Raw genomic sequence first — 57,671 nt, 5'->3', positions numbered from 1 at the left:
GACATGTATTTAGCAATTCTTTTACGTTTTCTAAATTACAAAAATTTATAATATGTTTTCGTTCTCGGTTAACACACATCTTACTTACATAACTCATGTAGAGTTATTATAAATAAATAGTAATAACACAATAGTTTTTTACAATAATTTTATCTAAATTCTAACCTTTTCTACCCTATTTTTGTTAGCATAAAAATGAATTCACATGAGTAATAGTATTGAAAATTTGAAATGGCGTTATGCCGTTAAAAAATTTGATAACAATAAATTTCTTTCAGAAGAACAAATACACATTTTAAAAGAAGCTTTTAACTTAACAGCTACTTCTTTCGGGTTACAACCTATTAAATTGGTAATTATTAAGAACAAAGAACTACAACAACAATTAGTTCCTCATTCTTGGAACCAACAGCAGGTAGCACAAGCTTCGCATGTTTTAGTTATTTCTATTCCTAAAAAGATAACTGTTAAAGATGTTGAAGCCTACTTTAATTTAGTAAAAGAAGTTAGAAATACACCTGATGAAATTTTAAATCCGTTTAAAGAAATGTTGGCCGGTAGTATTACCAGCAAATCTGAAGAAGAATTACACCAATGGATGAAAAACCAGGCTTACATAGCTTTAGGTAATTTAATGACTGTGGCAGCAAATGAGAAAATTGATTCTTGTCCTATGGAAGGTTTTATTCCTGAAAAATATGACGAAATTTTAGGGCTAGATTCTTATAATTTGACTTCTGTGCTAGTACTCCCTGTTGGTTTTAGAGCAGAAGATGATTTTATGAAAGATCTAAAAAAGGTAAGAAAAAAAACCAGTGATATTGTTATTGAGTTATAAAACTCTTTAGAAATTACGAATTATGAATTGCTAACTCAAAAATCTAAATTTAGTACATTCGTAATTCATAATTCGTAATTCAATTTTATGCAACCTCTACATATTATTTTACTTATTCTAGGGTATTTTAGTGTACTCATCTTAATTTCTTTTCTTACCGGAAAATCAGCAAATAATTCAACTTTTTTTAAAGCGAACAACTCATCTCCTTGGTATTTAGTAGCTTTTGGAATGATTGGTGCTTCACTTTCAGGAGTTACCTTTATTTCTGTTCCAGGTTGGGTTGAAGGGCAACAAATGAGTTATATGCAAATGGTATTAGGGTATGTACTAGGATATGCTGTTATCGGATTAGTTTTACTGCCTTTATATTACAGATTAAATCTTACCTCCATATATACCTATTTAGAAGAGCGTTTTGGTCATTATTCATATAAAACAGGTGCTTCATTTTTCTTGTTGTCAAGAACTGTAGGTGCGTCTTTTCGTTTATTCTTAGTAGCAAACGTACTACAATTAATTTTGTTTGACGCTTACGGTGTTCCTTTTTGGATTACTGTTACCATTACTATTTTATTAATATGGCTTTACACTTTTAAGGGTGGTATTAAAACCATTGTTTGGACTGATACTTTACAAACGTTATTCATGTTAATCTCTGTAGGAGTTTGTATTGTAATGATTAAAGATGATTTACAAATCAAAAACCTATTCACCTATATTTCAGAAAATAAACTCTCTAAAACTTTCTTTTTTGATGATATAAAATCCGGAAACTACTTTTGGAAACAATTTTTTTCAGGGGCTTTTATAGCGATTGTTATGACTGGTTTAGACCAAGATATGATGCAAAAAAACCTTACCTGTCGTAATTTAAAAGATGCTCAAAAAAACATGTTTTGGTTTACTATTGTGCTGGTTATAGTTAACTTTTTCTTTTTAGCCATGGGAATTTTACTTACTGACTATGCTGTTGCCAACGGAATAGATGCTCATAAAGATAATTTGTTTCCTATGATAGCTATGAATGGTAATTTAGGCATTATTACTTCTTTATTTTTCTTATTAGGATTAATAGCAGCCGCCTATTCAAGTGCAGATAGTGCTTTAACATCACTTACTACTTCTTTTAGTATTGATATTTTAGAGATTGATAAAAAGCAAAATGAACAGACGCAAGAAAAAACAAGAAAGAAAATACACATCTTGTTTTCTTTTGTTTTAATTGCCACTATTTTGGTTTTTAAATATTTTATTGCTGATGTTAGCGTAATTGCAAAAATATTTCAGTTCGCAGGCTATACTTACGGGCCTTTGTTAGGTTTATATGCATTTGGTCTTTTCACCAAGCTACATGTAAAAGATAAACTAGTACCTATTATTTGTTTAATTGCTCCAATCATAACGTATCTAATTAGCACTTATAGTAAAAACAACCTAGGTTTTGACTTTGGGTTTTTCGTGTTAATATTAAACGGAGCACTAACTTTCCTTGGATTACTGTTTATTAGTAATCATCAAAAAAGTAAATCGTTTATTATTCCAATAATTATGTCTCTTCTTGGTTTTATTAGAGCACTCTTAAATGGTTTTGAAGATTGGAGAGCAATCGTTTTTTTGGTTTTAGGAATTGCTTGGTTTAGTATTGCTGCGTCTAAATTTAAAAATTAATTAAAATGCCTAAAAAAGGGAAAGCAAAAAATACGGTAAATAAAGCGAAGCATACTCGCTTAATGAAACAAAAGGAAAACAAACTTCGCTTAGAAAAACAGCGTACAAAAGAACGATTAAAAGCCATTATTAAAAAAGCAAACGAACAAAACCTCCAAAATGATGACAGCTCAACAACTGATAACTAAATTTGATTTAACAGAACATCCTGAAGGTGGCTTTTATATAGAAACGTATAGAAGTAATGGAATTATACACAATACTAATTTATCAGATAATTTTATAGGTGATAGAAATTACAGTACTTGTATTTACTTTTTATTAACCTCAGAAAAATTCTCTGCTTTTCATAAAATAAATCAAGATGAGATTTGGCATTTTTATAAAGGTGCAACATTGCAACTTCATATGATATCTCCTGATGGAATCTACTCATTGGTAAACATAGGTAATAAAATAGAAGACAATGAAATTCCACAATTTATTGTACCTGCAGGATATTGGTTTGCAGCTGAAGTCTTATCTCCTAATTCATACTCTTTTGTTGGATGTACTGTTTCTCCCGGATTTGATTTTAATGATTTTGTATTACCCGAAAGAAAGGTATTAATTGCTTTATTTCCTACACATTCAGAAATAATAACAAAACTTACACATCATTAACTTTAATTATTTTACAACAAACACTACATTTATAAGTGTATTTAAATCAACAGGCTGCCCTATAATAGTATATGTAAGTACTCCACTTGCACTTATAGACATAGTACCTGTATTGAAAACTGTAGGATCAGCATAGGTTACATAATAATATAAATCACTTGCCCCATATGTAGGAATAGTATTTGGTGCTCCAGTACTACTTACCACTGGAGAAGCAAACTGCGTGGTATATTCAGTATATAAATTCTTGGTAAAAGTACCATTTGTACTAGCATCTATAGTTATAGACGGCGGGTAAAAAACTCTTGCTGCTTTAGACGTTATAGGTGCAATAGCCTGAACCACTGCCTCAACAGTAGTTTCAGCAACTGCTCCGGGATCTCCCGCCACATTATTTACATCTACAGGCGTTACTATCAAAACTTCAGAGGCATTCTGATCATCATTATCAACTTGCCAGCCTGAACTGGTATATCTGTATATTTTTTGATCAGTAGTATTAAAAACAACAGATCCAATATTTACTCCGGTTAAAGACAACATTTCAATATTAGTTGCAGTCGGAAGCCCCATTAACGAATTTGCATCAATTTGCCCCAAAGCAAATGACGACGTAAACAGCAAAAAAATAAGTTGTTTAAATTTCATAATTAAATTTTTAACTCTAACTAAAATGATTTTCAAATTTAATTTAACAATCAATTTTTAATATAAAAATACTGTAAAATTTTTATTCATAACTGAAATGGTAGTATATTTATTCTAACGTTTGAATTTACTTACTGATGAAAACTACGTTTTTAACCTTATTATTACTTTTTTTCTCTTTTCTATTACCTCTGTTTTCCCAAACAGGCCCCGGTGGTGTAGGTACAAGAGATGGCTCTTCTTCCTTATTGATTTGGTTACGTGCTAATGATTTAAATGCTGACGGAAATACAACCAATAACCCTATTAACGGAAGCCTTGTTTCTACTTGGTCAGACTTTAGTGGTAATGGAAATAATTTTACACAAACAAATACTAACAGACCTACATATACAACCACAGGCACTTTTAATGCTGTAAATTTTAACTCAAGTTTAGCAGCAGCCCAGTTTATGTTTGGAACAGCAACTGGTATTTTTACTAATGCCAGTACCTTTTTTGTTATTAATCCTGTAAATACAGGAAACTCACATTCTTTATTTGATAATACTACTACTTCTTTAAGAGTTGAGCAATGGAGTAATACCAATAGAGTTGGATTAACAAGATATGGAATTGCTGATTATACTACTACTATAGCTTCTCCTTTTGGCATAAACTCCATACTATCATACCATAAACCAACTGGTTCATCAATAGTTGAAGTACGTGTAAATGCTGTCACTCAAAATTTAAATATTGGCTCCACTACAGCAGGAATCCCCATAGATAGGATTGGTAGAAATAGTAATGGGTCTGACGAGGCTAGTGGAAATTTTTATGAAATTATTTTTTATAACAATAGGATTAATGATGCTCAAAAAATAATTATAGACAATTACCTATCTGCTAAATTTGGTGGTATAGCTATTATTAATGATGTGTATAATGAAGACGATCCGGCTGCCGGTGACTACGACCATGATGTAGCTGGTATTGGTAGGGTTAATATCACTAATTTACACACAGATTCACAAGGAACGGGTTTAGTGCGAATACTCAACCCTAGCAACTTAAATGATAATGAATTTTTTATGTGGGGTCATGACAATGCTCCTTTTCAGTTAAGTACCGGTTTAAATGCTCCTAATATTATTAAAAGTAGAATAAACCGAATTTGGAGAGTTAGTGAAGTAAACATTTCCGGAACTGCAATTGATGTGGGGAGTATTGATATGAGATTTGATATAACCGGAATTTCAGGGGTAACTACTGCCAATTTAAGATTATTAGTTGACACCAATAACGATGGAAACTTTCATGATGAAACTCCTATTTCTGGAGCTGTAAACCTAGGAAGTAACATATATAGTTTTAATGGAGTTTCTGCAATTAACAATAATAACCGTTTTACTATTGGATTAGCAACCACTACTATCATTACCAATCGAAGAATAACATACAGGGTTAGCAATTAAAATATGCAAGCTTAACTCTGGCATAAAATTTGGTTAAAAGAGTAGAAAACTTATTTTAGCATAAGTTAGTATTAACATTAAATCAGAAATATTATGAAATTCTTTAAAAAATTAGCAGTATTATCTTCAGCTTTATTTTTAGCTATGTCATTAAATAGCTGTTCAGGTTGTGATAATGAAAATCCCCGAGCTAGAGTAAATAATAATGGAGCTGACAAAGTAAGTGTTCAAATTAAAACTACCGGAGGAAACACCGAAAATATTAACAATATTGACCCGGGAAATTCTTCTAGCTACACAAGTTATGCACCGGGAGAAATTACATATACTATTGTTTTAAAAGATAATAGCGAGGTAGTTAAAACCGTTAACATGGCTTTTTGTACCGATTACGAAATAAGCATTGATCAAAACAATGTTATAACAACAAAGTCTACCCCAAGAGACTAAAAACAGAACAATACGTTTCTAAACACTTATTAAAAATCCCGAGCATTAAAATGTTCGGGATTTATTTTTTTTGTACAAAAACTATTGGTCAATCGAACCTAAAACACGTTGCATAAAATTGTTTAAAGCTTCTTTTTTAGGTGTACCATCTTTAATCATTTTTGCTACCTCAACAGCTCCGTACATATTGGAAATCAACTCTCCTATCACATCAAGCTCTTCATCTTTTAACGAAGGTACTTCTGTTAAAGCTTCAAGTGTTTCAATTGTTTCCAACACATAATCCTGATCATTTTCTTCTATAAAAGAAGTTAAATGTTTAATAATAGGTAATTTCATAAGCTATTTATAATATTTCGTCTACCAACTCTCTTAAAACCTCAAACTTATTCGTTTGAACCTGATTAACGAATTTTCCATCTACAAAGGTTGCAAACGTAGGTAGGTTGTCAACATTAGCTAATTTTCTACTTTCCGGAAACTTCTCAGCATCAGCAACGATAAATAAAACACCTTCATTTTCAGAAGCTAGCTTTTTAAATTTTGGTTTCATTATTCTACAATTTCCACACCAAGTAGCTGAAAATTGAACAACAACAGTTTTAGTATCGGAAACAACTTGTGCTAAATTGTCCTGACTTAATTCTTGTAACATGATTTTAATTTTTTAATATATTTAGAGAAGACTCAAAAGAAAATACTCTTTCCTAGCATCAATAGGAGAAAAGTTCGTGTTCGGTTAAACAAACACGAACTTTTTGTTATTTTAGTTAGCAGCTAAATATTCTGCAGTAGCTTTAGCATTTGGTTGCATAGCTTCTTTTCCTTCCTCCCAGTTAGCAGGACATACTTCACCTTTTTCTTGTACGTGTGTATAAGCATCTATTAAACGTAAGTATTCGTTTACATTACGTCCAACCGGCATGTGGTTAACTCCTTCATGAAAAACTGTACCTTCTTCATCAATTAAATAAGTAGCTCTGTAAGTTACATTATCTCCTTCAACTTGAACAGTTCCTGTAGCCTCATCATATGTTTCATTAGTAATATCTAAAATACCTAATACTGAAGATAAGTTACGGTTACTATCAGCTAATAACGGATACGTAACGCCTTCAATTCCTCCGTTATCTTTAGATTGATTTAACCAAGCAAAATGTACTTCCGGAGTATCACATGAAGCTCCGATTACAATTGTATTTCTTTTTTCAAACTCTGGCAAAGCAGCTTGAAAAGCGTGTAATTCAGTAGGACACACAAAAGTAAAATCTTTTGGATACCAAAATAACACTACTTTTTTGTTATTGTTAACTGCCTCTTCTAAGACATTTAATTTAAACGTATCACCCATTTCGTTCATTGCGTCAACGTTTAAATTTGGAAATTTTTTACCAACTAATGTAGCCATCTTTTTATTTTATTTTAAGAATTAATAATTAATATGTACTATTTAAAAAACAGTGGCAAATGTATTCTGTTTAATAGTTTTTAAAGAGTAAAACTAAAAATATTTTTTTATAGCCTAATAGAAATAATCAATACCTAAAACTATACTTCATCAATATTTCAAATACACAATTATAACAACTTAATTAACAAAACAATATCTTTATAAGATAGATTTTTAATAAGTTTTAGTTATTTTGAAATAAAAATTATAGATAAAAATTATCCAAAGCTTTGTAATACCTTTGTAACAATTCTAACCTCATAAAACAAGAAAAATGAAAGATGTAAATCCACATTCAACAAGCAAAAACGGAAAATGTCCTTTTATGCATGGTGCTAATACCGAAACGCACAACAATGTTATGGATTGGTGGCCTAAATCATTAAATTTAGACATATTACACCAACATGACACTAAAACAAATCCACTAGGTGAAAAATTCAACTATGCTGAAAAGTTTAAAAAACTAGACCTTGAAGCTGTTAAAAATGATTTGAAAAAATTAATGACCGATAGCCAAGACTGGTGGCCTGCAGACTGGGGACATTATGGTGGACTTATGATTAGAATGGCTTGGCACGCAGCCGGTACTTATAGAGTTGCCGATGGTAGAGGAGGTAGTAACACAGGAAATCAACGTTTTGCACCTTTAAACAGCTGGCCTGATAACGGTAACCTTGATAAAGCCAGACGTTTGTTATGGCCAATCAAGAAAAAATACGGAAATAAACTTTCTTGGGCCGACCTTATAATTTTAGCTGGTAACATGGCTTACGAGTCAATGGGATTCAAAACTTTTGGCTTTGCAGGAGGACGTGAAGATATTTGGCATCCTGAAAAAGATATTTACTGGGGATCAGAAAAAGAATGGCTTGCTCCAACTGGTAGTGAAGGCACTCGTTATTCTGGTGACCGTGAATTAGAAAACCCTTTAGCAGCTGTAATGATGGGATTAATTTATGTAAACCCGGAAGGTGTTGACGGTAAACCTGACCCGTTAAGAACTGCACAAGATGTTAGAGAAACTTTTAAGCGTATGGCAATGAACGATGAAGAAACTGTTGCTTTAACTGCTGGTGGACATACTGTTGGAAAAGCACATGGTAATGGTGATGCAGGAGCTCTAGGTCAAAGTCCTGAAGGAGCAGAAATTCAAGATCAAGGTTTTGGCTGGATGAACCCTAAAGGAAACGGAAATGCGGCTGATACTGTAACAAGTGGTTTAGAAGGTGCTTGGACAACAACTCCTGACAGATGGAATCACACATATTTCCATCTATTATTGAATCACGAATGGGAATTAAAGAAAAGTCCTGCCGGTGCGTGGCAATGGGAACCTGTCAGTATGGATGAGGCTGATAAACCTGTAGATGCTCACAACCCTAGCGTAAAAAGAAATCCTATCATGACCGATGCTGACATGGCTATGAAAATGGATCCTGAATACAGAAAAATCTCAGAAAAATTCTATAACGATCCCGCATCTTTTGAAGATGCTTTTGCTAGAGCTTGGTTTAAATTAACTCACCGTGACTTAGGACCTAACACCCGCTATCTAGGTGCTGATGTACCGAAAGAAACTCTTATTTGGCAAGATCCGGTTCCAACTGTTGAGTACACTTTGAGTAATGATGAAATTGAAGAGTTAAAAGAAAAGTTATTAAATAGCGGGCTTACTCGTACAGAATTAATCAATACAGCCTGGGATAGTGCACGTACCTATAGAGGTTCAGATTTTAGAGGAGGTGCTAACGGTGCTCGTATTCGTTTAGCTCCTCAAAAAGATTGGGAAGGCAATGAACCTACAAGATTAAAAAAAGTACTTGATAAACTAACTGAGATTCAATCAGGATTAAGCAAAAAAGTAAGTATTGCTGACTTGATTATTTTAGGAGGTAGTGCCGCCATTGAAAAAGCTGCTCAGGAAGGTGGTTTTGATATTAAAGTTCCTTTTACTCCCGGAAGAGGTGATGCTACTGCTGAAATGACAGATATAGAATCTTTTGAAGTATTAGAACCTTTACATGACGGATATAGAAATTGGCAAAAGAAAAACTACGCTGTAAAACCTGAAGAGTTATTATTGGATAAAACTCAACTTATGGGGTTAACAGCTCCTGAAATGACTGTTTTAGTTGGAGGAATGCGTGTATTAGGAACCAATTACGGAGGTACTAAACATGGCGTATTTACAGAAAAAGAAGGCGTTTTAAGTAATGATTTCTTTGTAAATTTAACAGATATGAGATATTCTTGGAAACCTACCGGAGAAAACCTTTATAATATTGTTGATAGAAAAAGTGGTGAAACTAAATGGACAGCAACCAGAACGGATTTAATATTCGGTTCAAACTCTATACTTCGTTCTTATGCTGAAGTATATGCTCAGGATGATAATAAAGAAAAGTTTGTAAAAGACTTTGTAAATACTTGGGTAAAAGTAATGAATGCTGACAGATATGATTTAGCTTAATTTTATATAAAGTCATTCTGAATGAAGCTATAAATTTTCATTCAGAATGACTTATTTTTTATTTACTGGCAAATAACTTTACATCATTTTCCGAAACGGTTTTTTCACCAAGAATCATTAAACGTTCAACAACGTTTCTCAACTCTCTTATATTACCGGTCCAATCATATTCTTGAAGTAATTTTATTGCTTCATCAGAAAAATCTTTTTTAGAAGTACCTTGTTCCTCAGCTATTTTATCAGCAAAAAAGTTAACCAATAAAGGAATATCATCTCTACGTTCATTTAAGGCAGGTACTTTAATTAAAATTACAGCTAAACGATGGTACAAATCTTCACGAAAACGTCCTTCCTCAATTTCAGTTTTTAAATCTTTGTTAGTTGCAGCAACCACACGAACATTCACTTTAATATCTTTATCAGATCCTACACGTGAAATTTTATTCTCTTGTAAAGCTCTTAACACTTTAGCTTGAGCCGGCAAACTCATATCTCCTATTTCATCTAAAAAAATAGTTCCTCCATTGGCGGCTTCAAATTTTCCTGCCCTGTCTTTATTAGCTCCTGTAAAACTTCCTTTTACATGACCAAACAGCTCACTTTCTATTAACTCAGAAGGAATTGCAGCACAGTTAACCTCAATCATTGGTGCTTTTACTCTTTCAGATTTTTCGTGTAACCAATGTGCTACCAACTCTTTCCCGGAACCATTAGGTCCGGTAATTAAAACTCGTGCATCTGTAGCTGCTACCTTTTCTATAATTCCTTTAATATGAGCAATTGCCTCACTATCACCTATCATCTCATAGTTTTTACTCACTTTTTTCTTTAATCGTTTATTTTCGATTACCAATTCTTTTCTATCTAATGCGTTTCTAACCGTATTTAATAAACGATTTAAATCCGGTGGTTTTGATATATAATCAAAAGCTCCCAGTCGCATTGTATTTACAGCTGTATCTAAATCACCATGCCCGGAAATCATAACAATAGGAATTTCCGGTTTTATCTTCTTAGCTTTTTCAAGAACCTCAACCCCATCCATTTTAGGCATTTTTATATCACAAAGTACTAAATCATAATCTTTTTCTTTTATCATTTCTATTCCTGATAAACCATCTTCCGCTTCTTCAACTTCATAAGCTTCATTTTCTTCAGAAATAATTTTTTTAAGTACTCTACGAATTGCCGCTTCGTCTTCTATAATTAATATTGTATTCATATGTAAATTCTTACTTTTCTTCGAGAAGAAAATTAATTGTTATGTGTTTAGTTTTTCAAACTATCATACTTCATGCCATATAATAGCTATTTTACAGGTAAACCTTTATTCTATAAAAGTACAGAAATTTAATCTTTCTGAAAACTTACCTTTTTTATCATTTATGAGTATAATTTACAATAAAAGAGGTCGTTTAAATAAACGACCTCTTTTATACTTTTTTATATTACTAGTTTTTGATAATATGTATATCCCTTTGTGGAAATGGAATGCTAATATTATGCTCTTTAAATAGACTATTAATTTTAAAACGTATTTCACTTTGCGGTATTATAGCTTGAAAACTATCATTAATAGTGAAAACTAATTTAAACTCCAACGCACTGTCTCCAAAGTTTTCAAAAATAACCGTAGGAGTAGGATATTCTAATACTTTAGGGTGTTCTTTAGCAGCTCTTAACAATAGTTTTTTCACTAACTCAACATCACTACCATAAGCAACCCCTACTTTAACGCTTTCACGAGTTACCGTTCCATTTTGCGTCCAGTTATATAAACTATTCGATAAATACTTATGATTAGGAATTACTAAAACTTTATTATCAATAGTTACGGCTCTGGTTGTTCGTAATTTTATTTCTTCAACTCTCCCTACTTTACCATCAATCTCTATAATATCACCTACATGTACACTTTTATCAAGAATTATAAAAACTCCGGAAATAATATCTTGAAAAAAGGTTTGTAATGCCAAACCAATACCAATTAATAAGGCAGAAGACGCTACTAAAATTGCACTTAAATTAACTCCTGCTGAGCTTAAAGCTACTGAAAAAACCACTAAATAAGCTAACCAGCTGGTAAACGAAAAAATGGTATCAAACTTATTCTTGTCCTCTTTTTCTAATTTACTCTTTGCAAGAACCTTAAGGTATTTCAATAATATTTTAACAAGAAGTAATCCAACTATTAAAAATAAGATCGTTTTTACGGTTAGTTCAACGTCCTTACCACCTATAGGTATTCTATAATTTAAAAAATCAGTTATTTGTTTTATAATTTCTTTCATAAAAAATTAATTACCCACTATAACGTAACCATTTCCATAAATCTTTATAGGTAGGTTTCTTTCCGTAAGATAAAATTCCTACTCTATAAATTTTGGCTGCTACCCAAACTATTAATAAAAATGTAGCCACCAACAGTACCATTGATATTACTACCTCCCACCAGGCAACTCCAAAAGGAACTCTCATTAACATTACTATTGGTGAGGTAAACGGAATATACGAAAAAATAACTGATATTGGGCCGTGTGGATCATTAACAACAGTGGCAAAACCTACATATACTGCTAAAATTAACGGCAACATAATAGGCATCATAAATTGCTGTGTATCTGTTTCATTATCAACCGCCGCACCAACAGCTGCAAACAATGAACTATACAACATATAGCCTCCTAAAAAGTAAAAAATGAATAATAAAAACAGTTTTAATAAGGGTAATTTAAAAAACTCTTGTAAAATCATTTCTCCTTTTCCAGTAGTAGCTTGTTGCATTGCTTCCATTTGCTCCGGAGAAATTTTTGCTGACTGCATATCCATTACACTAATACCAAATACTGCTGAAGCAATAGCACTGAATACTAAAAATAAAATTCCCCAAATTAAAAATTGTAGTAATCCTGCTGAGGCATTACCTATAATTTTCCCCATCATTAATTGAAAAGGTTTAACTGAAGAAACTATTACTTCTATAATTCTACTGGTTTTTTCTTCAATAACACTTCGCATTACCGATGTACCGTAAATCATAACAAACATCATTAGCAAATACCCGGCTATGGCGCCTACTCCTATTTTAAGGCCATTTTTTAATTTAGAAGATTTTTCTCCTGAAAAATCATACATTTTAATATCTGAAGAAATTCTTGATTCTTTAATATGACTTAAATCAATTCCAAATCGGGTAAGTTTTTCGTTACGTATTTTTTTATCAATCTTAGCTTCTAATGTTCCCATTACCGTCATACTTGGTGAGTCTTTTGAATAAAACTCAATAGTTCTTGCTAAAACTTCCAAACTGTCTTGTTTCGGAATATATAAAACACCGTAAAAATCACCGTTTTTTACTTTGTTTTTGGATTCTTCAAGACCAAGCTTGGTAAAATCTTGATATTTAATTGTTTTAGTATCTTCAAATACATCTTCATTAAAAATACCCGATTCATCTACAAATACTATATTTTTTACCTTTTCGTCATTCTTTTTCATTAAAAAGAAAACCAAAAAGCCCATTCCAATCATTATTATCGGGCTTAAAAAGGTCATAATGATAAATGATTTATTCCTAACCTTAGCAATAAATTCACGTTCAATAATTAATCGTAATTTTTTCATAAGACTAACTGTTTTTATTTACTGCCTGAATAAAAATATCATTGGCGCTTGGAATTAACTCTACAAAATGGTGCACTTCTCCTTTGGCTGTTAAAAATGATAATAAGTCATTAGGAGAATGTGTTTCTTTTAACTTTATATTTAATCTTAATCCTCCGTTAAGCGTAGTAAAATCAGAAGGAGTAACAGTAAATTTTTCTTTCAATTCATGTTCAACCTCTAACGGATTATTGGTATTAATACCTACCTGAAACGTATGCGTTCTAAACTCTCTTTTAATATCTACCAATTTACCATCTAATATTTTATTAGACTTGTTAATTAAGGCTATATAATCACACATTTCTTCAACGCTCTCCATTCTATGGGTAGAGAAAATAATGGTAGCTCCTTCTTCTCTTAATTGTAAAATTTCTTTTGCTATCAATTGCGCATTAATTGGATCAAATCCTGAAAAAGGTTCGTCAAAAATTAACAACTTTGGTTGGTGTAGTACGGTAACTATAAATTGTACTTTCTGAGCCATTCCTTTAGATAGTTCTTCAATTTTCTTACCCCACCAAGCACCTATATCAAATTTATCAAACCAATATTTAAGGCGTTTTTTAGCTTCAGCTTTTGAAAGTCCTTTTAATTGTGCTAAATACAAAGCTTGTTCACCTACCTTCATACTTTTATACAATCCTCTTTCCTCAGGCAAATAACCAATATATTCAACGTGATGAGGAGCCAAAGCTTCTCCATCTAAAAATACTGAACCGCTATCCGGAATCGTTATTTGATTAATTATTCGAATAAGTGAAGTTTTTCCTGCGCCATTAGGTCCAAGTAAACCAAATACGCTTCCTTTAGGAATTTGCAAGGAAACATTATTTAATGCAGTATAATCTCCATAGCGTTTAACTACATTATTAATTTCTAACAAGTTACTCATTTATTTTTTAGTTGATTTATTGCTATTTTTAAATTAAGCCATGACAAACTTACATATTTTTATAGTTTAATTAGTATATTACATTCACCATTTGTTACATCTATATACCTATATAGTTATAATCCCATCAGTCAAATGTTAAGCAAAAATTAAGAAAAGCTATGCGTGCATAATTTTTTTATCATTTATTATGCATGCATAATATTTTTTTATATATTTGACGCAGTATGGATAAAAATAAATCAATAGATCATCAGCTTAGAGCCACATGGCAAGCCGTTGCTAAAATGTATAATGAGCAGGCAGCCAAGCATAATAGTACTATGGCTACAGCTTTTGCTTTACTAAATATTGATTTCGTGGAAGGAACACCTTCAACCTCTTTAGGTCCCTTAATGGGAATGGAACCTACAAGTCTTTCTCGACTATTAAAAACAATGGAAGATAAAGGGTTAGTATGCCGAGAAAAGAACCCAAATGATGGTAGAAGTGTAATTATAAAACTGACAGATTTTGGTAAAGAGATGCGTAAAGTTTCTAAAGGACACGTATATCAATTTAACAACAAAGTAAGAGAGTATATTACAGAAAAAGAGCTAGACAATTTCTTTAAAGTAACTGAAACTATAAATAAACTTATTACAGATAAGTTGATATACGATTATGGCGATATCAACAACAAAGCTGTATAAAAAACAACAAAACAAATGACAAGAAGAATTAAAAAAGTAGCGATTATCGGTTCTGGAATCATGGGATCGGGTATTGCATGTCATTTTGCTAACATTGGCGTTGAGGTATTATTATTAGATATTATTCCCCGAGAACTTAACGACATAGAAAAAGCAAAAGGGTTAACACTAGAAGACAAAGTAGTACGTAATCGTTTAGTAAATGATGCTTTGACGGCTTCTTTAAAGTCAAAACCATCCCCTATTTACAATCAAAAATTTGCAAACCGAATTACAACAGGTAACCTAGAAGACGATTTACATAAAATTAAAGACGTTGACTGGGTTATGGAAGTAGTTGTTGAGCGTCTTGATATTAAACAAAGTGTTTTTGAAAAAATTGAAAAGTTCCGTACTCCGGGTACTATCGTTTCAACTAACACATCAGGTATTCCAATTAAATTTATGAATGAAGGAAGAAGTGAAGACTTCCGTAAGCATTTTGCGGTTACCCACTTCTTTAACCCTCCTCGTTATTTAAAACTTTTTGAAGTTGTTCCGGGGCCGGATTGCAAACAAGAGGTAGTTGACTTCTTAATGGAATACGGATCTAAATTTTTAGGAAAAACTTCTGTTTTAGCTAAAGATACTCCTGCATTTATTGGTAACCGTATTGGTATTTTCGGAATCCAGTCTTTATTTCATCAAGTAAAAGAATTAGGTTTAACCATTGAAGAAGTAGATAAATTAACAGGGCCGGTAATTGGTCGTCCAAAATCAGCAACATTCCGTACAGTTGATGTTGTTGGATTAGACACCTTAGTACATGTTGCTAATGGTATTTACCAAAACTGTCCTAATGATGAAGCTCATGAATTATTTAAATTGCCAAGCTTCATTTCTACCATGATGGAAAATAAATGGTTAGGAAGTAAAACCGGACAAGGATTTTATAAAAAAGAAGGTAAAGAAATTTTATCATTAGACTTAGACACGATGGAATATCGTCCTAAGAAAAGTGCTAAGTTCGCTACTCTTGAATTAACAAAAACTATTGACAAACCAATTGACCGATTTAAAGTGTTAGTTGGCGGAAAAGATAAAGCCGGAGAATTCTATCGTAAAAACTTTGCAGCCATGTTTGCTTATGTTCAAAATAGAATTCCTGAAATTTCTGATGAATTATATCGTATAGACGATGCCATGAAAGCAGGTTTCGGATGGGAAAATGGTCCGTTTGAAATTTGGGATGCTGTAGGTGTTGAAAAAGGTATCGAGTTAATGAAAGCTGAAGGTTTAGCACCGGCTGCTTGGGTAACTGAAATGGTAAGTAATGGAGAAACTTCTTTTTATACAGTAAAAGAAGGGGCTACTTACTATTATGATGTAACGTCTAAACAACAAGTTAAGAAACCAGGGCAGGATGCTTTCATCATTTTAGATAATATTCGTAAAACAAAAGAGGTATTTAAAAACTCCGGAGTTGTTATTGAAGATTTAGGTGATGGAATCTTAAACTGCGAATTCCAATCGAAAATGAACACGATTGGTGGTGATGTTTTAGCCGGATTAAACAAAGCTATTGATTTAGCTGAAAAAGATTTCCAAGGATTAGTAGTTGGTAACCAAGCCGCTAATTTCTCTGTAGGAGCTAATATTGGAATGATTTTCATGATGGCTGTTGAGCAAGAGTATGATGAACTAAACATGGCTATCAAATACTTCCAAGATACCATGATGCGTATGCGTTATTCATCTATTCCAACAATTGCTGCTCCTCACGGAATGACTTTAGGTGGTGGATGTGAATTATCACTTCATGCTGATAAAGTGGTTGCTGCTGCTGAAACATATATTGGATTGGTAGAATTTGGAGTTGGAGTAATACCTGGTGGTGGTGGATCTAAAGAAATGGCTTTAAGAGCTCAGGATTTATTCCACCAAGGAGATGTTCAATTAAATGTTTTACAAGAACACTTCTTAACTATTGGTATGGCTAAAGTGGCAACATCAGCCTATGAGGCTTACGACTTAAACCTGTTACAAAAAGGGAAAGATATTGTTGTGGTAAACAAAGACCGTCAAATAGCAGAAGCTAAAAAACACGCAGTATTATTAGCTGAAGCCGGTTATACACAACCTGTAAAACGTAAAGATGTATTAGTTTTAGGTAAGCAAGCTTTAGGTATGTTCTTAGTAGGAACAGATGCTATGAATGCTTCTCAATATATTTCTGAACACGACCAAAAGATAGCTAACAAATTAGCTTATGTTATGGCCGGTGGAGACTTATCAGAGCCAACTAAGGTTACTGAACAGTATTTATTAGATCTTGAACGTGAAGCTTTCTTAAGTTTAGCTACTGAGCGTAAAACTTTAGAACGTATTCAGCACATGTTAAAAACCGGTAAACCACTTCGTAACTAAGCGTTGCGAGTTATTAGTTTTCAGTTGTAAGTGATAAGTTACTCATCACTAAAAAACTTAAAACTAAACACTAAAAACTTAAAAGTATGAAAACAGCATATATAGTAAAAGGATATAGAACCGCCGTAGGTAAATCTAAAAAAGGTGTGTTCAGATTTAAAAGAGCCGATGAACTAGCAGCTGAAACCATTAAGTATATGATGGACAAGTTGCCTGAGTTTGATGTAACTCGTATAGACGATGTTATTGTTGGTAATGCTATGCCTGAAGGTTCACAAGGATTAAATATGGCTCGTATTATTTCTTTAATCGGATTAAATACGGTAGATGTTCCGGGTGTTACTGTTAACAGATTTTGTTCTTCAGGTTTAGAAACTATCGGTATGGCTGTAGCCAAAATACAATCAGGTATGGCTAATTGTATTATAGCCGGTGGTACTGAAAGTATGAGTTCTGTACCTATGACAGGATTTAAACCTGAATTGAACTACGATATTGTAAATGCAGGTCATGAAGATTATTATTGGGGAATGGGAAATACAGCAGAAGCTGTTGCTCAACAATATAATATATCTCGTGAAGATCAAGATATTTTTGCCTACGAATCTCACATGAAAGCGTTAAAAGCTTTAGATGAAAATCGTTTTCAAGATCAAATAGCACCAATCGATGTTGAAGAAACCTTTATTGGAGAAAACGGAAAACGTGCTACAAGAAATTATACCGTTACTAAAGACGAAGGACCTCGTAGAGGTACTACTGTTGAGGCCTTAGCAAAATTACGTCCTGTTTTTGCTGCTAATGGTTCTGTAACAGCCGGTAACTCTTCACAAACAAGTGATGGAGCTGCTTTTGTTATGGTAATGAGTGAAGATATGGTAAAAGAGTTAAATCTTGAACCTATAGCTCGTATGGTTAGTTATGCTGCGGCGGGGGTACCTCCTCGTATTATGGGAATTGGTCCGGTAGCTGCTATTCCTAAGGCTTTAAAACAAGCTGGTTTACAGCAAAATCATGTTGAATTAATTGAATTAAATGAAGCATTTGCTTCTCAATCATTAGCAGTAATTAGAGAGTTAAACTTAAACCCTGAAATTATTAATGTGAATGGAGGAGCAATTGCTTTAGGTCATCCACTTGGATGTACCGGAGGTAAGTTATCTGTTCAATTATTTGATGAAATGCGTAAGCGTAACCTAAATAATAAATACGGAATGGTTACCATGTGTGTAGGAACCGGACAAGGAGCAGCTGGTATTTTTGAATTTCTTAGTTAACAAAAAAGATATAAGTAGTGAGTAGTGAGGTTTTACTTCTACTCTTCTAATAAAAATATATAATAAAATATAAAGTAGTAAGCTATCAAAAGCTAATTACTGAATACTAAAATCTACAAATTATGTCAGAATTAAATAAAGATATATTAAGAGGAGGGCAATTTTTAGTTAAAGAAACTAAATGTGAAGATGTGTTTACTCCTGAAGATTTCTCTGAAGAGCAAATGATGATGCGTGACTCTGTAAAAGAGTTTGTTGATAGAGAAATTTGGCCAAACAAACCAAAATTTGAAGCTAAAGATTATGCATTAACAGAAGAAGTTATGCGTAAAGCCGGTGAATTAGGGTTTTTAGGCGTTTCTGTACCTGAAGAGTATGATGGATTAAACATGGGGTTTGTATCTACCATGTTAGTTTGTGATTATATTTCAGGAGCTACCGGATCTGTAGCAACTGCTTTTGGAGCGCATACAGGTATTGGTACAATGCCAATTACATTATACGGTACAGAAGAGCAAAAGAAAAAATATGTTCCAGCTTTAGCTACGGGTCAAAAATTCGGGGCTTACTGTTTAACAGAACCAGGAGCAGGATCAGATGCTAATTCAGGTAAAACAACGGCTACTTTATCTGAAGACGGAAAATCGTACAAGATTAACGGACAAAAAATGTGGATTTCTAACGCTGGTTTTGCTGAAATCTTCATCGTTTTTGCTCGTATTGAAAATGATAAAAACATTACAGGTTTTATTGTAGAGTTTGATAGAAGTAACCCTAACGGAATTACTTTAGGAGAAGAAGAACACAAATTAGGTATTCGTTCATCTTCTACTCGTCAGGTATTCTTTAACGACACAGTAGTTCCTGTTGAGAATATGCTATCTGAGCGTGGTGGTGGATTTAAAATTGCCATGAATGCCCTAAACGTAGGACGTATTAAATTAGCTGCTGCTTGTTTAGATGCACAACGTCGTGTAATTACTGAAGGTGTTAAATATGCTAATGAGCGTGTACAATTTAAAACTCCAATAGCTAACTTCGGAGCTATTAAGGCTAAATTAGCTGAAATGGCTACGGCTTGTTACGTAGGTGAATCTGCTGCTTATCGTGCTGCTAAAAATATTGAAGATAGAATTGCTATTCGTATGGCTGAAGGAAACTCGCATCAAGATGCGGAGTTAAAAGGTGTAGAAGAATATGCTATTGAATGTTCAATCTTAAAAGTAAAAGTTTCTGAAGATGTACAAAAATGTACAGATGAAGGAATCCAAATTTTCGGAGGAATGGGATTCTCTGAAGAAACACCAATGGAATCTGCATGGAGAGATGCTCGTATTTCTCGTATTTACGAAGGTACTAACGAAATCAACCGTATGTTATCTGTTGGAATGTTAGTTAAAAAAGCCATGAAAGGACACGTAAATTTATTAGAACCGGCTATGGCTGTTGCTGATGAATTAATGGGGATTCCTTCTTTTGATACTCCAGATTATTCTGAGTTATTCTCTGAAGAAAAAGAAATTCTTGGAAAATTAAAGAAAGTATTCTTAATGGTTGCCGGTTCAGCTATTCAAAAATTCGGACCGGAGTTAGAGCAACACCAACAGTTACTAATGGCTGCATCAGACATTTTAATTGAAATCTACATGGCTGAAAGTACTATTTTAAGAACAGAGAAAAACGCAAAACGTTTTGGTGAAGATGCTCAGGCTATACAAATAGCAATGGCTAAATTAAACTTATTTAACGCTATTGAAACCATTACTTCTAAAGCTAAAGAAGGTATTGTTTCATTTGCTGAGGGTGATGAACAACGTATGTTATTAATGGGATTAAAGCGTTTTACCAAATACGCTAACATGCCAAATGTAGTTGCTTTACGTACTCAAATAGCTGATAAAATGAACGCAGAAAATGCTTACTGCTTCTAATAATATTGCTCATTAGAGCTAACAATCTTCTTCAACTTTTATAGGTTTTAGAATTTAGTTGTTTGTTTAAAAGATCGTTAAATTAATTTTTAACGGTCTTTTTTCTTTTATCTTGCAAGCTCTTATCAATACAGAACATTTTACTACATAATGACAAAAATAGGAACCATCAGTTTGCTTATAATTATTGCTAATGCTTTATTCTCATATCAAGGATTTGAGAACTGGAAGTTTTTTAATAAATATAAATTTCAGGTTAACAGAATTCTTATCAACAAAGAATATGAACGAATGTTAACTTCTGGTTTTTTACATGTAAACTGGACGCATCTTTTATTCAATATGTTTAGTTTTTATTCTTTCAGTTCTATTTTAGAATATCAACTTGGTCCGTTTTATTTTTCACTTATTTACTTTGTAAGTTTATTAGCAGGAAACTTATTTGCCTTAATTATTCATAAAAATAACGGATACTATAGTGCCGTAGGAGCTTCCGGTGCCGTTAGCGGTGTTATTTTTGCAGCCATAGCTTTATTTCCGGGTATTCGTATTGGTTTATTTTTTCTACCTATTGGTATTCCTAGTTGGTTGTTCGGACTGTTGTATGTTGGTTATTCTTTATACGGAATCAAATCTAACAATGATAATATAGGGCATGAAGCTCATTTAGGAGGAGCCATTTTAGGAATGTTAACAGCTATAGCTATTGTACCACAAGCTGTTGTTCAAAATTTCCTTCCTATTATTTTAACATTAATCCCAACTTTAATTTTTATTGTATTTGTTGTTATTAAACCCAACTTTTCACTTCTTGAAAATCCATTCAAATCTGTAAAAAAAAGCCAAACTATTGATGATAGGTATAGTGAGCAAAAAATTATGGATCAGAATGAGTTTGATGCCTTATTGGAAAAAATTAACAAAAAAGGCGTAAATAGTCTTACTCCAAGAGAAAAACAAAAACTAGATGATTATGCAAAAAAGTATAAAAAATAAGTTTTTTATAAAGGAAAAACTGTAGTGTTTTTATACGAATTCATAACAAATGAACTATGAATAGTTGAAATTCCTTCAACTACAGAAAGTCTTTCATTTATAAACTCTTGAAATTGGTTCATATCTTCAACAGCTACTTTAATTAAAAAATCAAAATTACCGGATACGTGATGGCATTCCATTACTTCCGGTAATCCTAAAATACTTTTCTTAAAAACATCTATTAATTCTTTCTGATGCTTATACAATGTTATTTGACAATAAGCTATGATATGTTTTCCTATTAAATTTCTATCAAGTAAAGCCACGTATTTTTTTACCAATCCGTTCTGTTCAAGTTTTTTTATCCGTTCATAAGTAGGGGTAACAGTTAGGCCCACTTTTGTAGCTATTTCTTTGGTATTTTGTTTAGCATTTTGCTGCAATTCCATTAATATTTTTCTATCAACTATATCCATAAAAGAACCTTTTTCTAAATTTATAAGACAAACACTTCTTAAATAGTAATATTTATCTACAACAAACCTCTTAAAAGATTTATTTTCTTATCAAATCAAATATAAAGATATATTTTCTAATAAATAGTAAATTTGCCGTAACAATAAATTGTTTTTAACATGAAATATAACCCGGCAACTGAAAATCGTTTACAAGAATTGTTAATCAAGGTAAAAGAGGCCAGAGATTCTTTCCTAGGATATCCGGTTTCTAAAGATTTTGACTATTCAGAATTATATGATTTTTTACAATATCCTATAAACAACCTGGGCGATCCTTTTGAAAATAGTACTTATAAAGTACAAACACACGAATTAGAACGTGAAGTTGTAGATTTTTTTGCAAAATTATTCAGAGCTAACCCAAAAGATTATTGGGGATATGTTACTAATGGCGGATCAGAAAGTAATTTATATGGTTTATATATTGCCAGAGAAATGTATCCGAAAGCCATGGTTTATTATTCTGAATCTACGCATTATAGTGTAAAGAAAAACATCCATTTGTTAAACATTCCAAGTATTGTTATAAGGTCTCAGGAAAATGGCGAAATAGATTATACCGATTTAGAGGAAACATTAAAATTTAACAGACATAAGCCTGCTATTATATTAACTACCTATGGAACAACTATGAAGGAGGCTAAAGATGATGTTTCTAAAGTAAAAAACATTTTAAAAAGATTAGCTATTCAAGATCATTACATTCATTGCGATGGAGCTTTAGCAGGGTCTTTTGGAGCTTTTGTAGAACCAAAAATTCCTTTCGATTTTATAGATGGTGCTGACAGTATTGCAATTAGCGGTCATAAATTTATAGGCTCTCCTATTCCGGCCGGAGTTATTATTACTAAACGTTCTTTAAGAGACCGTGTTTCTAAAGGTATTTCGTATATCGGTTCTTTAGACACTACTATAACCGGATCACGAAATGGTCATAGTCCTTTGTTCTTATGGTATGCAATTCAGAAAATGGGAATAGACGGATTAAAAGCGAGATATTTATCTAGTTTAGAAGTAGCGCAATATTGTAAACAAGAACTCTTAAAAATCGGAATTAATGCTTGGACTAACCCCGGAGCGATAACAGTTGTTCTTCCTAAAATGCCTGAAAGCATTAAAAATAAATGGCAGTTAGCTACTGAAGATAGTGTTACGCATATTATTTGTATGCCTAATGTAACTAAAAAGCAAATTGATGAATTTATTGAAGATGTAGTAGCTGTACTTGAAACGGAACCTATACAGGAAGAATTTTCATATTATTAATCGAGATTAGTACAGGAATAAATAAAAAAGGAGATTGTTAAACAATCTCCTTTTTTATTTATCTTAATGCTAAGCCTATTCTAAAGCTCCTAAATATCTTTCTGCATCTAAAGCTGCCATACATCCCGTACCTGCCGCTGTTACTGCTTGACGATATTCTTTATCTTGTACATCTCCAGCAGCAAAAACTCCCGGTAAATTAGTTTTTGTAGATTTTCCTTTTGTGATTAAATATCCGGTTTCATCCATATCTAATACTCCTTTGAACAAATCAGTATTAGGCTTATGTCCTATAGCTATAAAAACTCCTGTAACCGGTATATCTGTTTTTTCTCCGGTTTGATTGTTTATTGCTCTAACACCTTCAACAACATTATCGCCTAAAACCTCATCAATTTCAGTATTAAATAATACTTCTAAGTTTTTGGTTCTGCTTACTCTATGTTGCATAGCTTTTGAAGCTCTCATATAGTCTTTACGCACTAACATAGTAACTTTATTACAAATATTAGCTAAATAAGTAGCTTCTTCAGCAGCCGTATCACCTGCTCCTACTACTACTACATCTTGTCCTTTATAGAAAAAGCCGTCACAAGTAGCACATGCTGAAACTCCACCACCTATTAATCGTTGTTCGCTTTCAATACCCAAATACTTTGCGGTTGCTCCGGTAGAAATAATTACTGTTTGTGCTTCAATTTCAATAGATTCATCTACAGTTACTTTATGAATACCTCCTTCTTTATTAGAAAATTCGACTTTGGTAACCATTCCAAAGCGTACATCTGTACCAAACCTTTCCGCTTGGTTTTTTAAGTCTTCCATCATTGCCGTACCATCAGTACCATTAGGGTAGCCCGGAAAATTATCAACTTCAGTAGTTGTTGTTAATTGCCCTCCCATTTGCATTCCTGTATACATAACCGGTTTCATATCTGCTCTGGCAGCATAAATTGCAGCTGTATATCCGGCAGGTCCTGAACCTATAATCAAACATTTTATTTTTTCAGCCATATTTAAATATATTATTGACTACAAATGTAGTTTATTTTTACTTTTTATCCTCTTTGCTATATATATTTTGGCTATTAGTCGATAAAGAAGAAAAATATTACATTCTTTTATTTTTTCTATTTGTATTTCATTTTTTTTTATATATTTGCACACCGAAAATATTCGGGGTGTAGCGTAGCCCGGTTATCGCGCCTGGTTTGGGACCAGGAGGTCGCAGGTTCGAATCCTGCCACCCCGACAAACTTATTAAAAATGAGTTATAGTAAAACACTGAAAACCTCAAGGCTTTCAGTGTTTTTTTTATTTTAATTAACTTTTTTTCTACTTCTGATAAATTTCTTATAACAAGTTGTCTTGATTATCTTCCAAACCAATTTTTACGAATTCACAAATCGTTCATTATTAATCTTAACCACCTTAAACTTATAACGGTAATCAATTACTATTAAATAACAACACCAAATTACCCATTGGTAAATCATATAAAAAAGGAGTTTTAGAAAGGATCTAAGCCTCCAACTCACATAAATTATAGCAAATCTGCTCATCGTATTCTTGTTATATACTTTCTTCTACTTATATAAAATAGTACCTAACAAAAGCTTCCATAGCAGCATAATCTGCTAATCCTAAAGTTTGATATTTCTTAGCTGTGCTTCTATTTCTTTCTTCTGCTCGCATCCAAAATTCTCTTGAATCTTCTCCTTGAAACATTACTCCATCTTTTTGTGATTGATGGTAAAAAACAGCATGGCGTTTTTTTAATACTTGGTCAGGACTCATAGGTACAGCCATTTCTATTTCATAGATATCCCATTCATGCCAAGCTCCTCTATACAACCACACCCAACAGTGCTCCATATAAGGTTCTTTTTTTAGTTTTTCTAAAGCTTCAAACAAAGCATCTAAACATACCTTGTGTGTTCCGTGAGGGTCAGCTAAGTCTCCCGCAGCATATATTTGATGCGGTGCAATCTTTTTTATAATTGCGCACATTATAGCTATATCTTCATCAGATAAATCATTCTTTTTAACCTTTCCGGTTTCATAAAAAGGAAGGTCTAAAAAATGAACATTAACATCTTTCACTCCTAAATATCTTGTTGCTCCAAAAGATTCACCTCTTCTAATAAGTCCTTTTAATTTTCTTACCTCAACAGTATCTGCTGTGTTTTCTTTTTTTACATGTAAATCATGTATGATATTTTGAGCTCTCATTGCGCCCAATTCTTGTGCTATTTCGGCAAACTTCAGTGCTTCTTCATCAGAAACTGCTATATTTCCTGAGGTTTGATATACTACATGTACTTCATGTCCTTGCTCTACCAATCGGTCTAAAGTACCTCCCATAGAAATTACATCATCATCCGGATGCGGACTAAAAATAATGACTCTTTTACAGCTAGGCGTTGCTCGCTCAGGTCTGTTAGTATCTGTTGAGTTAGGCTTTCCTCCCGGCCACCCTGTAATAGTACGTTGTAATTTATTAAACATTTTAATATTCAAGTCGTAAGCTGAACCTTCTAATGCCAATAATCCAGACATTCCGTAATCATTATAATCTTTGTCGGTTAAACTTAAAATACTTTTTTGTGTTGTTTCACAAAGCCAAATAATTGCCTTATTTCTCAACTCGGGAGTCCATTCTGAAACACCTACCAACCAAGGGGTTTTGTTACGTGTTAGTTCAGAAGCCGCTTCGGTATCTAATACAAAAGTGGTATTGTTATGTTCTTGTAAATAAGTAGCCGGAACCTCCGAAGAAATACTTCCTTCAATAGTTTGCTTTAAAATAGAGGCCTTGTGTTGCCCCCAGCCTAACAATACTATTCTTTTAGCTGATCTTACTGTGGCAATTCCCATAGTAATTGCTTTTCTTGGCACATTGTCTATTCCTAAAAAATCAGAAGCTGCATCGGCTCTGGTAAGATGGTCTAATGTTATAATTCGGGTTCCTGAATTATAATGTGATCCGGGTTCGTTAAAACCAACATGCCCTGTTCTGCCAATACCTAGCAACTGAAAATCAATACCTCCTACACTTTTAATTTTTAGCTCATAATCTATACAATATTGGTATATATCTTCAACCTCAATAGTTCCGTCCGGAATGTTAATATTCTCTTCAAGAATATCTATATGATTAAACAAATGCTCATGCATAAAATAGTCATAGCTCTGCATGTTTTCTTTTGCCATCGGGTAATATTCATCCAGATTAAATGTAATTACATTAAAAAAACTTAGTTCTTCTTCTTTGTGCATTCTAACCAACTCTTCATAAACTTTAATAGGTGAAGATCCTGTTGCTAAACCTAAAACACAACTTTCATTTCCCGCTTGTTTTGCTCTTATTAAATCAGCAATTTCTCTTGCTACAGCAAGTGATCCTTCTTTAGAATCATAGAAAACTACATTATGAATTTTTTCATATCTGGTTTCTTCAAATTGCCCTGCTCTTTGGTAGTTAATTTCTTTTTTCATGGTTGGTGACTCTGAAATCATACATTATTTTTATACAAATGGTTGAATATGCTTCTTAATAAATAATTGGCTTTTATGTTTACCAAGTAATTGTTCTGTAGTTATTTTTTAGATATTCTTTAACCACCACAATATCTTCTTTGGCTGTTAAATCCGGAACATGTTCTGAAAACGGAATTCCATAAACCGTATTCGGTTGTTCTTCTAACATATTTAATAGTGCCGTTGGTAATTCTTTTTCATCTCTTTCTTCGTTTACCGGACAGTTTTTTAAGTATGGATACAGCATAGCCCCGTTAAACTTAAAGGCATTCATACTTACGCGTAATTTTCCGGAAGCATCTTTAAACTCATCTATTTCTTCCGGCCGAGGTTTTTCAATAATATTAAGTAATTGATTACTGTCGTTTAGTTTTGCCAAAGCAAATCTGGCTATTCTTTCAGGAGGGAATGCTAAGGCATCTCTGGAATAACTGATAAATGCATTTTCATAAGTAACTTTTCGTAAAGCCATTAAAGCTTCAATAGAGTATAAATTATCACTATTACAAACCGTATAATATTGATTGTTTAACTCCGGATATTGAGTTACTGCCTGAAAAAGTGCATCTGCAGTTCCGAATGGTTTTACTCTGTTTTCAGGAATCTTTTGTATTGCAAAAGAAACAGACAGACCATGAAAGTTGTTCTCTTGGTCTTTATTTCCATAAAACTCTTTAAATAGTGTTCCATTTTCTCCTATTACTATATATATGTTTTCGTATCCTGTTTTTTGAGCATTGTATAGCAAATAATCCAAAAGAGGCCTGCCTTCTGTGTCTAATCCAATAAGCCCTTTACTTCTATTATTTGCTTGGTTAATTTCTTCTTCAGATAATTCTTGGGAAATGGCTTCCTTTTTCATTCGGGAAGAAGCTCCTCCCGCTAATATTACTAAGTTCGTATGCATTGTAATGGTTTGTTTTTACTAAAAAAATATGGGGATATTTACTTATACCATTTGTAATTGTTTCTTAATCTATACCCGTAAGTACTTCACAGGATAAAACCTTTGAATTCACAAAAAACAATGATATTCAAAGGCTTTATTAGGGCATACAATTCAAACAATATAATTAACTTAATAGGTGTATGCATTTACTTCTGCTAAGGAAGCAAATTGAGATCCATCGTGTGAAGAACTTATAGTTATTCTGATATATCTGACAGAAACGGGGGTATTAAAATCTATGTTTTGTGCTTCAATAACATTTTGTAATTGAAAACTTCCTTTAGAAGTCCAATTGTTATTATCTGTACTTACTTCTATTTTTATGTCTTTTATGGCTCTTGATAAGTTTTGCCTTTGTATAAACTGTAATCCGGCAATCTGTTGTTCTGTACCTGTATCTATAGTAATATGATGCGGGTGTGCTGCCATTGGGTTACAAGACCAGCAAGAGTGCCAATACGTATCTGTATTACTATCTAATACATCTGCTGCTCTTCCTGTATTTCCTTCTCCTCCTCCGTCTTCTTGGCTACTGAAATTTGTAATGGTCCATGAACTTTTATCTTTTATTACAACGGCCGAGCCTCCGTTGCCTCCGTTTTGCGGATCTAACTCGGCAATCTTTGAAAAGTCGATATTAGGTGTAACATTTGATGCTGTTCTTGAAAAAGTAGTTCCGGGGGTAGTTGACGCATTAAAGAAGCCGCAGTTTTTAAGAAAAAAGGTATTTCCAGAAACTCCTCCGTTAAAATCCAGTCGATCTTTGTTGGTAGCAGTAGCGTCTGCCGTAAATCTTCCCTGAGTCATTTCACTCCATTGATTATCGGTAGTGTACACCCATTGATTTCCGTATTTAACTTCTCTTGTCATAAATCCGGTATCCGTAACAAAGTTTTCTAAAAAGGAATGCAATCCTTTTAAGTAAGTAGATGTTTTAGGTCTTCTTAAACTGGCTATTAATTGCCACTCTCCTACCTCCGGAGCGTAAAAATATGCGGTATAATCTGTTGAGTTATTTTCTGAAGGCTCTCCTTTCAATAAGAATTTATAGGTAGTTCCTGCTTTCCAATCAAACCTTTTTATACATTGTTTACCTGAGCCTTCGTTTCCAAAGTTTTGTACGGTAACCCCTTGTCCGTTTCCTAAATTTATTACGTTATACTCATCCGGAATTTGATTAGGGTTATCTGTTTCATAAGCACTCCAGATAGAGAACAATACTCGTCTTTCTGTTTCCGAGTTTACCTGCATTCCAAAGTACCCTTGTGCATGTCCGTTTGCCATAAAAAAAGATCCTACTACATCTTCTCCTGCCGGCACGGTAACTTCATTATAAAACCATTGTACATTTTTTCCTTGAGGCGAGGTATATCCCATATGTACTGATGGGCCTCTTCTTCCGAAATAATGATTGCTTGTTGGTACAAAATTTACTGAACTTGCTGCCGGACCTCCTATTAGTACTTCTTCTATATCTCCTATATAAGCTCCGGATTTTTCTACTCCTTGTATTTCTACATAATGGTAGCCTGAATTGGTAAGGTTAAATTTACCTACTTCAACAACTTCATAATTTCTATTACTAATACTTACCTCTTTAGTTTGGCCTCCTACTGTTACTTTAATTTTAGAGGCTCCGTCAGGTGATTTTACTTTTAATCCCACATGTAATATGCCTGAGCCTGCAGTTTTAAAATAGGTTCTGATTACATCTGTTATCTGTGTCCAATTATGAATTCCTGTATCGTATATAATATCTTTATTGCGCGATACTTCATTTACCACCCAACTATTAGAGCCTGCCGGTATTACCACAGAAAGGTCTAATGCCACATTATCTTTAGGCTTAGGTTGGTAAAGTACTTTGTCTACTTCGCATCCGAAAAATGTGAAGCTTATTGATAAAAACATCAAAAAATTAATTACTCTTATTTTCTTCATGACTATTTGGTTTGTGGTTTCTTAACTTGTATCTGCTAATACGGTGACCTTTAATTATGCATGAAAAAGGAAAGACAAATCAATGTCTTTCCTTACTATTAAACCTATTATGGGTTTTGCACTAAGGATGATTGAAGAATAATTTGTTGTTCCGGTATATATTCAACCACTCTTAAATGATCTGAGGGGATTTCAAAAAACGGGTTTGAATTGTTTAAATGTGTTCCCGGATATCTTCTATACATGCTATATCCATTTCTGTACACATCATATCTTCTATGACCTTCAAAAGCTAATTCTAATCTTCTTTCATCTAACACTACGTCTAATACTGTTTTCCCTGAAGGTAAATTAGTTAAGGTATATTGAGGTACTCCTGCTCTTACTCTTAATACATTAATATTGTCTAAAGCTGCCTGGTTAGCTCCGCGTTTAGCAAACGATTCTGCTTTATTCAAATACATTTCTGCCAATCTTGACACCATTGGAGACCACATATGTACGTCATCTTCTTGTAACGATGCTTTTAGGATATAAAATTTAGGATACCCGTTTCTTTTCTCCATATCAAAGTCAAAGGTTACCTCTTGTCGCCCGCCCGGTGCATTAAAATAGTATGTTGTTTTTCCGTTTTGTACTTCTGTTTCTAATGTGTAAGTAGCTCCATCAAAATCAAAAGTAATGGTACCTCCGTTGTTTGTTGTTCTTGCAAATTGATATGCATAACTGTTACCGGTATCTTTTACCCAATATACCGCTGGTATTTTGTTACCATTTGCATCTTTAAGGTATTGAGGCTCTATAAATGATTTTCTTATATCATTCGGATATTCATTTAACAGGTTAAGATAAGTACTAGATGCATACATTTCTCCCCATCCTGTTCCGTCTATTTGTGCGTAAAGAGAACCAATGGTCCACCAATCGTCCCACTGCCCCAGTAAATCAGAATTACTGTTTAGAGTTACCGCAAAAATAGCTTCTTCATTTTGTACAGGGGTTAACCTGTTCATTCCTCCAAATTTAGCGCTTGGTAAAAGGGTATATCTTCCTGAGTTTATTACGTTATTTGCATACTCTTCTGCCTTAATATTATCTCCCATATATAAATAAACTCTTGATAACAAGGCTTGAGCGGCTTCTTTAGAAGCAAAAGAGGCACCTTTATTCAGGTTCATTAACGATGCTGCTTTTTGTAAATCACTAATTACTTGATTGTATACTTCTTCTACCGTGTTTCTTGCAGGTCTGTCATCTGTATCAGAAGATAATTTTAAAGGAATGGATAAGTTACCGCCTCCTTGATTGTAGGGTCTTCCAAAAACATTTCCCATTTGAAAATATACCAAAGCTCTCAGGTAGTAATTTTCTCCTAACAATTGGTCTTTATCATCAGATTCTCCTTCTTGTATTTTTTCAATTACTACATTGGTTCCTACTACAATTTTATATGAGTTACGCCAAAAGTTATTTACTCTTCCGTTGGTAGTTATTGATTGGTAGTTATATAAGAAAAACAGGTGATCTGTTGTTCCTCCGCTAAGAGATATGTTGTCTCCTGCATACTCAGAAATTCGGTGCAAGGCATCAATCCAACCATCATAACCGGAATCTCCTTTTAACAAGGCGTAATTTCCTATCGTTGCTGTTTCTATAGATCCGGGATCGCTAAATAGCTCATCAACTGCAATTTGATCATACGGGTTTCTTTCTATATCACATGCGCTAAAGCTTATTGTGATTATTGATAGAATACTATATATTATTTTTTTCATGATTAGTCAATTTGATTATTAAAATGTTACGTTAAGACCTAAAACATATCTTCTTGGAATAGGATATCCTAAGCTTACATTTCCTCCTAAACCGCCAACACTTGGGTCTACTCCTGAAAACTTTGTCCAAGTAACCAGGTTATCACCTGACACATATAAGTTAACCGCTTTCATTCCAATTTTTTCTAATACGTTGTTTGGTAAACTGTATGAAATGGTTACGTTATTTAACCTCAAATAACTAGCATCTTCTAAGTATCTTGAAGAGCGTTTATTAGAGTTGTTATTTCCTCCTTGTATAGGTTGCGGGTGCGTTGCTATATCTCCCGGATTTTCCCATCTTGTCCATCCTTCCGGTAATACCATTTGATTAAATGTGCTGTAAAATCCGTCTGAGTCAAATAATTCTCTGGATGCATTGTAAATAGTACCGCCTTGCGAAAAGGTAAAGTTGGATGTTATTGAGAAATTTTTATACGTAAAACTAGTATTAAAACCTCCTATAAAATCAGGGGTTGAGGTACCTAACGGTTGTAAAGTTGCCTCGTTCCAATTGCTGGTTTCTGTTTTTTCTCCGGTAGTAGGGTTAACTGCTTCCCAAAGAGGTTGTCCGTTATCCGGGTTTACTCCTAACCATTTTCTTATATACCAAGTATTGGCATCTTCTCCTACTTTAAAGATTTTAGTACCTACCGGAATTTGATCTTGTCCTTGGTATAGAGAGGTTATTTTATTTTTGTTTACCCCAATATTAAAGCCTGCATTAAAGGTTACGTTTTCATTTTTAATAATATCTGCTGAAACTACTGCTTCAAACCCGGTATTTTTTAACCCTCCAACATTTTCCCAAAAACCTTGGTACCCTGTTATGTCCGGTAAACTCACAAAATACAGTAAGTCTGAGGTATCTTTGTTATAGTATTCTAAGGTTAAATCAACCCTGTCAAAAATTCGTGTATCTAAGGCAAAGTTGGCTTCATATGATTTTTCCCATCCTAAATCTGCATTACCAAACTGGTTAAGTATCGCTCCGGGAATTCCTATATATTGTGTATTTACTCTATAAGTTCCTTGGTATGGATATAGTGAAGAAGGGCGGTTACCAACTGAACCGTAACTTGCTCTTAGCTTTAATTTGTTTACTATGTTATTTTTAAAGAAGTCTTCTTTATGTACATTCCATCCTGCTCCTATTGAAAAGAAGTTACCATACTTACTGTTCAATCCAAAGTTTGAGGCTCCGTCTCTTCTTACAGATACTTTAGCAAAGTATTTATTATCATAATCATAGTCGGCTGCTAAGAAATACGATTGTAGGGCATATTCATTTTTAGACCCGCTTACTGATCCTGTTTCACTTGCTACATCTAATATTTCTCCTCCGGGAATAATTCCGTTTCCTGTGGCTCCAAAATCGTCGTACTCATAATCGTTGTATTCGTATCCTCCTACAGCACTTACGGTATGAATTTCATTAAATGTATTTTCATACTTTAACATTTGGGTAGTTAATCTGGTTAATCTGTTAGATGAAAATTCACTTAAACTTCCTCCGTTAGCTTTTCCGGAATTTGATCTAGGGTCTGTATATGATTTTGATCTTCCTTTATATAAAGTAAAGTTGTTAGTAGATACATAAGAAAGATAAGGTAATATTTCAAACTCAAAATCAAAGTTTGCACTCATGTTAAAAATGTTACTGTCTGAATAGTTCCATTGTTGATCAAAAAAATAGTTTCTTCTGTCTCTTCCTATCCAGTCTTGTGATTCTTGTGCGTTTACCGGAGTTCCATCACTATTAAACGGAACATCCCATGGTAAGTTTAAGTATAGCTCGTACAATGGTGCTTCTGCTATTTTATCTCTGGTATCAAAACTGAATGATAGTTTAGGTTTTATGGTTAGCTTCTTACTAATTTTATAGTCTATGTTAGTTCTAAAAGTGTATCGGTCTAATTCATTTCCTCTTACTGTTCCTTCTTCACTATACATTCCTAAGTTTAAGAAAAAGTTTAGCTTATCTGTAGCAGCGGTAAAGGTGGTGTTAAACTCTCTTACAAAAGCATTTTTTGTTCCTCCCTTAATCCAATCGGTATTTCTTTGTAATAAATCTTCTGTAAACCAAGGTTGTGAATTTGCAAATTGTGTATGGTAATCATACAATTGCTGAGAGTCCATTACTTTAAAGTTACCACTGTTAAACTGGTTAACGGCTACTTTTGAGCTTACCTGAATTTGTGGTTTGCTTCCAGATTTTGCTCTCTTAGTGGTTACAACAATAACTCCGTTTGCCCCTCTTGAACCATATAATGCAGTTGCTGAAGCATCTTTTAAAACAGAAATATTGTCAACGTCACTTGGGTTAATAATTGGTACCCCATGTTGTATTACTCCGTCAACTACCCAAAGCGGGGTTACATTTCCGTTTAAAGATGCCATTCCTCTAATTAAAATATTGGGGGTTGACCCCGGTGAACCTCCGGAAGCAGCTACCTGCACCCCTGCAGCTTTACCTTGTAGCATTGATGATACTTCCGGTGTGGTAATATCTTTTAACTCTCCGGCATCTACACTTACTAATGAAGAGGTTACCGTTTCTTTTTTCTGAGTTCCGTAGGCTACCACCACTACTTCACTCAACTCATTTAAGTTTTCATTTAAAGTTATGGTCATGTTGTTCTCGTTGGTAACCATTACTTCCTTTTCAGAAAATCCTAAGGAAGCGATTCTTAAAATAGCTCCAGCTTCGGCTTTTATTTCAAAATTTCCATCAAAATCTGTTGAAACTCCGGTTGTTGTTCCTTTAACAACAATGGTAGCTCCAACAATAGGTAAGCCGGATTCATCCAAAACCTTACCTGTTATTGATTTTTTTTGCGCAGTAGCAATCGTTGTTAAAAACAACAAAGGCAGTAGTAAAAAAAATAAATGTTTTTTCATATTTGAATTAATTTAAAAGTAATATTAGTAGGTGTCTTTCATCCAGTTATAAGGCTTTCGCTTTACCCATTGTCCTCTGGTAAAATCAGGAAAGTCTTGTGGTTCTCCGTTGTTTTCAATAGATACTTCAGACAACGGTGTTACAGCACTCCAGGCAGCCGCATCATACGCATCTAACGGAGGAGCTATATTTTGTTTTGCTGATTCTACAAAAGCATTTAATACAAAGAAATCCATACCTCCATGTCCAGACCCAGAGGCGTACTCTCCGTATTTCTTCCATAAAGGATGGTCGTATTTTTTTAACCATGTATCCATGCCTTCCCAACCATGTCCTTTAGTAATTCCTTCAACATGAATACGGTTGGTGTGATAATCAAACTCTGTAAGTCCTTGTGCTCCTTGTACTCTAAAACCTAGTGAATAGGGTCTTGGTGAGTTTACATCATGAGTAACTATAATAGTTTCGCCATTAGCTGTTTCTATGGTCGTAGTAATAATGTCTCCTTGTTTCCATTTTAGTTTTGCATTCGGATGGTTTTCTCCTCCTTTTTCTACTATATATTTATGCAAGCCTACCCCTTTTGTGGCATGTGATGTTAAAGATACAAACCTGTTTCCTCTATTTATATCGGCCATGGTGGCTACCGGACCTAACCCGTGTGTTGGGTACACATCTGCATTTCTTAATAAGGAGTGTTGTGTTCTCCATTTTGCTTCTGAAATTCCTTTATCTCCAAACTCAACGCCTCCTCCGTACGGTTGTACACCATTGTTAAATTTTACATGGCGTAAATCGTGTTGGTACCCACATCTAAAATGTAATAGCTCTCCAAAAACATGTTGTTTTACCATATTTAGTACAGCCATTACATCTCGTCTGTAGTTTACATTTTCCAATATCATTAAATGTGATCCTGTACTTTCATGGGTATTTACTAAGTCCCAACATTCTTCTAAGGTATTTGATGCTGATACCTCAACTCCGGTATACTTACCTGCCTTCATTGCATCAACTGCCATTTTAGTATGCCATAACCAAGGGGTAGATATAATAACGGCATCTACATCTTTCAACTCTAATAAATTCCTGTAATCATAATCGTTGCTTCCAAATGTTTTTGGTTTTTTTCCTCCGGCCTTTTTTATATGTTCTATTGCTATTTCTATTCTTTTAGGATCTACATCACAAATAGCTGTTATTTCTACATCTTTTCTTTTTAGTGCGTTGGTTAAGTGGTTAGTTCCTCTTAGTCCTACACCTATAAAAGCTAGTTTTAATTTTTGGTTGTCTTTTGGCCCCGTGCTAAAAGCCATACTAGGTAGTACTGAAATTCCCGCGCCTATTAAAGCTGCTGTTTTCACAAATTTTCTTCTTGAATTCATCTTTTCTCAGTTAATGTCACTAACAAAATTGACTATTTGCTTTCTTTAAAACAGGATAGTTTTTAAGCAAAAAGGGGTGTAAATAACACGTTTACTGTAGCTTTGACTAATTATTACTCCTTTTTGACGAATGGTTTTTACCTGCTCATTTTCACGTCTTTTCACCACTCTTTTTCTTCTTTTTGTATTTTAATTAAAAAACCATTGTGTTTTTGGGTTACGAAACCCTACGCTTTTTTAATTTAAAAAAGGTAATAAGAAAGACATCTCTTGCTTAATTGAGATAATACCTCAAGTCTAGTGGAAGTACTATTCATTGCTTAATGGGAGTAACACTCACTGCCTAATGGGAGCGGCACTCACTGCCTAATGGGAGTGGCACTCACTGCCTAATGGGAGTGACACTCACTGCCTAATGAGAGCGACACTCACTGCCTAATGAGAGTGACACTCACTACCTAATGGGAATTAATGTAGGGGTATGTTTGGGGTTAGTGAGTAAGCTTTTGAAGTACAGTACCCAAACAGACAATAATACCTTACTGCTGTTAAAAAGGTATAAATTAAATAGGGTGATTTTTTATCAGTAGGTAGTGACGCTATATTTTCTTGTAAGAGAAGTCTTGTGTTTTCTTCCTCTTCTTCTGATAGCGTAAGAAATTTATCTAATAATGCTTTTACTTCTTCAATACTTCCTTCTGTTACTTTTTTAGCATAGGTAGTATAAAACTTTTGTTCAAATTCTTCACTTCCTTTTATAAAAAATTCTTTGTCAGCTTCTGATGCTGTATAAAACAACATTTGGTCTAAAAAGGAAACTACATCAATATTTTCTTTAGTTGAAACCTGAGGTACAGGTAGTAGTATTTGAGATAAAAGCCTTATTAAGGTACTTTGCTTTTTATGAATACATAAATAGTTAGTAACTGCTTTTTTATGAGAGCAGGAAGTTAGGATACTTAATAGTTGAGGTATAGCGATTGTGCTTCCAAAGGCTAGGACAATATTTTTAACAGCGTCTCTTCTTTCCATTACTCAAATATTCCTTTTTTAAATTGTTCAATAGCATGGTTAGCTGCCCTAGCTGTAAGTGCCATGTAGGTTAATGATGGATTTTGGTTTCCTGAAGAGGTCATACAAGAGCCATCTGTTACATATACATTAGGTACTTTATGAAGTTGGTTATACTTATTAAGTACTGAGGTTTTGGGATCTCTTCCCATTCTTGCCGTACCCATTTCATGTATGGCATGCCCGGGTACAAATGAGTCATCAAATGCTTTTACGTTTATAAAACCTGCTTGGGTAAGCATAGCTACGGCTTCGGCTTTCATATCTTTTCGCATTAACTTTTCATTTTCTTTAAACTCACAATCAAAGGTTATTGTTGGTAAACCCCATGCATCTTTTTTGGTGTTATCAAGCGTCATCTTATTGTTATGGTACGGCAGGCATTCTCCAAATCCTACAATACCTATGCGCCAACCTCCTTGTTTATGTATTTCTGCTAACAGTTCTTTGCCATAAGAAAACTCTTTAATTAATCGCCTCCAATCACTTCTGCTAGCTGCTCCTTGAAAAGAGTAGCCTCTTAAATAGTTCTTTTTGGTGGCTGCATCTCCCAAATTTTGAAATCTGGGTATATGAAAGCTTGCGGGTCTGTTATTAACGTATGTTACCTCTTGAAAACCCGGATGCTCTGCTGTTGCCCCTACTCTAAAATGATGATCCATTAAATTGTGTCCTAATTCTCCTGAATCATTGCCTAACCCGTTCGGAAATCTGGCTGATTTTGATTGTAGTAAAATACCGGTTGAGGCAATTGTTGAGGCACAACAAAATATAACCTTAGCTTTAAATATTATTTTTTGCTTGGTTAAGGCGTCTATTACTTTAACGCCTATGGCTTTTTTAGTTGTTTCATCATACAGTATTTCATGTACTATAGAGTGAGGTCTTAAAGTCATGTTCCCTGTTTTTTGGGCTGCGGGTAAGGTAGCTGCATTGCTACTAAAATAGCCTCCTAACGGACATCCCCTCATACATTTATTTCTGTAAGAACAGTTGTGCCTTCCTTCATGGTTAGCAGTGCCTGTAATGTTGGCAAATCGCCCTATGGTAAGGCATCTGTTTTTATAGTGTTTGCTTATTTGTTTTTTAAATTCTTCTTCAACACAATTTAAAGGCATAGGTGGTGAGAAATAACCATCCGGTAATTGAGGTAATCCTAATTTTTCTCCGAATACTCCTATAAATTTTTCTACATGTGTGTACCACGGCTCAATGTCTTTATACCGAATAGGCCAATCTACTGCAATTCCTTCTAACTTATTTGCTTTAAAATCTAAATCACTCATGCGTAGTGCTTGCCTACCCCAGGTTAATGAGCGACCGCCTACATGGTAACCTCGTATCCAATCAAATCTTTTTGTTTCGTTGTAAGGGTGTTCTACATCATTTACAAACCAATGTTTGGTAGATTGGTGTGTTACAAAACCGGTTCTGTCTTGTTTGTATTGGTATTCTTTCTCTTTTAAGCTTGGCTTTCCTCTAAATTCCAGCTCCCATAATTCTTTATCAGCTGTTGGGTAGTCTGTAATATGCTCTACATTTCTTCCTCTTTCGAGTACCAAGGTTTTTAGTCCTCCTTCTGTAAGTTCTTTGGCTGCCCAACCTCCGGAAATTCCGGTTCCAATTACAATTGCATCAAAAAAAGTATCTTTCGTATCCGTCATTCTCAGGCGTTCGTATTTTTGGTAGTCATCACAAAACTAACGCACTCCGGGGGTAATTTTTGGTCAATTGGGTGTTGTATTTTGTACTGCTTGTTAATTTTTACCTAATAAAACAGGTTGTTTTTACTTTACATTATTTTGGGGTTTACTTCGTATCCAAGTCAGTAATATCAACCCCGTAAAGCTTTAGGTACTTTTCTATGCTGTCTATTTCAGCAGCTTTATTTTTAAATTCTTTCGGGGTTATATTAAATTGTTTCTTAAAGCTTTTTGAGAAGTATTTAGGGTCGTTAAAACCTACTCTATAAGCGGTTTCAGATATGTTATAGCCGTATTTTACCATTAAAATAGCGGCTTTTTTTAACCTGAGTATTTTAATATAGTCTATAAGGCTGTAACCTGTTAACGACATACATTTTCGGTACAAACTTGAGTAACTCATGTTAATTACATCAGCTAATTCATCTACTTTAAAATTAGAGTCTGCCAATCTTTCATTTATATGAGAGGTTAGTTTTTCAAGAAAAATCTCATCTTGAGATTTAGATATTTTAATCTCAGGTTTATTTATAAGTTCTTTTCTGTATTTAGAAATAATGTTTTCTTTAGTAGATAAAATGTTTCCTATTTTAAGTAATAGTTCATTGGTATTAAACGGTTTATTAATATATTCAATAGCCCCGGTTTTTAATCCTTCTATTTTAGAGTGAGTAGAGTTTTTAGCTGTTAACAATATAATAGGCACATGCTTGGTTAATGTATCTTTATTTAGTTCTTTACACATTTCTATACCATCCATTTCCGGCATCATAATATCGCTGATAATTAAATCAGGGATGTTATTTTTTGCATGATAGAAGCCTTCTTTTCCGTTATCAGCTAATAGAATATTGTATTCTTTTTCTAACAGTTTTTTTAAGAATACCTGTAACTCAAAGTTATCTTCAACAATTAAAATAGTCTTGTTTTCTGTATCAAAACTTTTTGATGCATGTGTAACTGCTTTATTATCTACATAGGCAGGTAGTTCTTCTTTTTTACCAAATGAAATTTTTTCTGAGTCTTCATAAGCTTCTTCAGATATTGGTATTTTTACGGTAAATGTTGTGCCTTCTCCCGGAGTACTGCTTACTTTAATTTTTCCTTTGTGCAGTGTTACCAGTTCTTTGGTAAGAGCTAAGCCTATTCCCATTCCTTTTACCAGATTGTCTTTTGATCTGTAAAAGATTTTAAAAATCTTATCTAACTCATCTTTCTCAATCCCCGATCCGGAATCTGTTACTGCTATTTTAATGGCATTTTTTTCATTGTACGGTGTTATAAGTAACTGAACATTGCCTTCTACCGGTGTGTACTTAAATGCATTGGATAGTAAGTTGTACAGCACATGTTCCAGCTTTTCTTTATCATACCATGAGTCTGTAATATTTTGGGGACAGTTAACGGTAAAATCTATATTCTTACTTCTTGCCAGTTCTTTAAATGACAGGCATATTTTTGAAATATCCTTGTACAAATCATTTTGGGTAACCGATAGTTGTAGTTTGTTTAGCTCTTTATTTCTTACCAGAGTTAATTCTCTGGCTATTCGGGATAAACGCTTAGCATTGTTAGCTATAATATGTAATCTTTCTTTAAGCAAGAGGTTTCCGTTTAGTTCAGATTGCTTAAGCATATCATCTATAGGACCTAAAATTAAGGTTATCGGGGTTTGAATTTCATGAGACATTTTAGTAAAGAAATTCATTTTTGCTTTGTGAAGTTCTTTTTCTTTTCGTCTGCTAATTCTATGAATTAATAATTTCTTTTTAAGGTAATACCATTTAACTATTCCCCATACCACCCCGGCAAAAAACAGCAGGTAAACAAGGTAAGCTATGGGGGTATTCCAAAACGGCGGGGCTATGGAAATAACCATATTTTTACTTGCTATCAATCTTTTTTCATCTATATCATATACCTTAATTTCTAACATATAAATACCGGAAGGTACATTGGTATATTCTGCTAACCCTTCTGCATAGGTTACCTTTCTATCTTTATCAAAACCTTTTAACTGATATTCATAATAATGGTTCGGGTGCAATACATTATCTATAGCTGAAAATCGTACTGAAAATGATGATTGATTGTTTTTTAAATGCAATTCATTTAAGTTGGACACATCTGAAGTAACTTGCTTGGGTAAAATTTCTTTTGCCGGCTTATTAAGTACTCGTATGTCATTAACTACCAACTTTGCTTTGGACTTGTTTTTGTTTAGTTTTTCAGGAAGAAAGAAATGGATGCCTTTAGTACTACCAAAATACAACAGACCTTCTTTATCTTTAAAGGCACTTCTAATCATAAAGTTGTTATTACTAAGTCCGTCTGTAGTATTAAAGGTTCTGATTATTTTTTTCTGTACATCAAAGTGAAGTATTCCATTTGTTGAGCTTATCCAAATATGATCTGCATCTGCACTTAAGATTGCCATTAAAGACACTCTTTTACCCGGTATTAAATGGTTAAACTTTTCAAAGTGATGCGTAGCGCTATCAAAAAGGGTTAAGCTGTTATTTCCGGTTAACATCCATATTTGATTGTCTTTTCCTAAGCACATCGACCTTACTCTGGGCAACTCTTCGCTTACATCAAAATTTAAAAATGTAGATCTGGCTATGGCTGCTTGATTTTCTTCAAACTTATATAAACCTCCTCCTAACTGGCCTATCCAAATGGTTCCTTTTTTATCTTCAATAATACTTTCAACAATAGCGCCCTTTAAGCCATTATCTTTATTATTAAAACTTGCTAATAGCTTTTTGGTTTCATCATATATATTTAGTGATACGTTTGAGCCTACCCATACTCTTCCTTGTGAATCTTTATAAACTGTTCGTACGTCGGTTCCTTCCTGATTAAGTTCATTGAACACATGTACTTTTTCAAACATCCCTGTTTTTTTAGTATAATGCCACAGTCCGTTTTTATAAGTTCCTATCCACAAGTTAGACAAGTTATCATCTGTTATCGATTGTACATAAAAACCGGTATTAGCTTCATTAAAAAACTGTTGTGTACTATGCTGATCAATTCTTGTTAAGCCATTACCGTCGGTTCCTACCCACAATACATCATCACTTCCTTTAAAAATACTAAGAATTCTTGCTGTTGAGTTATTAGCACTTCCTTTATGATAACCTATATTCTCATTAACTTTAGGTATTACATCAACTGTAAAATATTTGGTTACCACCCATATATTTTGGTTATTATCTTCATTAACATCTATAATTGTATTGCTTCCTAAAGAACATGAATTTGCGTTGCTGTTTCTATATAAAACTATTTTTCCGTTGCTTGTATGCATTTTATACAAACCGTCTCCATCTGTTCCGCCCCATATATATCCGTTACTATCTAAAAACAAATCTAAAAACAGTGCTTTGTCTACTTCATGCTTTTCTCCTTTAAAAAAGTCCTTCTCTATATACACTCCGTTCTCAACATCATAAATCAGTAATCCGTGGGCTTCAGTTCCTATCCATAACCTATGATGAGGGTCTACTTCCAGTACTACATTGGTTGGATAGTTGGTAAAAGCTCCTTTCAGTTCTTTTAATCGTGCTTCTTTTATTGTATAACTATATACTTTACCATGGGAAGTTCCAAAATATACTTCATTGGTTTGTACAAATGCCATACTACTTACTCGGGCATTTGACAATCCTATTTCTGAAAGCTCGGTAACCTTATTTATGATATTGTTTGCATAGCGCTTTACCGCTCCTTTCTTAGTTACTATCCAAACTTCATCGCCTCTACATTTAATATAACTTACAGCTTCTCCTATGGCTTCGGAAACATCTTCAAAAACTCCTTTACTCCATGCGTATTTACTCAATAGCCCTTGTGATGTTTTTATCCAAATATTGTTAAGACTGTCAACTACAATATCATCAATTTCATCTATTGGCTTTATGTTTAAAAAGATTTCTTTTTCATCTACCAATGAATAGTTGTACCCGTTATATTTCAAAATACCATCTCCGGTAATCATCCATATAAAACCTAAAGAATCTTGAACTGTTTTTTTAACAAATACATTGTTGTTATTATATCTGGGAAGAATATGTTCTACGTTAATATCATGCTGCCCATATACAAACATATACGAACACAAAAAGCATACAACACTAATTTTAGTTTTTACGAAAGAAAAATACTTCAACTTAAAAATTTTATAACTCCTCTTATTGCTCAACATTATCGTAAATATAGTAATAAAAAGATGTACCAATTCTTAGAAGTGTATAGATTTAACCAGTATTTACGGGGATAAATTCGTAAAAAAGGTGTACTTTATCGTCAGTTAACCCTTCATTCCTAAAACAAGGAGTATCGTTTGTTTATTGATGTTTAAAGTTGTTACAATTATTAACTTTTATGTAACTTCGTAGCTATGGAATTACTTTTTATTGGTTTAGCCGGCGGGGCTATTATTTCTTATTTTATATTTCAAAAATTTGTTACCGTTAGTAAAAAGAACGTAACTGAAAAACAGTCTGTTGTTTTACTTGATAAAATTAAAAAAGTTTCAAAATTAATTACGGTTGAAGGTGAGTTTGCTGAGATTTACCACCATGAGAACTCTAAAGAAAAGTTTTTAGGGTTGTTTACCAGTAAAAAGAAAGCTATTATTTTAATTAATGCTAAAGTGCATATAGGTTTCGACTTTAGAAAGATAAAAATGCAAGCCAATACCAAAACAAAAACTATTGTTTTATCTGAATTTCCTGAGCCTGAAATTTTTTCTATTGAACCTACACTTCGCTTTTACGATATTCAAAATGGTCTTTTAAATAAGTTTAGTTCTGAAGATTTAACAAAAGTTAATACTGAAGCTAAAGAGCATATACTTCAAAAAGTTCCGGAAAGTAACTTAATGCAAACAGCTAACAAAGAGGCTTTAGAGGCTATTATGTTGATGAATAATTTAGTAGAAACAATTGGTTGGAAATTAGACTACAGCTCTCTAGCAATTCCTGAAGCAACTCAAAATTTAATTGAATAACTTAATAATGAGTCTTTTTCAGAAAATATGCAGACTTTTACTACTTTCTACTTTTTCTTTTTTCTCCTATTATTATTTAAACACTTATCCCTTTTTAAAATTGCTTCAAAAAAAAGCAGATCAACATGGTATTCATAGAGGATTTGAGTTTTTTATCGGGATCAACTTAATTAAATATTTTTTTCTACTACTCTGTATCATTTCTTTTATTTTCTTAACTTTTACCCTCTTTAAAAGGAAAGAAAAACTATAACCATAATGATTACGATATCAACTGATTCATCTAAATTACAAGTAGATGTTATTCATTCTTTTTTAACCAATACGTATTGGGCAAAAGGCAGAACGTTAGAAGAAGTTCAAAAAACAATTAAAAACTGTTTATGCTTTGGTGTATATAAAAATGATCGTCAAATAGGTTTTGCCCGTATAGCTACTGACTATACGGTTTTTGCCTACCTTATGGATGTTTTTATTGTACCCGAAGAACGTGGTAACGGCTATTCAAAAAAATTAATGGCTGAAATTTCACAAGCGCCCGAGCTTCAAAGCTGTAAAGTATGGATGTTAAAAACCAGAGATGCTCATGGCTTATACAAACATTTTGGTTTTACAGAATTAGAGCATCCTGAAAAACTTATGGAACGAATTTTACCTTAACTATGAACATAGAACAACTACATAATTATTGTGCTTCAAAAAAAGGAGTTACTGAAGAGTTTCCTTTTGATGAGGTAACGCTGGTTTTTAAAGTAATGGGAAAAATGTTTGCTCTTATTGCCTTAGATAGATGGGAAAACGGAGAAACAAAGATAAATTTAAAATGTAATCCTGAATGGGCTGAGGAATTACGTGGTGAATACGATAGTATTAATCCCGGGTTTCATATGAGTAAAAAACATTGGAATACGGTTACTTTAAATAATGATGTTAGTGATTCTTTTGCTTTTGAATTAGTTGATCACTCCTATGATTTGGTAGTAAGTGGCCTAACCAAAAAACTTAAAGAGGAATTGAAAAACTTATAAGTATGAAAAAAGAAGACCTAAGAGTAATATACAAACAAAAGAGAAGTGAATTAACCTCTGAACAAAAGGAAGCTTTTGAACAAAATATTTACCAGCAACTTTTTCATTTAGATTTAGCTGAAGTTACCAATGTTCATTTGTTTTTATCTATGAAAAAATTTAAAGAAGTTGATACCTTACCTATTATTCATCACTTTAGAAAGCAAGGCAAACAAATTATTGTTAGTAAATGTAATTTTAAAGACGATTCTTTAACGCATTTTTACTTTGAAGAAAACACCAAACTAGAACTTAATAAGTTTGGTGTTCCGGAGCCTGTTAATGCTAAAGAAGTTCCGGTTAATGATATCGATTTAGTATTGGTTCCTCTTTTAATTTCTGATAAAAAAAATTATAGGGTTGGTTACGGAAAAGGGTTTTACGATCGTTTTTTAGCAAATTGCAGAAACGATGTAAAAACAATTGGGCTTAATTTTTTTCAACCTATTGATGTTATTGACGATCTTAACGAATATGATATTCCTTTACATCAAGTAATTTATCCACAATAAAAAAAACCTGCTTTTCAGCAGGTTTTTTTATACTTGTTTTTATTTTAAATTATCCATTCATTGATATTAAAAACTCTTCGTTGTTTAAAGACGTTTTAATTCGTTGTTGAATAAATTCCATTGCTTCTATTGGGTTCATATCAGCTAAGTATTTACGTAATACCCACATACGTTGTACCGTTTTCTCATCTAATAATAAGTCATCTCTACGTGTACTTGATTTAATTAAATCAATAGCCGGGTAAATTCTACGGTTAGCAATATTACGTTCTAACTGAAGTTCCATGTTTCCTGTTCCTTTGAACTCTTCAAAAATAACCTCATCCATTTTAGATCCGGTTTCCGTAAGTGCAGTAGCTATAATAGTTAAAGAACCTCCATTTTCTATATTACGGGCAGCTCCAAAGAAACGCTTAGGTTTATGTAAAGCATTAGCATCAATACCTCCTGATAATATTTTTCCGGAAGCTGGCGCTACCGTGTTGTATGCTCTTGCTAAACGAGTAATAGAATCTAATAAAATTACCACATCATGCCCGCATTCTACCAAACGTTTTGCTTTTTCCAATACAATATTAGCTACTCTAACATGTTTTTCTGCCGGTTCGTCAAAAGTAGAAGCTACTACTTCTCCTCTTACACTACGCTGCATATCGGTTACCTCTTCAGGACGTTCATCTATAAGTAATACAATTTGATATACTTCCGGATGATTAGCCGCAATAGCATTGGCTATATCTTTCAACAACATTGTTTTACCTGTTTTAGGCTGTGCTACAATCATACCACGTTGCCCTTTACCTATAGGAGAAAACAGATCAATAATTCGTGTTGAAAGCGAACTTCCTTTTTGAGCTAAATTGAATTTTTCATCTGCAAAAAGCGGCGTTAAATGCTCAAAAGAAACTCTATCTCTAACAATATTAGGACTTAATCCGTTTATTTTAGATACTCTGATTAACGGGAAATATTTTTCTCCTTCTTTAGGAGGACGTACATTACCTCTAACCGTATCTCCGGTTTTTAATCCGAATAATTTAATTTGTGATTGAGAAACATATATATCATCAGGCGACGATAAATAGTTATAATCAGAAGAACGTAAAAAACCATACCCGTCAGGCATCATTTCTAACACACCTTCACTTTCAATAATACCATCAAACTCAAAATCCGGGTCACGATACTTGTTACCGTTTTTGTGTTGGTGTTGGTGTTTATTTTTATTTTGGTTGTGCTTATTTTTATTCTGATGTTGGTTGTTGTTCTGGTTCTGATTGTTTTGGTGATTCTGGTGGTTTTTACCTTGTGGCTTTTTTTGGTTATTCTGCGGCTTCTTCTCTTCTGTTATCTCCTTTTTAGCCTCACCATTTGATGAAACAGCTACTTCACTAGCTTTTTCAGTACTTTTTTCTTTCTTAGAAACAACCTCTACTGCTTGATTATCATTACTGATTTCTTCATTTTCGTTAGAATCAGTTGTTTTTGATATTCTTCTCCTTCTTGGCTTTTCCTTTGATGCAACCTCTTTAGACGCTTCTTCTTTAGCAGGTTTTGTCGGCTTTTCTTCTTTATTAACAGCCTCTGCTTGAGCATCTAAAATTTTATAAACCAAATCTAACTTTTTAAACTGACTAATTTTAGTCAAACCTATTGTTTTGGCAATCACCTGTAAATCAGTTAGTTTTTTAGCTTTTAATTCCGAAATTTCGAACATTCGTTAAAAATATTAGGTTAAAAATCCTTTTGTCTTAAGAATTTATATTATTGTTTGTTTTCCTGATTGCTTTCGTTATAGAAGTATATAACAATTATAATGTGCGGTTAATTACATCGCAAATATATACAAATAATTTAACTTGTAATATTTCTTTTTAAAAAAAGAAGTGCTATTTTTGCTTTCCAATTAAAAAAAATGATACAACGAATACAAACTATATATCTTTTCTTGGCAGGGCTATTATCTGGCGGGCTTACTTTATTGGTTAAGTTATGGATACAAGCTAAAGAAAATACACCTATATATATAGTAGATTTATTTGCCGGAAGTTCTGTTTTTGAAAAACTGGTACCTGTATTATTTTTTGCCTCTGCCCTATTATCAATCGTAACTATTTTGTTTTTTAAAAACAGACAGTTGCAATTTGTGTTAGGCAGACTTAATTTATTGATTAATCTTTTTTTATTAGGATTGTTGATTTATTTATCACTAACATTATCTGGAGAAACAGCCGTTTCAGAGAAAGGTATTGGGATGTTGATTCCTGTTTTTGTTATTTTGCTGGTAGTTTTAGCAAATAAAGCCATTAAAAAGGATGAGGATCTTGTAAAATCTGTTGATAGATTACGATAAACCTAACATCTTAGTATATTTAGTGCGAAAAAACCGAGAATATTTCTCGGTTTTTATTTTTTTATAGCATAATAACACCAACTATTTACTACATATATAAATCTATAAAAAATGAGCATCTTATGTGCTTTTTTTAAGTAAAATTGTTATAGTTTTATATTCTAAAAAATAAGGTATAACCTTAAAAAAATACGCTCAAAACACTTAAAAACAATATTTTAAGTTAAAAATGTTAAAACCTTTATAAGGGTTAACCCTGATAGGTTAAGTATAAACCCTTAAAAAACGTTTAGGGATTTTGAGTATTGTAGGAAATAAAGTTGTCATATAAATTTGTAAACGTAAACAAATGAGTTCTAAGATTAAAGTTCATATAGCCGATGATCACAAGATTCTGATAGAAGGAGTGATGGCTCTTATAAATATTGAAGATGACATTGAAGTTGAAGGCTTCTCACTAACAGGGAAAGAAGTTGTAAACTGGTCAACCACTAAAACAGCAGACGTATTAGTTTTGGATATTAATATGCCCGAAATGGACGGAATAGATGTTTTAAAAGCATTCAAACAAAGGGATGTAAAAATAAAAACAATTATTCTTTCTAGTTTAAGCGATCCGAAATTGGTGCAAGAGATGATTGCTCTGGGAGCAAACGGATTTTTAGAAAAAAGCTGCGCAAGTGAACATATAGTTGATGCCATTAGAGCTGTAAATAAAGGGTTACAGTATTTTAATGAAGATATTAAAAGTAAACTATTCAACTTATACGTTACCAGTTCAAAACAAGATAATGACAAAGAAGAATCTCACAAAGATTTAACAGAAAGAGAAATTGAAGTGTTAAAACTTATTGCCCAAGAGAAGAGTTCATCTGAAATAGCAGATATGTTAAGTATTAGTGTAAAAACTGTAGAATCATATCGAAGAAATCTTTACAAAAAACTGAAAGTAAAAAATGTAGTAGGTTTAGCGATGTACGCAGTTAGGAATAAAATAGTATAATCCTTTCATTCTATTTTTCTTTGCCCCCAAAGAAAATACTCCCCCCCATCCTATAATTCCTGATGAAATACATCGCTAAGAACTACAACAACTAAAAACATAAATAAAATATATTGGCGATGTACGTTGTTATTAAAAGTAACATAGTTTAGAAAACCCCTTCATTTTGTTTTCTTTATCCCCTAACTTTGAGAACGTCCCCCGTATCTCCATCTGTCTATACTATAGTACATCGCCTTATTTTAAAAAAGACCTTAAATAAACCTTAAATATTTCCTTGAATCCTTAAAAAGTAGAAACCATGAAAAAAATTACATTCTTTTTCGCAACTCTAAGCATGCTTTACTTAGTATCTTGTTCATCTAATGATGCAGAAGTACTACCAAACAATGAAAACGCAGAAAGTAAATTACAATCTTATACATTAAAAAGAAATACCGACGGTACTTATTATATAGATTTTAATGTAGCCGAAAATACAGAAATTAACACCTACAAAAATCCGGACAATTCAAATGAGGTAGTTATTTCAGAAAGTAATGGGCAAACAGCCAACAAACAAAGCACTAATTTTGTTTTAGAAAATGATTTTTTAAAAGTTAATATATTAGAATCAAATAATGGTAAAAAAACACGTATTGCCGTTGAAGATGAAAATAGTAGTACCTTTGCTAATAAAGGGATAACTGAATTTTTAAATAACTATAGTGTTACCAAAAATACGGATGGAACGTTTACCTTAGACTTTGAAGTAAATAACAATGTACAAACTGAATTTATTTATAATAAAGTTGAAGGTGTTTATGAAGTGCATTTAAAAAACGGAGATGCTAAAACAAAAAATTTTTCAAGGGTCTTAGAAATTAATGATAATGATGCATTAAAAATCGACTTTGTAAACTATAAAAACCTTGGTAGATCTGAAGAAACATATACCGTAGATAAGCCTAAAGTAGTAATACTAAGTCTTTCTGACGAAGGTTAATAAATAAATTAAGTATACACAAAACATTAGTGTTAGTGGGAAATAAATTTTTTTTTATTCTAGCGTTAGCGTTAACCATTACGCAAATAATTTACGGTCAAGAAAGTAAAGAGAGCTTAATTTCAAAGCTCTCTTCGCTTTCTTCACATAAACAAGACTCTATTCTAAATGAAAAATATATTCAAATTTTAAAAAAGAGAGAAGATCAAGATATTTTCAATGCTCTTAAAGAGTCTCTTATTCTTTTTGAGGCCTGTAAAAAATTAGGAAATGAGATTTTAACATACAAAACATCTAACATAATAGCAGATATTTATAATAAAAGTAATGACTATACAAAATCATTGAAATATTATCAAACTGCACTAAAAATCCTAAATAATAAAAATATAATTGACCCTAATAATAAATCACATGCAACTGAGTTAGATGAAGAGATAGCTTATACTTACTTAAAGATTGGAGGTGTTTACCAAAGCTTAAAAATGAAAAGAGGAAGCACTCCAGAAGAAACAGAAAAGCTGCTACCTTCATCTTACAAAGACAGCTCCATCTACTATTACAATAAACTTATTGATATAAAATCCTTTAATGATAAAATACTAAAATATAAAGCATCTTCTTACACTAATTTGTCCGGAATATATCAAAAAGATACACTTTACGAATTAGCTGAAATTTATGCTAATAAAGCCATAAAAATTCTTAAATCATTAAATGACTATCAAAATCTAGCTGGGGCATATAACAATTTAGGAAATATACATCTCGTTTTAAAAGACTTCTCAAATGCAAAAAAAATATACTTAAATGGAATTGAGTTGATTAAAGATGATAATTCAGAAAAATCAGTGAGTATAAAAGCAAAATTATATTACAATCTCGCATGGGCTATGAGAAATCTTAAAGAATATGAAGCATATGATTACCAAGAAATTTCTTATGAGATTGAAGATAAAGAACGAGAAAAGAATATTAGTAAAATTATAGCACAAATAACTGCCAACCATAAAGAATCGTTAGAAAAACAAAAAGTTGATTTAGTTAAAAATCAAATAGAGTTAGAAAAACAACAAAAAAGAGCAAGTAATTATTTATTTGGTGCTATTACTCTATTAACTCTGGTAATATCTGGTATTGTTTTATACAACTATAAGCTTCGTCAAAAAAACTTACAACTAAAACTTACTCAAAATAAATTAATAGAAAAACAAAACATAGATCGTATTAAATCAGAGTCGCAAGTAAAAATATTAAATGCTACCATAGATGGTAAAGAATCTGAACGTAAACAAATTGCCGAAACATTACATGATAGTGTTAGTGCATTGCTTTCTTCAGCTAATATGCACCTTAGCGCTACTAAAAAACAATTTAACGGAAGCACCCCTATTGAATTAGACAAAACTCAAGAAATTATCTTGGAAGCGGCAGAAAAAGTTAGAGATCTTTCTCACACTTTAGTTTCCTCTATTTTATTAAAATTCGGGTTAGAATATGCATTGAAAGATATAGCTAAAAAATATTCAAACACTGAGCTTTCATTTCATACTGAGTTTACAAATGTATCTCGTTACAGTCAGGAATTCGAAATTAAAATATACAATGTTATTCATGAGCTTATCAATAACATATTAAAACACAGTAAAGCCAGTAACGCCTATATAGTAATTGAGGATAAAAATGATTTTTTATCTATCTTAATAGAAGATGACGGTATTGGTTTTAATTATAAATACAGTAATGAAAAAACCGGTTTAGGATTAAACCAAATAGAGGCTAGAATTCAAATGATGAATGGTAATTTTTTAATTGAATCTTCTGAAAACAGAGGTGCTAAAATAACTATTTCGGTTCCGGTTCAAAAAAAGATAACGTTTAGCTACGCTTAGCTAGCTCTATAATTTCCAGATTTTTTATAGTTCCGCCTTCTAACTCAAAACGCAACATAGTTCGTACGGTATGAAATCCATGCTTTCCGGCAGCTCCCGGGTTTAAATGCAATACATTTAACTTTTCATCAAACTGAACTTTTAAAATATGTGAGTGCCCACAAATAAAAAGTTTCGGTTTGTGTTGTTTTAAAACTTCTTTTACTCGGGCGTTATACTTTCCCGGATATCCACCAATATGAGTCATAAAAACAGCAACACCTTCTACTTCAAATAAATTGTCTAACGAAAATTCTGCTCTGGCAATTTTATCATCTATATTACCATAAACAGCTCTAAGAGGTTTATATATCTTTATGGTATCGGTAACCTTTATATCTCCTATATCACCTGCGTGCCACACTTCATCAGCCTGTTTTACATATTTTAAAATTTGCTCATCTATATAGCTGTGCGTATCAGATAACAATAATATTTTCTTCATTAGGTACTTAATTTCTATAGGTAATTTAAAAAAATAAACTCGCAATTTACATTGCGAGTTTATCTCTTAGAAGACAGACATACGGGGGGACTTTTGTCTATTTATTCAAATTTAATAAAAATAAGCCGTTATTCTATTAACACATGTTTATAAAATTTTGTTAAAACGCTAATTACGCTCTTAACAGCCTGTAAAAATTACTCTATATTTTTACAAACCATACCGCTAAAATTCCATAATTTAGCTATTCAAAATATTATCTTTTGAGATATTTTATAGAACTATCGTATAACGGAAAAGATTATCATGGTTGGCAGGTACAACCCCATGCTATAACTGTACAGGAGAAAATAAACAAGGCTATTAGCACCTTACTTCAAGAAGATATTTCTGTTGTAGGAGCCGGTAGAACCGATGCCGGTGTACATGCCTCACAAATGTTTGCTCATTTTGACACCAACCAACCAATTGATAGTAATTTTACCTATAAATTAAATGCTATCTTACCTAACAATATTGTAATTTACAACATCATTCCTGTAGCCAATGACGCTCATGCTCGTTTTGATGCAGTTAGCAGAAGTTATGAATATCGTATTTGGTTAGGTAGAAATCCGTTTTTACTTGATACTACTTGGCAACTTTTATATCAAAATATTGATATTGAAGCCATGAATAAAGCTGCAAAGTTATTGTATGAGTATAATGATTTTGAATGTTTTTCAAAAGTAAAAACAGATGTAAATACTTTTATATGTAAAGTTACCCATGCAGAATGGAAATTGCATAAAAATGAATTAACTTTTCATATAACCGCAGATCGTTTTTTACGAAATATGGTTAGAGCAATTGTAGGTACTTTATTAGAAGTAGGTCTTGAAAAGAAAACCGTTAACGATTTTAAAAAAGTTATAGAAAGTAAAAACAGAGGAAATGCAGGAGTATCGGTTCCGGCAAAAGGATTATTTTTAACAAACGTTACATATAATTATTTATAGTGAGTACAAAATCATCAGGAAAAGCATTTGATATTAAAATATTTGCAAGACTCATGAGTTTTGCAAAACAGTATAGATTAAAATTTGGAATTGCTGTTTTTTCAACCATTCTATTAGCCATTGTGGCTGCAGCAGATCCATATGTTTTAATGTATGCGGTAAACGATTTTACTGAAACCAAAGATTTACATCAGCTTCTTAATAATACACTTATACTAGTAGCTCTTTTAATTGTTCAGGTTATACTTCAGTTTACCTTTATCTACTATGCTAATTGGGTAGGCCAACATATTATTAAAGACATAAGAGCCAAAATTTTTAGAAAAATAATGGAGTTTAAAATGAGCTACTTTGATAAAAACTCTGTAGGAAAATTGGTTACCAGAGTAGTTTCGGATATTGAAACTATTGCCGATTTTTTTACTCAAGGTGTTTTTATGATTGTAAGTGATATTTTAAAAATGTTGGTAGTTACAGTAGTTATGTTTGTTATTAACTGGAAATTGGCATTAATAGCTTTAGCCGTTTTACCAATTTTAATTTATGCTACTAAACTTTTTCAAATAGCCATAAAAGCAACTTTTCAAGATGTCCGTAACCAAGTTGCCAATCTTAACGGTTTTGTACAAGAGCGAGTAACAGGAATGAAAATTGTTCAGCTTTTTAATCGTGAAAAAATAGAGTATAAAAACTTTGTTGAGATTAACAATAAGCATAAAAAAGCACATATTAAAACCGTTTGGTACTATTCAATATTTTTCCCTATTGCAGAAATCTTATCATCAATTGCCATTGGTTTAATTGTTTGGTACGGAGGTTTTCAAGTAGTTGAAAATAGCGATATTACTGTGGGGGCTATTATAGGTTTTATTAAAATGGCACAAATGCTTTTTAGACCTCTTCGTCAAATAGCAGACAAATTTAATCAGCTGCAAATGGGAATTGTATCTGGTGAAAGAGTTTTTGCTGTTATAGACACTGACAGTTCTATAGATAAAAGTGGTACCATAGTAGCCTCTAACATAGAAGGTACTATTACTTTTAAAGATGTACACTTTAGCTATGTTAAAAATGAAGAAGTTTTAAAAGGAATTAGTTTTCATGTTGAAAAAGGACAAACAGTAGCCATTGTTGGCGCTACCGGTGCCGGAAAATCAACTATTATTAATTTAATTAGTAGGTTTTATGAAATTGATAGCGGTGAAATTACGGTTGATGGTATTTCTGTAGATGCTTACAATATTTCTTCACTTCGCAGTAAAGTAGCTGTTGTTTTACAAGATGTTTTTTTGTTTTCAGATAGTATTTTAAATAACATTACTCTAAACAACAGTGCTATCTCTATAGATGAAGTTAAAAAAGCAGCCCAGCAAATAGGTATTCATGATTTTATTATGAGCTTACCTAATAATTACCATTACAATGTAAAAGAAAGAGGTGGTATGTTGTCTTCCGGGCAACGACAATTAATTGCTTTTTTAAGAGCCTACGTAAGTAAACCAAGCATTTTAATTTTAGATGAAGCCACGTCATCTGTAGATTCTTATTCTGAGCAAATGATTCAATATGCTACAGATCAAATCACGAAAAACAGAACATCTATTATTATTGCACATAGATTAGCTACGATAAAAAAAGCTGATAAAATCATTGTAATGGATAAAGGAAAAATAGTAGAACAAGGTAATCATACCGAATTACTTGAAATTCCAAATGGGTATTATAAAAACTTATATGAGGTTCAATTTCAAGAAATCAATAATTAAAACACATTAAAAAGCTCATGGTTAATCATGAGCTTTTTAACTTTTTACTATATACTACTAAAAAATACACGAATTGTTTACTCTATATACCTAAAACTAAAACTTTGTTGTATTGGATGATGATCTGATAAATCTTCATTCAGTTTAACAGCTTGTATCGTTTCTTGACTTAAATCATTTAAACATGCCGGTTGTTTTCCTAGTTTACTCAACAGTATATAATCTAACGTTTGCGGTTGATAATGATAACCTTTTACTTTATGTAAGGTATTATTAGGCTCATAAGTATGGAGGTTATTTCCTAAAGCTACCGGATGTGTTTTTAAAACCGTTGTCATTTGGTTAACTCTAAAAGTATTAAAATGCGGTATATTAAAATCTCCAATAAAAAGAATGGGTTCATTTGTTGAAATTTCTCCGGTATTTATTTTCCCATAAATCCAATGTTCCAATTCTTCTAATTGTTGCTTTCTCACCTCGCTTCCATCATCTCCTTCTTCGTCTGCTTGTAAATGAGTTCCTATAACATGAAACAACTTTCCTTGTTTATTAATTTTTACGTAAGCGGCTCCTTTGTTACTCCAATAGTCCCATGTTTTTGGATGACTACTTTTAAAAATCAATTGTTCATCATACAAAATTGGCCACTTACTATAAATTTTAACCCCTCCGTTAACTACCACTATTGAGTTACTACAATTAGACAAAGAACTCATATGTTCAAAATAATCATCTCTCCTGTCATTTTTCCACCCTCCACAGTACCATCCAACCAAGCCGGATTGCTCAATAAACAATGGGAGTTCATTTGAAATAGTTGTACTGTATTTATTAAAAGCTTCCTGAACTGCTATTACATCAACTTCATTTTCAGTAAACATTTTATTGAAAAATTCTCTCTGCCCGGTAGCTCTAAACTGTTCTTTATAATGTTGTATAGCAGCAGAAGATGGTAAATGAAAAATATTATAACTTATTATCTTTAAATTAACGGTTAGTGATTTTTCTAGTTCTTTTTCCGATTTTTTCACTTCGTTTTCATCAGATAATAACGATAAGCTTTTATCCTGACACTGCCATAACATACTTAATAAAAGAAAAGCTATCATCGCTTTAACTACATGGGAAATTAAATTCATATTGTGAGGGTTTTGATTTTTATAAAAACAAACGTGCAAAACCCAGCTTAACTACCTATTACCTAGAAGTTAAAGATTATTTAATTTACTAAAGCTATACGGCTATTTTTACTATAAAGTTTACCAAAAAATAAAGTTAATTTTGATAAAAAAATAATTTTATATAGTTTTTATAATTATTTTTTATCATTAAAATAATACTGAGATTTTTAAATGAATTAAGCTGCTGCTTTATTTGTTTGCTTCAATCAAATTATTACATTTGTTGCTCAATCTTAAAACTAAAAATCATAAGACGATGAAAAAAGTAATTTTATCTGCTTTAGTAGTTGGTTCATTACTAGCTACTTCTTGCAAGAAAGCAAAAGAAGAAACTACTAATGCTACTGAACAAGTAACAGAAGCTACAGAACAAGCTGTTGATAAAGTAAATGAGGCTGCTACAAAAGTTGCTGAAAGTACTGAAGAAGCTGTAAACAACGCTACTGAAGCTGTTCAATCTGCTTTAGAAGGAGTTACAATTCCAAGTTTTGATAACGAAAAAGTAGAGCAACACTTAAAAGACTATGCTGCTTACGCTAAAGAGTATATCGATGCTAAAGGTGATGTTATTAAGAATACTGAATTAGCTAAAAAAGGTGTTGAATTAGCTAACCAAGGTGCTGAATTAGTAAAAACTTTAGACGAAGAGACTGCAAAGAAATTTAATAGTGTAATGAACGCTATTCAATCTAAAATGGCTCCTGCTAAATAAGGCTTTATAAAAAATAAAAAAAGGCTCTTCAAAAAATGAAGAGCCTTTTTTATGCTATAACATCTTTTTGTAACTTTTTAGAGAGTTCATCAAAAGTATCGTATAATTCAAATCCGCCATCTTTAATATAAGAGATCTCTCCGGTTTCTTCTGAAACCACCAAACACAAGGCATCTGTTCTTTCAGAAACACCAATAGCCGCTCTATGACGCAACCCAAAACGTAACGGAATTTGCGTGTTTTCAGAAATAGGTAAAATAACACGAGTGGCAATAATATAATTATCTCTAATAAGCGTAGCTCCATCATGCAACGGACTATTTTTATAAAAAATACTTTCTAAAATAGCTTCATTTACCAAAGCGTTCATTTTATCGCCTGTGGTCACTAAAAAATCTAAATTATTAGTTTTTTCAATTACCAATAAAGCTCCTGTTTTGGTTTTAGATAAATTAATACATGTTTTTAAAATAGTTTCGGTATCAACTTCTGAACTAATTTCAGATTGCAAAAACTTTAACTGATTTAAAAAACCTCTTTTAGAGGAAAAATTCGTGGTACCAATCATTAATAAAAACTTTCTAATTTCTTGCTGAAAAACAATTAATAAAGCAATAACTCCTCCTGATAATAAGTACCCCAAAATACCACTAAGCATTTCCATTCGTAACGCCTGCGTTGTTTTCCATATAATAAAAATAAAGGCAATACCTATTACAATGTTAATAGCTACCGTACCTTTTAAAAGCTTGTATATATAATATAAAAGTGCTGCTACCAATATGATATCCAACACATCTAAAAATGAAAAATCGATAAAATCTAAATTCATCTACTAATTGCTGTTTGTGTAAATGTACATAAATTTAACTTAGTACATGCTTTGTAAAAAACAAGCTACAAATACGTTTAGTATAAATAACTTTTTATTTTAAATTATATACTATTCAACATCAATTCTATTATTTTACTTTTATATTTTTTATATGTTTACGTACAGTTTTATACAAAACTGCGTACAAACATGCAAATTTTGCAAAAAATATACAAAAAAGTAAGTCAGTGACTTACCAAAAGTAAGTCGTTGACTTACTCAGTTTTGTTTTTATGGTATTATATT

General features: G+C 32.7%; 47 protein-coding genes and 1 tRNA gene. 25 read left to right on the top strand and 23 right to left on the bottom strand.

Translation table 11 applies throughout. The features are described from left to right. The first annotated feature begins 205 nt into the window (after positions 1-205). The 4 genes from ACQY1Q_RS11595 to ACQY1Q_RS11580 all read left to right on the top strand — a co-directional run bounded on the left by ACQY1Q_RS11595 (position 206) and on the right by ACQY1Q_RS11580 (position 3,172). Positions 206-838: an NAD(P)H-dependent oxidoreductase gene (locus ACQY1Q_RS11595; protein WP_431005485.1), complete on the top strand. Its 633-nt coding sequence runs from the start codon at positions 206-208 to the stop codon at positions 836-838. An 87-nt stretch (positions 839-925) separates the two neighbouring features. Beyond that, positions 926-2,509, top strand: coding sequence for a sodium:solute symporter (locus ACQY1Q_RS11590; protein WP_431005484.1), 1,584 nt, complete (start codon positions 926-928; stop codon positions 2,507-2,509). Between the two features lie 5 nt (positions 2,510-2,514). Beyond that, a complete protein-coding gene (locus tag ACQY1Q_RS11585) occupies positions 2,515-2,697 on the top strand; it encodes a hypothetical protein (RefSeq protein ID WP_431005483.1) in 183 nt (60 codons plus the stop codon). Next, positions 2,669-3,172 carry a cupin domain-containing protein gene (locus ACQY1Q_RS11580; protein ID WP_431005482.1) on the top strand — a complete coding sequence of 168 codons (504 nt, stop codon included), beginning with the start codon at positions 2,669-2,671 and terminating at the stop codon, positions 3,170-3,172. Before ACQY1Q_RS11585 ends, ACQY1Q_RS11580 begins: the two co-directional genes overlap by 29 nt. A gap of 6 nt (positions 3,173-3,178) precedes the next feature. Here ACQY1Q_RS11580 and ACQY1Q_RS11575 read toward each other — a convergent pair whose 3' ends face one another. After that, a complete protein-coding gene (locus ACQY1Q_RS11575; protein ID WP_431005481.1) occupies positions 3,179-3,820 on the bottom strand; it encodes a hypothetical protein in 642 nt (213 codons plus the stop codon). A 137-nt stretch (positions 3,821-3,957) separates the two neighbouring features. On the opposite strand from ACQY1Q_RS11575, the gene ACQY1Q_RS11570 reads away from it, so the two are divergent. Both ACQY1Q_RS11570 and ACQY1Q_RS11565 read left to right on the top strand, forming a co-directional pair. Then, complete coding sequence (locus ACQY1Q_RS11570; protein ID WP_431005480.1) at positions 3,958-5,277, top strand: hypothetical protein; 1,320 nt, start codon at positions 3,958-3,960, stop codon at positions 5,275-5,277. 93 nt (positions 5,278-5,370) lie between these two features. Beyond that, entirely contained in the window at positions 5,371-5,727 is a 357-nt protein-coding gene (locus ACQY1Q_RS11565; RefSeq protein WP_431005479.1) for a hypothetical protein, read from the top strand. A gap of 81 nt (positions 5,728-5,808) precedes the next feature. Here ACQY1Q_RS11565 and ACQY1Q_RS11560 read toward each other — a convergent pair whose 3' ends face one another. From ACQY1Q_RS11560 to ACQY1Q_RS11550, 3 genes are all read right to left on the bottom strand, one after another. Beyond that, complete coding sequence (locus ACQY1Q_RS11560; protein ID WP_431005478.1) at positions 5,809-6,066, bottom strand: DUF6952 family protein; 258 nt, start codon at positions 6,064-6,066, stop codon at positions 5,809-5,811. Positions 6,067-6,073: 7 nt separating this feature from the next. Beyond that, positions 6,074-6,382 carry a thioredoxin family protein gene (locus ACQY1Q_RS11555; RefSeq protein ID WP_431005477.1) on the bottom strand — a complete coding sequence of 103 codons (309 nt, stop codon included), beginning with the start codon at positions 6,380-6,382 and terminating at the stop codon, positions 6,074-6,076. Positions 6,383-6,493: 111 nt separating this feature from the next. Continuing rightward, positions 6,494-7,135 carry a peroxiredoxin gene (locus ACQY1Q_RS11550; RefSeq protein ID WP_431005476.1) on the bottom strand — a complete coding sequence of 214 codons (642 nt, stop codon included), beginning with the start codon at positions 7,133-7,135 and terminating at the stop codon, positions 6,494-6,496. Positions 7,136-7,451: 316 nt separating this feature from the next. On the opposite strand from ACQY1Q_RS11550, the gene katG reads away from it, so the two are divergent. After that, a complete protein-coding gene (katG, locus tag ACQY1Q_RS11545; protein ID WP_431005475.1) occupies positions 7,452-9,650 on the top strand; it encodes a catalase/peroxidase HPI in 2,199 nt (732 codons plus the stop codon). Positions 9,651-9,708: 58 nt separating this feature from the next. On the opposite strand, the gene ACQY1Q_RS11540 is transcribed toward katG, so the two are convergent. From ACQY1Q_RS11540 to ACQY1Q_RS11525, 4 genes are all read right to left on the bottom strand, one after another. Beyond that, entirely contained in the window at positions 9,709-10,872 is a 1,164-nt protein-coding gene (locus tag ACQY1Q_RS11540) for a sigma-54-dependent transcriptional regulator (protein ID WP_431005474.1), read from the bottom strand. Positions 10,873-11,101: 229 nt separating this feature from the next. Further along, positions 11,102-11,941, bottom strand: a complete 840-nt coding sequence (locus ACQY1Q_RS11535; protein ID WP_431005473.1) for a mechanosensitive ion channel family protein — start codon at positions 11,939-11,941, stop codon at positions 11,102-11,104. A gap of 10 nt (positions 11,942-11,951) precedes the next feature. Then, entirely contained in the window at positions 11,952-13,274 is a 1,323-nt protein-coding gene (locus ACQY1Q_RS11530; protein WP_431005472.1) for an ABC transporter permease, read from the bottom strand. A gap of 4 nt (positions 13,275-13,278) precedes the next feature. Continuing rightward, complete coding sequence (locus ACQY1Q_RS11525; protein WP_431005471.1) at positions 13,279-14,208, bottom strand: ABC transporter ATP-binding protein; 930 nt, start codon at positions 14,206-14,208, stop codon at positions 13,279-13,281. 227 nt (positions 14,209-14,435) lie between these two features. On the opposite strand from ACQY1Q_RS11525, the gene ACQY1Q_RS11520 reads away from it, so the two are divergent. The 5 genes from ACQY1Q_RS11520 (at position 14,436) to ACQY1Q_RS11500 (ending at position 21,510) form a co-directional block, all read left to right on the top strand. After that, positions 14,436-14,900, top strand: a complete 465-nt coding sequence (locus tag ACQY1Q_RS11520) for a MarR family winged helix-turn-helix transcriptional regulator (RefSeq protein WP_431005470.1) — start codon at positions 14,436-14,438, stop codon at positions 14,898-14,900. Positions 14,901-14,915: 15 nt separating this feature from the next. Next, positions 14,916-17,306: a 3-hydroxyacyl-CoA dehydrogenase NAD-binding domain-containing protein gene (locus tag ACQY1Q_RS11515; protein WP_431005469.1), complete on the top strand. Its 2,391-nt coding sequence runs from the start codon at positions 14,916-14,918 to the stop codon at positions 17,304-17,306. Between the two features lie 86 nt (positions 17,307-17,392). Continuing rightward, positions 17,393-18,583 (top strand): acetyl-CoA C-acyltransferase, encoded by a 1,191-nt coding sequence (locus ACQY1Q_RS11510; RefSeq protein WP_431005468.1) that lies wholly within the window; start codon positions 17,393-17,395, stop codon positions 18,581-18,583. Between the two features lie 122 nt (positions 18,584-18,705). Beyond that, the gene (locus ACQY1Q_RS11505) at positions 18,706-20,514 is read left to right on the top strand and encodes an acyl-CoA dehydrogenase family protein (protein ID WP_431005467.1); all 1,809 of its coding nucleotides are present in this window, start codon (positions 18,706-18,708) and stop codon (positions 20,512-20,514) included. Positions 20,515-20,664: 150 nt separating this feature from the next. After that, positions 20,665-21,510 (top strand): rhomboid family intramembrane serine protease, encoded by an 846-nt coding sequence (locus tag ACQY1Q_RS11500; RefSeq protein ID WP_431005466.1) that lies wholly within the window; start codon positions 20,665-20,667, stop codon positions 21,508-21,510. 5 nt (positions 21,511-21,515) lie between these two features. Here the strand turns inward: ACQY1Q_RS11500 and ACQY1Q_RS11495 are convergent, their stop codons facing one another. Beyond that, positions 21,516-21,968, bottom strand: a complete 453-nt coding sequence (locus ACQY1Q_RS11495) for an Lrp/AsnC family transcriptional regulator (RefSeq protein WP_431005465.1) — start codon at positions 21,966-21,968, stop codon at positions 21,516-21,518. Between the two features lie 159 nt (positions 21,969-22,127). Here ACQY1Q_RS11495 and ACQY1Q_RS11490 point away from each other — a divergent pair, with 159 nt between their 5' ends. Then, entirely contained in the window at positions 22,128-23,276 is a 1,149-nt protein-coding gene (locus ACQY1Q_RS11490) for a histidine decarboxylase (RefSeq protein WP_431005464.1), read from the top strand. A gap of 75 nt (positions 23,277-23,351) precedes the next feature. Here the strand turns inward: ACQY1Q_RS11490 and trxB are convergent, their stop codons facing one another. Continuing rightward, complete coding sequence (gene trxB, locus ACQY1Q_RS11485) at positions 23,352-24,290, bottom strand: thioredoxin-disulfide reductase (protein ID WP_431005463.1); 939 nt, start codon at positions 24,288-24,290, stop codon at positions 23,352-23,354. 163 nt (positions 24,291-24,453) lie between these two features. Here trxB and ACQY1Q_RS11480 point away from each other — a divergent pair. Beyond that, positions 24,454-24,528: transfer RNA gene (locus ACQY1Q_RS11480), tRNA-Pro, on the top strand. A gap of 338 nt (positions 24,529-24,866) precedes the next feature. On the opposite strand, the gene nagB is transcribed toward ACQY1Q_RS11480, so the two are convergent. The 9 genes from nagB to ACQY1Q_RS11435 form a co-directional block, all read right to left on the bottom strand. Continuing rightward, positions 24,867-26,795 carry a glucosamine-6-phosphate deaminase gene (gene nagB / locus ACQY1Q_RS11475; protein WP_431005462.1) on the bottom strand — a complete coding sequence of 643 codons (1,929 nt, stop codon included), beginning with the start codon at positions 26,793-26,795 and terminating at the stop codon, positions 24,867-24,869. Between the two features lie 58 nt (positions 26,796-26,853). Further along, positions 26,854-27,723: a sugar phosphate nucleotidyltransferase gene (locus ACQY1Q_RS11470; protein ID WP_431005461.1), complete on the bottom strand. Its 870-nt coding sequence runs from the start codon at positions 27,721-27,723 to the stop codon at positions 26,854-26,856. 171 nt (positions 27,724-27,894) lie between these two features. Next, positions 27,895-29,706, bottom strand: a complete 1,812-nt coding sequence (locus ACQY1Q_RS11465) for a DUF3472 domain-containing protein (protein WP_431005460.1) — start codon at positions 29,704-29,706, stop codon at positions 27,895-27,897. A gap of 107 nt (positions 29,707-29,813) precedes the next feature. Beyond that, a complete protein-coding gene (locus ACQY1Q_RS11460; RefSeq protein WP_431005459.1) occupies positions 29,814-31,481 on the bottom strand; it encodes a RagB/SusD family nutrient uptake outer membrane protein in 1,668 nt (555 codons plus the stop codon). Between the two features lie 18 nt (positions 31,482-31,499). After that, positions 31,500-34,421: a SusC/RagA family TonB-linked outer membrane protein gene (locus tag ACQY1Q_RS11455; protein WP_431005458.1), complete on the bottom strand. Its 2,922-nt coding sequence runs from the start codon at positions 34,419-34,421 to the stop codon at positions 31,500-31,502. Between the two features lie 24 nt (positions 34,422-34,445). Further along, positions 34,446-35,807: a Gfo/Idh/MocA family protein gene (locus ACQY1Q_RS11450; RefSeq protein WP_431005457.1), complete on the bottom strand. Its 1,362-nt coding sequence runs from the start codon at positions 35,805-35,807 to the stop codon at positions 34,446-34,448. Positions 35,808-36,275: 468 nt separating this feature from the next. Beyond that, a complete protein-coding gene (locus tag ACQY1Q_RS11445) occupies positions 36,276-36,839 on the bottom strand; it encodes a gluconate 2-dehydrogenase subunit 3 family protein (RefSeq protein WP_431005456.1) in 564 nt (187 codons plus the stop codon). Next, complete coding sequence (locus tag ACQY1Q_RS11440; protein WP_431005455.1) at positions 36,839-38,542, bottom strand: GMC oxidoreductase; 1,704 nt, start codon at positions 38,540-38,542, stop codon at positions 36,839-36,841. The genes ACQY1Q_RS11445 and ACQY1Q_RS11440 overlap by 1 nt, the downstream gene beginning before the upstream one ends. A gap of 145 nt (positions 38,543-38,687) precedes the next feature. Beyond that, complete coding sequence (locus ACQY1Q_RS11435; protein WP_431005454.1) at positions 38,688-42,695, bottom strand: two-component regulator propeller domain-containing protein; 4,008 nt, start codon at positions 42,693-42,695, stop codon at positions 38,688-38,690. 291 nt (positions 42,696-42,986) lie between these two features. Here ACQY1Q_RS11435 and ACQY1Q_RS11430 point away from each other — a divergent pair, with 291 nt between their 5' ends. From ACQY1Q_RS11430 to ACQY1Q_RS11415, 4 genes are all read left to right on the top strand, one after another. Further along, positions 42,987-43,598, top strand: coding sequence for a DUF4230 domain-containing protein (locus ACQY1Q_RS11430; RefSeq protein WP_431005453.1), 612 nt, complete (start codon positions 42,987-42,989; stop codon positions 43,596-43,598). Positions 43,599-43,856: 258 nt separating this feature from the next. Beyond that, positions 43,857-44,258, top strand: a complete 402-nt coding sequence (locus tag ACQY1Q_RS11425) for a GNAT family N-acetyltransferase (protein ID WP_431005452.1) — start codon at positions 43,857-43,859, stop codon at positions 44,256-44,258. 2 nt (positions 44,259-44,260) lie between these two features. Next, entirely contained in the window at positions 44,261-44,626 is a 366-nt protein-coding gene (locus ACQY1Q_RS11420) for an MmcQ/YjbR family DNA-binding protein (RefSeq protein ID WP_431005451.1), read from the top strand. Positions 44,627-44,628: 2 nt separating this feature from the next. Then, a complete protein-coding gene (locus tag ACQY1Q_RS11415; protein WP_431005450.1) occupies positions 44,629-45,177 on the top strand; it encodes a 5-formyltetrahydrofolate cyclo-ligase in 549 nt (182 codons plus the stop codon). Between the two features lie 49 nt (positions 45,178-45,226). Here ACQY1Q_RS11415 and rho read toward each other — a convergent pair whose 3' ends face one another. Continuing rightward, entirely contained in the window at positions 45,227-46,894 is a 1,668-nt protein-coding gene (gene rho, locus ACQY1Q_RS11410; RefSeq protein WP_431005449.1) for a transcription termination factor Rho, read from the bottom strand. A gap of 198 nt (positions 46,895-47,092) precedes the next feature. On the opposite strand from rho, the gene ACQY1Q_RS11405 reads away from it, so the two are divergent. The 4 genes from ACQY1Q_RS11405 to ACQY1Q_RS11390 all read left to right on the top strand — a co-directional run bounded on the left by ACQY1Q_RS11405 (position 47,093) and on the right by ACQY1Q_RS11390 (position 51,410). Next, positions 47,093-47,530 carry a DUF4293 family protein gene (locus tag ACQY1Q_RS11405; protein ID WP_431005448.1) on the top strand — a complete coding sequence of 146 codons (438 nt, stop codon included), beginning with the start codon at positions 47,093-47,095 and terminating at the stop codon, positions 47,528-47,530. A gap of 349 nt (positions 47,531-47,879) precedes the next feature. Further along, complete coding sequence (locus ACQY1Q_RS11400) at positions 47,880-48,533, top strand: response regulator (RefSeq protein ID WP_431005447.1); 654 nt, start codon at positions 47,880-47,882, stop codon at positions 48,531-48,533. A 301-nt stretch (positions 48,534-48,834) separates the two neighbouring features. Then, complete coding sequence (locus ACQY1Q_RS11395) at positions 48,835-49,518, top strand: hypothetical protein (RefSeq protein WP_431005446.1); 684 nt, start codon at positions 48,835-48,837, stop codon at positions 49,516-49,518. A 35-nt stretch (positions 49,519-49,553) separates the two neighbouring features. Next, a complete protein-coding gene (locus ACQY1Q_RS11390; protein WP_431005445.1) occupies positions 49,554-51,410 on the top strand; it encodes a tetratricopeptide repeat-containing sensor histidine kinase in 1,857 nt (618 codons plus the stop codon). Here ACQY1Q_RS11390 and ACQY1Q_RS11385 read toward each other — a convergent pair. Next, positions 51,397-51,894 (bottom strand): metallophosphoesterase family protein, encoded by a 498-nt coding sequence (locus ACQY1Q_RS11385; protein WP_431005444.1) that lies wholly within the window; start codon positions 51,892-51,894, stop codon positions 51,397-51,399. The genes ACQY1Q_RS11390 and ACQY1Q_RS11385 overlap by 14 nt on opposite strands. Positions 51,895-52,157: 263 nt before the next feature. Here ACQY1Q_RS11385 and truA point away from each other — a divergent pair, with 263 nt between their 5' ends. Together truA and ACQY1Q_RS11375 are read left to right on the top strand one after the other, a co-directional pair. After that, a complete protein-coding gene (gene truA, locus ACQY1Q_RS11380) occupies positions 52,158-52,892 on the top strand; it encodes a tRNA pseudouridine(38-40) synthase TruA (protein WP_431005443.1) in 735 nt (244 codons plus the stop codon). 53 nt (positions 52,893-52,945) lie between these two features. After that, positions 52,946-54,658: an ABC transporter ATP-binding protein gene (locus ACQY1Q_RS11375; RefSeq protein WP_431005493.1), complete on the top strand. Its 1,713-nt coding sequence runs from the start codon at positions 52,946-52,948 to the stop codon at positions 54,656-54,658. A 77-nt stretch (positions 54,659-54,735) separates the two neighbouring features. Here ACQY1Q_RS11375 and ACQY1Q_RS11370 read toward each other — a convergent pair whose 3' ends face one another. Then, positions 54,736-55,797: a sphingomyelin phosphodiesterase gene (locus ACQY1Q_RS11370; protein WP_431005442.1), complete on the bottom strand. Its 1,062-nt coding sequence runs from the start codon at positions 55,795-55,797 to the stop codon at positions 54,736-54,738. 298 nt (positions 55,798-56,095) lie between these two features. Between ACQY1Q_RS11370 and ACQY1Q_RS11365 the strand changes: the two genes are divergently transcribed. After that, the gene (locus ACQY1Q_RS11365; protein WP_431005441.1) at positions 56,096-56,551 is read left to right on the top strand and encodes a hypothetical protein; all 456 of its coding nucleotides are present in this window, start codon (positions 56,096-56,098) and stop codon (positions 56,549-56,551) included. Positions 56,552-56,600: 49 nt separating this feature from the next. Here the strand turns inward: ACQY1Q_RS11365 and cdaA are convergent, their stop codons facing one another. Next, complete coding sequence (gene cdaA, locus ACQY1Q_RS11360; RefSeq protein ID WP_431005440.1) at positions 56,601-57,383, bottom strand: diadenylate cyclase CdaA; 783 nt, start codon at positions 57,381-57,383, stop codon at positions 56,601-56,603. Between the last annotated feature and the right edge of the window lie 288 nt (positions 57,384-57,671).

It is taken from the genome of Tenacibaculum sp. TC6 (genome assembly GCF_050606265.1).
In the GTDB taxonomy this organism is placed as follows: Bacteria; Bacteroidota; Bacteroidia; order Flavobacteriales; family Flavobacteriaceae; genus Polaribacter.
Note: the sequence above shows the minus strand (reverse complement) of the source record. Positions and strands in the feature narration are given on the sequence as shown.

Bases quoted from the DNA above. Each gene is read 5' to 3' on its own strand.
- ACQY1Q_RS11595 (WP_431005485.1), top strand. From the start codon at position 206: ATGAGTAATAGTATTGAAAATTTGAAATGGCGTTATGCCGTTAAAAAA.
- ACQY1Q_RS11590 (WP_431005484.1), top strand. From the start codon at position 926: ATGCAACCTCTACATATTATTTTACTTATTCTAGGGTATTTTAGTGTA.
- ACQY1Q_RS11585 (WP_431005483.1), top strand. From the start codon at position 2,515: ATGCCTAAAAAAGGGAAAGCAAAAAATACGGTAAATAAAGCGAAGCAT.
- ACQY1Q_RS11580 (WP_431005482.1), top strand. From the start codon at position 2,669: ATGATGACAGCTCAACAACTGATAACTAAATTTGATTTAACAGAACAT.
- ACQY1Q_RS11575 (WP_431005481.1), bottom strand. From the start codon at position 3,820: ATGAAATTTAAACAACTTATTTTTTTGCTGTTTACGTCGTCATTTGCT.
- ACQY1Q_RS11570 (WP_431005480.1), top strand. From the start codon at position 3,958: ATGAAAACTACGTTTTTAACCTTATTATTACTTTTTTTCTCTTTTCTA.
- ACQY1Q_RS11565 (WP_431005479.1), top strand. From the start codon at position 5,371: ATGAAATTCTTTAAAAAATTAGCAGTATTATCTTCAGCTTTATTTTTA.
- ACQY1Q_RS11560 (WP_431005478.1), bottom strand. From the start codon at position 6,066: ATGAAATTACCTATTATTAAACATTTAACTTCTTTTATAGAAGAAAAT.
- ACQY1Q_RS11555 (WP_431005477.1), bottom strand. From the start codon at position 6,382: ATGTTACAAGAATTAAGTCAGGACAATTTAGCACAAGTTGTTTCCGAT.
- ACQY1Q_RS11550 (WP_431005476.1), bottom strand. From the start codon at position 7,135: ATGGCTACATTAGTTGGTAAAAAATTTCCAAATTTAAACGTTGACGCA.
- katG (WP_431005475.1), top strand. From the start codon at position 7,452: ATGAAAGATGTAAATCCACATTCAACAAGCAAAAACGGAAAATGTCCT.
- ACQY1Q_RS11540 (WP_431005474.1), bottom strand. From the start codon at position 10,872: ATGAATACAATATTAATTATAGAAGACGAAGCGGCAATTCGTAGAGTA.
- ACQY1Q_RS11535 (WP_431005473.1), bottom strand. From the start codon at position 11,941: ATGAAAGAAATTATAAAACAAATAACTGATTTTTTAAATTATAGAATA.
- ACQY1Q_RS11530 (WP_431005472.1), bottom strand. From the start codon at position 13,274: ATGAAAAAATTACGATTAATTATTGAACGTGAATTTATTGCTAAGGTT.
- ACQY1Q_RS11525 (WP_431005471.1), bottom strand. From the start codon at position 14,208: ATGAGTAACTTGTTAGAAATTAATAATGTAGTTAAACGCTATGGAGAT.
- ACQY1Q_RS11520 (WP_431005470.1), top strand. From the start codon at position 14,436: ATGGATAAAAATAAATCAATAGATCATCAGCTTAGAGCCACATGGCAA.
- ACQY1Q_RS11515 (WP_431005469.1), top strand. From the start codon at position 14,916: ATGACAAGAAGAATTAAAAAAGTAGCGATTATCGGTTCTGGAATCATG.
- ACQY1Q_RS11510 (WP_431005468.1), top strand. From the start codon at position 17,393: ATGAAAACAGCATATATAGTAAAAGGATATAGAACCGCCGTAGGTAAA.
- ACQY1Q_RS11505 (WP_431005467.1), top strand. From the start codon at position 18,706: ATGTCAGAATTAAATAAAGATATATTAAGAGGAGGGCAATTTTTAGTT.
- ACQY1Q_RS11500 (WP_431005466.1), top strand. From the start codon at position 20,665: ATGACAAAAATAGGAACCATCAGTTTGCTTATAATTATTGCTAATGCT.
- ACQY1Q_RS11495 (WP_431005465.1), bottom strand. From the start codon at position 21,968: ATGGATATAGTTGATAGAAAAATATTAATGGAATTGCAGCAAAATGCT.
- ACQY1Q_RS11490 (WP_431005464.1), top strand. From the start codon at position 22,128: ATGAAATATAACCCGGCAACTGAAAATCGTTTACAAGAATTGTTAATC.
- trxB (WP_431005463.1), bottom strand. From the start codon at position 24,290: ATGGCTGAAAAAATAAAATGTTTGATTATAGGTTCAGGACCTGCCGGA.
- nagB (WP_431005462.1), bottom strand. From the start codon at position 26,795: ATGATTTCAGAGTCACCAACCATGAAAAAAGAAATTAACTACCAAAGA.
- ACQY1Q_RS11470 (WP_431005461.1), bottom strand. From the start codon at position 27,723: ATGCATACGAACTTAGTAATATTAGCGGGAGGAGCTTCTTCCCGAATG.
- ACQY1Q_RS11465 (WP_431005460.1), bottom strand. From the start codon at position 29,706: ATGAAGAAAATAAGAGTAATTAATTTTTTGATGTTTTTATCAATAAGC.
- ACQY1Q_RS11460 (WP_431005459.1), bottom strand. From the start codon at position 31,481: ATGAAAAAAATAATATATAGTATTCTATCAATAATCACAATAAGCTTT.
- ACQY1Q_RS11455 (WP_431005458.1), bottom strand. From the start codon at position 34,421: ATGAAAAAACATTTATTTTTTTTACTACTGCCTTTGTTGTTTTTAACA.
- ACQY1Q_RS11450 (WP_431005457.1), bottom strand. From the start codon at position 35,807: ATGAATTCAAGAAGAAAATTTGTGAAAACAGCAGCTTTAATAGGCGCG.
- ACQY1Q_RS11445 (WP_431005456.1), bottom strand. From the start codon at position 36,839: ATGGAAAGAAGAGACGCTGTTAAAAATATTGTCCTAGCCTTTGGAAGC.
- ACQY1Q_RS11440 (WP_431005455.1), bottom strand. From the start codon at position 38,542: ATGACGGATACGAAAGATACTTTTTTTGATGCAATTGTAATTGGAACC.
- ACQY1Q_RS11435 (WP_431005454.1), bottom strand. From the start codon at position 42,695: ATGTTTGTATATGGGCAGCATGATATTAACGTAGAACATATTCTTCCC.
- ACQY1Q_RS11430 (WP_431005453.1), top strand. From the start codon at position 42,987: ATGGAATTACTTTTTATTGGTTTAGCCGGCGGGGCTATTATTTCTTAT.
- ACQY1Q_RS11425 (WP_431005452.1), top strand. From the start codon at position 43,857: ATGATTACGATATCAACTGATTCATCTAAATTACAAGTAGATGTTATT.
- ACQY1Q_RS11420 (WP_431005451.1), top strand. From the start codon at position 44,261: ATGAACATAGAACAACTACATAATTATTGTGCTTCAAAAAAAGGAGTT.
- ACQY1Q_RS11415 (WP_431005450.1), top strand. From the start codon at position 44,629: ATGAAAAAAGAAGACCTAAGAGTAATATACAAACAAAAGAGAAGTGAA.
- rho (WP_431005449.1), bottom strand. From the start codon at position 46,894: ATGTTCGAAATTTCGGAATTAAAAGCTAAAAAACTAACTGATTTACAG.
- ACQY1Q_RS11405 (WP_431005448.1), top strand. From the start codon at position 47,093: ATGATACAACGAATACAAACTATATATCTTTTCTTGGCAGGGCTATTA.
- ACQY1Q_RS11400 (WP_431005447.1), top strand. From the start codon at position 47,880: ATGAGTTCTAAGATTAAAGTTCATATAGCCGATGATCACAAGATTCTG.
- ACQY1Q_RS11395 (WP_431005446.1), top strand. From the start codon at position 48,835: ATGAAAAAAATTACATTCTTTTTCGCAACTCTAAGCATGCTTTACTTA.
- ACQY1Q_RS11385 (WP_431005444.1), bottom strand. From the start codon at position 51,894: ATGAAGAAAATATTATTGTTATCTGATACGCACAGCTATATAGATGAG.
- ACQY1Q_RS11375 (WP_431005493.1), top strand. From the start codon at position 52,946: ATGAGTTTTGCAAAACAGTATAGATTAAAATTTGGAATTGCTGTTTTT.
- ACQY1Q_RS11370 (WP_431005442.1), bottom strand. From the start codon at position 55,797: ATGAATTTAATTTCCCATGTAGTTAAAGCGATGATAGCTTTTCTTTTA.
- ACQY1Q_RS11365 (WP_431005441.1), top strand. From the start codon at position 56,096: ATGAAAAAAGTAATTTTATCTGCTTTAGTAGTTGGTTCATTACTAGCT.
- cdaA (WP_431005440.1), bottom strand. From the start codon at position 57,383: ATGAATTTAGATTTTATCGATTTTTCATTTTTAGATGTGTTGGATATC.